General features: G+C 42.6%; 61 protein-coding genes (2 of these 61 only partly in view). 39 read left to right on the top strand and 22 right to left on the bottom strand.

Going from position 1 to position 56,672, the window contains the following annotated elements:
* The 12 genes from GHNINEIG_RS08840 to GHNINEIG_RS08785 all read left to right on the top strand — a co-directional run.
* Positions 1-255 carry the final stretch of a hypothetical protein gene (locus tag GHNINEIG_RS08840; RefSeq protein ID WP_135796312.1) on the top strand. 1,086 nt of this gene lie to the left of the window's left edge, so 255 of the gene's 1,341 nt are visible here — the last part of the coding sequence; the start codon falls outside the window, past its left edge; it ends in the stop codon at positions 253-255.
* Entirely contained in the window at positions 248-1,402 is a 1,155-nt protein-coding gene (locus GHNINEIG_RS08835) for a glycosyltransferase (RefSeq protein ID WP_135796311.1), read from the top strand. Before GHNINEIG_RS08840 ends, GHNINEIG_RS08835 begins: the two co-directional genes overlap by 8 nt.
* On the top strand, positions 1,383-2,159 hold the full coding sequence (locus GHNINEIG_RS08830; RefSeq protein ID WP_189636866.1) for a glycosyltransferase family 2 protein: 777 nt from the start codon (positions 1,383-1,385) through the stop codon (positions 2,157-2,159). The genes GHNINEIG_RS08835 and GHNINEIG_RS08830 overlap by 20 nt, the downstream gene beginning before the upstream one ends.
* Before the next feature lie 9 nt (positions 2,160-2,168).
* The gene (locus GHNINEIG_RS08825; protein ID WP_135796309.1) at positions 2,169-3,362 is read left to right on the top strand and encodes a dTDP-glucose 4,6-dehydratase; all 1,194 of its coding nucleotides are present in this window, start codon (positions 2,169-2,171) and stop codon (positions 3,360-3,362) included.
* Positions 3,359-4,231 (top strand): glucose-1-phosphate thymidylyltransferase RfbA, encoded by an 873-nt coding sequence (gene rfbA, locus GHNINEIG_RS08820; protein ID WP_135796308.1) that lies wholly within the window; start codon positions 3,359-3,361, stop codon positions 4,229-4,231. Before GHNINEIG_RS08825 ends, rfbA begins: the two co-directional genes overlap by 4 nt.
* Positions 4,228-4,632, top strand: a complete 405-nt coding sequence (locus tag GHNINEIG_RS08815; RefSeq protein WP_135796307.1) for a sugar 3,4-ketoisomerase — start codon at positions 4,228-4,230, stop codon at positions 4,630-4,632. The genes rfbA and GHNINEIG_RS08815 overlap by 4 nt, the downstream gene beginning before the upstream one ends.
* Positions 4,613-5,191 carry an acyltransferase gene (locus tag GHNINEIG_RS08810; protein ID WP_135796306.1) on the top strand — a complete coding sequence of 193 codons (579 nt, stop codon included), beginning with the start codon at positions 4,613-4,615 and terminating at the stop codon, positions 5,189-5,191. Before GHNINEIG_RS08815 ends, GHNINEIG_RS08810 begins: the two co-directional genes overlap by 20 nt.
* Positions 5,188-6,315, top strand: coding sequence for a DegT/DnrJ/EryC1/StrS family aminotransferase (locus GHNINEIG_RS08805; RefSeq protein ID WP_135796305.1), 1,128 nt, complete (start codon positions 5,188-5,190; stop codon positions 6,313-6,315). The genes GHNINEIG_RS08810 and GHNINEIG_RS08805 overlap by 4 nt, the downstream gene beginning before the upstream one ends.
* Positions 6,308-6,883, top strand: coding sequence for a GNAT family N-acetyltransferase (locus tag GHNINEIG_RS08800; RefSeq protein WP_135796304.1), 576 nt, complete (start codon positions 6,308-6,310; stop codon positions 6,881-6,883). Before GHNINEIG_RS08805 ends, GHNINEIG_RS08800 begins: the two co-directional genes overlap by 8 nt.
* Before the next feature lie 14 nt (positions 6,884-6,897).
* Positions 6,898-8,043: a DegT/DnrJ/EryC1/StrS family aminotransferase gene (locus tag GHNINEIG_RS08795; protein WP_135796303.1), complete on the top strand. Its 1,146-nt coding sequence runs from the start codon at positions 6,898-6,900 to the stop codon at positions 8,041-8,043.
* Positions 8,040-8,633: a sugar transferase gene (locus GHNINEIG_RS08790; protein ID WP_135796302.1), complete on the top strand. Its 594-nt coding sequence runs from the start codon at positions 8,040-8,042 to the stop codon at positions 8,631-8,633. Before GHNINEIG_RS08795 ends, GHNINEIG_RS08790 begins: the two co-directional genes overlap by 4 nt.
* Before the next feature lie 96 nt (positions 8,634-8,729).
* Positions 8,730-10,646 carry a polysaccharide biosynthesis protein gene (locus tag GHNINEIG_RS08785; RefSeq protein WP_135796301.1) on the top strand — a complete coding sequence of 639 codons (1,917 nt, stop codon included), beginning with the start codon at positions 8,730-8,732 and terminating at the stop codon, positions 10,644-10,646.
* 144 nt (positions 10,647-10,790) lie between these two features.
* Here the strand turns inward: GHNINEIG_RS08785 and GHNINEIG_RS08780 are convergent, their stop codons facing one another.
* Positions 10,791-11,102: a helix-turn-helix domain-containing protein gene (locus GHNINEIG_RS08780; RefSeq protein ID WP_135796300.1), complete on the bottom strand. Its 312-nt coding sequence runs from the start codon at positions 11,100-11,102 to the stop codon at positions 10,791-10,793.
* Positions 11,099-12,412, bottom strand: a complete 1,314-nt coding sequence (locus GHNINEIG_RS08775; protein ID WP_135796299.1) for a type II toxin-antitoxin system HipA family toxin — start codon at positions 12,410-12,412, stop codon at positions 11,099-11,101. Before GHNINEIG_RS08775 ends, GHNINEIG_RS08780 begins: the two co-directional genes overlap by 4 nt.
* Positions 12,413-12,630: 218 nt before the next feature.
* Here GHNINEIG_RS08775 and GHNINEIG_RS08770 point away from each other — a divergent pair, with 218 nt between their 5' ends.
* The 8 genes from GHNINEIG_RS08770 (at position 12,631) to GHNINEIG_RS08735 (ending at position 17,490) form a co-directional block, all read left to right on the top strand.
* A complete protein-coding gene (locus GHNINEIG_RS08770; RefSeq protein WP_135796298.1) occupies positions 12,631-13,380 on the top strand; it encodes a hypothetical protein in 750 nt (249 codons plus the stop codon).
* Positions 13,381-13,572: 192 nt separating this feature from the next.
* Entirely contained in the window at positions 13,573-14,664 is a 1,092-nt protein-coding gene (locus GHNINEIG_RS08765; RefSeq protein WP_135796297.1) for an LPS O-antigen chain length determinant protein WzzB, read from the top strand.
* 223 nt (positions 14,665-14,887) lie between these two features.
* Positions 14,888-15,151: a ComEA family DNA-binding protein gene (locus GHNINEIG_RS08760; protein ID WP_135796296.1), complete on the top strand. Its 264-nt coding sequence runs from the start codon at positions 14,888-14,890 to the stop codon at positions 15,149-15,151.
* 59 nt (positions 15,152-15,210) lie between these two features.
* Complete coding sequence (locus GHNINEIG_RS08755) at positions 15,211-16,017, top strand: DNA ligase (protein WP_262982060.1); 807 nt, start codon at positions 15,211-15,213, stop codon at positions 16,015-16,017.
* A 334-nt stretch (positions 16,018-16,351) separates the two neighbouring features.
* A complete protein-coding gene (locus GHNINEIG_RS08750; RefSeq protein ID WP_135796294.1) occupies positions 16,352-16,639 on the top strand; it encodes a GIY-YIG nuclease family protein in 288 nt (95 codons plus the stop codon).
* Positions 16,626-16,934, top strand: coding sequence for a hypothetical protein (locus GHNINEIG_RS08745; protein WP_135796293.1), 309 nt, complete (start codon positions 16,626-16,628; stop codon positions 16,932-16,934). Before GHNINEIG_RS08750 ends, GHNINEIG_RS08745 begins: the two co-directional genes overlap by 14 nt.
* A gap of 63 nt (positions 16,935-16,997) precedes the next feature.
* A complete protein-coding gene (locus GHNINEIG_RS08740; RefSeq protein WP_135796292.1) occupies positions 16,998-17,219 on the top strand; it encodes a TA system antitoxin ParD family protein in 222 nt (73 codons plus the stop codon).
* A complete protein-coding gene (locus GHNINEIG_RS08735) occupies positions 17,206-17,490 on the top strand; it encodes a type II toxin-antitoxin system RelE/ParE family toxin (RefSeq protein ID WP_135796291.1) in 285 nt (94 codons plus the stop codon). The genes GHNINEIG_RS08740 and GHNINEIG_RS08735 overlap by 14 nt, the downstream gene beginning before the upstream one ends.
* A gap of 373 nt (positions 17,491-17,863) precedes the next feature.
* Here GHNINEIG_RS08735 and GHNINEIG_RS08730 read toward each other — a convergent pair whose 3' ends face one another.
* On the bottom strand, positions 17,864-18,511 hold the full coding sequence (locus GHNINEIG_RS08730; protein WP_135796290.1) for a protein-L-isoaspartate O-methyltransferase family protein: 648 nt from the start codon (positions 18,509-18,511) through the stop codon (positions 17,864-17,866).
* A gap of 489 nt (positions 18,512-19,000) precedes the next feature.
* On the opposite strand from GHNINEIG_RS08730, the gene GHNINEIG_RS08725 reads away from it, so the two are divergent.
* The 11 genes from GHNINEIG_RS08725 to GHNINEIG_RS08675 all read left to right on the top strand — a co-directional run bounded on the left by GHNINEIG_RS08725 (position 19,001) and on the right by GHNINEIG_RS08675 (position 29,527).
* Positions 19,001-19,885: an HDOD domain-containing protein gene (locus GHNINEIG_RS08725; protein WP_135796289.1), complete on the top strand. Its 885-nt coding sequence runs from the start codon at positions 19,001-19,003 to the stop codon at positions 19,883-19,885.
* 2 nt (positions 19,886-19,887) lie between these two features.
* Entirely contained in the window at positions 19,888-20,766 is an 879-nt protein-coding gene (locus tag GHNINEIG_RS08720; protein ID WP_135796288.1) for an HDOD domain-containing protein, read from the top strand.
* 137 nt (positions 20,767-20,903) lie between these two features.
* Positions 20,904-21,560, top strand: coding sequence for a rhodanese-like domain-containing protein (locus GHNINEIG_RS08715; protein WP_135796287.1), 657 nt, complete (start codon positions 20,904-20,906; stop codon positions 21,558-21,560).
* A gap of 243 nt (positions 21,561-21,803) precedes the next feature.
* Positions 21,804-23,732, top strand: coding sequence for a threonine--tRNA ligase (thrS, locus tag GHNINEIG_RS08710; protein WP_135796286.1), 1,929 nt, complete (start codon positions 21,804-21,806; stop codon positions 23,730-23,732).
* A gap of 26 nt (positions 23,733-23,758) precedes the next feature.
* The gene (infC, locus tag GHNINEIG_RS08705; RefSeq protein WP_135796285.1) at positions 23,759-24,313 is read left to right on the top strand and encodes a translation initiation factor IF-3; all 555 of its coding nucleotides are present in this window, start codon (positions 23,759-23,761) and stop codon (positions 24,311-24,313) included.
* 220 nt (positions 24,314-24,533) lie between these two features.
* Positions 24,534-24,731, top strand: a complete 198-nt coding sequence (gene rpmI, locus GHNINEIG_RS08700) for a 50S ribosomal protein L35 (protein ID WP_011371086.1) — start codon at positions 24,534-24,536, stop codon at positions 24,729-24,731.
* A 12-nt stretch (positions 24,732-24,743) separates the two neighbouring features.
* Entirely contained in the window at positions 24,744-25,100 is a 357-nt protein-coding gene (rplT, locus tag GHNINEIG_RS08695; protein WP_135796284.1) for a 50S ribosomal protein L20, read from the top strand.
* Positions 25,101-25,380: 280 nt separating this feature from the next.
* The gene (gene pheS, locus GHNINEIG_RS08690) at positions 25,381-26,379 is read left to right on the top strand and encodes a phenylalanine--tRNA ligase subunit alpha (protein ID WP_135796283.1); all 999 of its coding nucleotides are present in this window, start codon (positions 25,381-25,383) and stop codon (positions 26,377-26,379) included.
* A 24-nt stretch (positions 26,380-26,403) separates the two neighbouring features.
* Positions 26,404-28,785 (top strand): phenylalanine--tRNA ligase subunit beta, encoded by a 2,382-nt coding sequence (gene pheT, locus GHNINEIG_RS08685; protein WP_135796282.1) that lies wholly within the window; start codon positions 26,404-26,406, stop codon positions 28,783-28,785.
* A gap of 72 nt (positions 28,786-28,857) precedes the next feature.
* A complete protein-coding gene (locus GHNINEIG_RS08680) occupies positions 28,858-29,151 on the top strand; it encodes an integration host factor subunit alpha (protein WP_011371082.1) in 294 nt (97 codons plus the stop codon).
* Positions 29,138-29,527, top strand: coding sequence for a MerR family transcriptional regulator (locus tag GHNINEIG_RS08675; protein WP_135796281.1), 390 nt, complete (start codon positions 29,138-29,140; stop codon positions 29,525-29,527). Before GHNINEIG_RS08680 ends, GHNINEIG_RS08675 begins: the two co-directional genes overlap by 14 nt.
* 35 nt (positions 29,528-29,562) lie before the next feature.
* Here GHNINEIG_RS08675 and GHNINEIG_RS08670 read toward each other — a convergent pair whose 3' ends face one another.
* The 6 genes from GHNINEIG_RS08670 to GHNINEIG_RS08645 form a co-directional block, all read right to left on the bottom strand.
* The gene (locus GHNINEIG_RS08670) at positions 29,563-30,162 is read right to left on the bottom strand and encodes a hypothetical protein (RefSeq protein ID WP_135796280.1); all 600 of its coding nucleotides are present in this window, start codon (positions 30,160-30,162) and stop codon (positions 29,563-29,565) included.
* A gap of 7 nt (positions 30,163-30,169) precedes the next feature.
* Complete coding sequence (locus tag GHNINEIG_RS08665) at positions 30,170-31,018, bottom strand: symmetrical bis(5'-nucleosyl)-tetraphosphatase (protein ID WP_135796279.1); 849 nt, start codon at positions 31,016-31,018, stop codon at positions 30,170-30,172.
* Between the two features lie 4 nt (positions 31,019-31,022).
* A complete protein-coding gene (rsmA, locus tag GHNINEIG_RS08660; RefSeq protein WP_135796278.1) occupies positions 31,023-31,823 on the bottom strand; it encodes a 16S rRNA (adenine(1518)-N(6)/adenine(1519)-N(6))-dimethyltransferase RsmA in 801 nt (266 codons plus the stop codon).
* 5 nt (positions 31,824-31,828) lie between these two features.
* On the bottom strand, positions 31,829-32,809 hold the full coding sequence (gene pdxA, locus GHNINEIG_RS08655) for a 4-hydroxythreonine-4-phosphate dehydrogenase PdxA (protein ID WP_135796277.1): 981 nt from the start codon (positions 32,807-32,809) through the stop codon (positions 31,829-31,831).
* A gap of 44 nt (positions 32,810-32,853) precedes the next feature.
* Entirely contained in the window at positions 32,854-34,200 is a 1,347-nt protein-coding gene (locus GHNINEIG_RS08650) for a peptidylprolyl isomerase (RefSeq protein WP_223260868.1), read from the bottom strand.
* A gap of 106 nt (positions 34,201-34,306) precedes the next feature.
* On the bottom strand, positions 34,307-36,682 hold the full coding sequence (locus tag GHNINEIG_RS08645) for an LPS-assembly protein LptD (protein ID WP_135796275.1): 2,376 nt from the start codon (positions 36,680-36,682) through the stop codon (positions 34,307-34,309).
* Positions 36,683-36,832: 150 nt separating this feature from the next.
* On the opposite strand from GHNINEIG_RS08645, the gene GHNINEIG_RS08640 reads away from it, so the two are divergent.
* From GHNINEIG_RS08640 to yaaA, 4 genes are all read left to right on the top strand, one after another.
* Positions 36,833-37,855 (top strand): aminoglycoside phosphotransferase family protein, encoded by a 1,023-nt coding sequence (locus tag GHNINEIG_RS08640; RefSeq protein ID WP_135796274.1) that lies wholly within the window; start codon positions 36,833-36,835, stop codon positions 37,853-37,855.
* Position 37,856: 1 nt separating this feature from the next.
* Positions 37,857-38,549, top strand: coding sequence for an N-acetylmuramate alpha-1-phosphate uridylyltransferase MurU (gene murU / locus GHNINEIG_RS08635; protein ID WP_135796273.1), 693 nt, complete (start codon positions 37,857-37,859; stop codon positions 38,547-38,549).
* A gap of 138 nt (positions 38,550-38,687) precedes the next feature.
* Positions 38,688-38,954 carry a hypothetical protein gene (locus GHNINEIG_RS08630; protein ID WP_135796272.1) on the top strand — a complete coding sequence of 89 codons (267 nt, stop codon included), beginning with the start codon at positions 38,688-38,690 and terminating at the stop codon, positions 38,952-38,954.
* Positions 38,955-39,078: 124 nt separating this feature from the next.
* Positions 39,079-39,855 (top strand): peroxide stress protein YaaA, encoded by a 777-nt coding sequence (gene yaaA / locus GHNINEIG_RS08625; RefSeq protein ID WP_135796271.1) that lies wholly within the window; start codon positions 39,079-39,081, stop codon positions 39,853-39,855.
* 105 nt (positions 39,856-39,960) lie between these two features.
* On the opposite strand, the gene hslO is transcribed toward yaaA, so the two are convergent.
* From hslO to GHNINEIG_RS08570, 11 genes are all read right to left on the bottom strand, one after another.
* On the bottom strand, positions 39,961-40,836 hold the full coding sequence (gene hslO, locus GHNINEIG_RS08620; RefSeq protein WP_189636865.1) for an Hsp33 family molecular chaperone HslO: 876 nt from the start codon (positions 40,834-40,836) through the stop codon (positions 39,961-39,963).
* 27 nt (positions 40,837-40,863) lie between these two features.
* Positions 40,864-41,877, bottom strand: a complete 1,014-nt coding sequence (gene lipA / locus GHNINEIG_RS08615) for a lipoyl synthase (RefSeq protein WP_135796269.1) — start codon at positions 41,875-41,877, stop codon at positions 40,864-40,866.
* A 96-nt stretch (positions 41,878-41,973) separates the two neighbouring features.
* Positions 41,974-42,603, bottom strand: a complete 630-nt coding sequence (gene lipB, locus GHNINEIG_RS08610) for a lipoyl(octanoyl) transferase LipB (RefSeq protein ID WP_135796268.1) — start codon at positions 42,601-42,603, stop codon at positions 41,974-41,976.
* 20 nt (positions 42,604-42,623) lie between these two features.
* Positions 42,624-42,908: a YbeD family protein gene (locus tag GHNINEIG_RS08605; protein WP_135796267.1), complete on the bottom strand. Its 285-nt coding sequence runs from the start codon at positions 42,906-42,908 to the stop codon at positions 42,624-42,626.
* A gap of 21 nt (positions 42,909-42,929) precedes the next feature.
* Positions 42,930-43,805 (bottom strand): D-amino acid aminotransferase, encoded by an 876-nt coding sequence (locus GHNINEIG_RS08600; RefSeq protein ID WP_135796266.1) that lies wholly within the window; start codon positions 43,803-43,805, stop codon positions 42,930-42,932.
* Positions 43,806-43,819: 14 nt separating this feature from the next.
* Positions 43,820-45,010, bottom strand: coding sequence for a D-alanyl-D-alanine carboxypeptidase family protein (locus GHNINEIG_RS08595; protein ID WP_135796265.1), 1,191 nt, complete (start codon positions 45,008-45,010; stop codon positions 43,820-43,822).
* 141 nt (positions 45,011-45,151) lie between these two features.
* Positions 45,152-46,282 carry a rod shape-determining protein RodA gene (gene rodA / locus GHNINEIG_RS08590; RefSeq protein WP_135796264.1) on the bottom strand — a complete coding sequence of 377 codons (1,131 nt, stop codon included), beginning with the start codon at positions 46,280-46,282 and terminating at the stop codon, positions 45,152-45,154.
* Positions 46,272-48,089, bottom strand: a complete 1,818-nt coding sequence (gene mrdA / locus GHNINEIG_RS08585) for a penicillin-binding protein 2 (RefSeq protein ID WP_223260867.1) — start codon at positions 48,087-48,089, stop codon at positions 46,272-46,274. Before mrdA ends, rodA begins: the two co-directional genes overlap by 11 nt.
* A 5-nt stretch (positions 48,090-48,094) precedes the next feature.
* Positions 48,095-48,598 carry a rod shape-determining protein MreD gene (mreD, locus tag GHNINEIG_RS08580; RefSeq protein ID WP_135796262.1) on the bottom strand — a complete coding sequence of 168 codons (504 nt, stop codon included), beginning with the start codon at positions 48,596-48,598 and terminating at the stop codon, positions 48,095-48,097.
* Positions 48,588-49,430 carry a rod shape-determining protein MreC gene (gene mreC / locus GHNINEIG_RS08575; protein WP_135796261.1) on the bottom strand — a complete coding sequence of 281 codons (843 nt, stop codon included), beginning with the start codon at positions 49,428-49,430 and terminating at the stop codon, positions 48,588-48,590. The genes mreD and mreC overlap by 11 nt, the downstream gene beginning before the upstream one ends.
* Before the next feature lie 62 nt (positions 49,431-49,492).
* A complete protein-coding gene (locus GHNINEIG_RS08570) occupies positions 49,493-50,539 on the bottom strand; it encodes a rod shape-determining protein (RefSeq protein ID WP_011371051.1) in 1,047 nt (348 codons plus the stop codon).
* 399 nt (positions 50,540-50,938) lie between these two features.
* Between GHNINEIG_RS08570 and gatC the strand changes: the two genes are divergently transcribed.
* The 4 genes from gatC (at position 50,939) to htpX (ending at position 55,234) form a co-directional block, all read left to right on the top strand.
* Complete coding sequence (gene gatC, locus GHNINEIG_RS08565; protein ID WP_135796260.1) at positions 50,939-51,226, top strand: Asp-tRNA(Asn)/Glu-tRNA(Gln) amidotransferase subunit GatC; 288 nt, start codon at positions 50,939-50,941, stop codon at positions 51,224-51,226.
* A gap of 19 nt (positions 51,227-51,245) precedes the next feature.
* Positions 51,246-52,700 (top strand): Asp-tRNA(Asn)/Glu-tRNA(Gln) amidotransferase subunit GatA, encoded by a 1,455-nt coding sequence (gene gatA / locus GHNINEIG_RS08560; protein ID WP_135796259.1) that lies wholly within the window; start codon positions 51,246-51,248, stop codon positions 52,698-52,700.
* Positions 52,701-52,715: 15 nt separating this feature from the next.
* Complete coding sequence (gene gatB, locus GHNINEIG_RS08555; protein ID WP_135796258.1) at positions 52,716-54,143, top strand: Asp-tRNA(Asn)/Glu-tRNA(Gln) amidotransferase subunit GatB; 1,428 nt, start codon at positions 52,716-52,718, stop codon at positions 54,141-54,143.
* 194 nt (positions 54,144-54,337) lie between these two features.
* A complete protein-coding gene (htpX, locus tag GHNINEIG_RS08550) occupies positions 54,338-55,234 on the top strand; it encodes a protease HtpX (RefSeq protein WP_135796257.1) in 897 nt (298 codons plus the stop codon).
* 101 nt (positions 55,235-55,335) lie between these two features.
* Here the strand turns inward: htpX and GHNINEIG_RS08545 are convergent, their stop codons facing one another.
* Together GHNINEIG_RS08545 and GHNINEIG_RS08540 are read right to left on the bottom strand one after the other, a co-directional pair.
* Entirely contained in the window at positions 55,336-55,779 is a 444-nt protein-coding gene (locus GHNINEIG_RS08545; RefSeq protein ID WP_135796256.1) for a SufE family protein, read from the bottom strand.
* Between the two features lie 104 nt (positions 55,780-55,883).
* Positions 55,884-56,672: the 3' portion of an energy transducer TonB gene (locus GHNINEIG_RS08540; RefSeq protein WP_135796255.1), read on the bottom strand. The gene runs 165 nt beyond the window's last position; 789 of the gene's 954 nt are visible here — the last part of the coding sequence; its start codon lies beyond the right edge, outside the window; the stop codon is at positions 55,884-55,886.

The raw sequence follows: 56,672 nt of genomic DNA, 5'->3' as shown, positions 1-56,672 counted from the left end.
GTGGCAAACACGGATATTATTTCGGATGCATATGTTAATTTCGGTATTTTAGGGGTGTTTATTACATTGTTTGTTTTTTGGGGGGTTTTCAATAGGGTGGATGATAAGTTTTTTAATCAAAACAAGGATGTGTTTTTACCAGTTTTAATACTTTACTCTATTTCGGCTGTTTATAGTCTTGGATTGTCCATTGCTTTATTGTCAGGTGGTTTAATGTATTTGATTTTTTATACAAAGTTTAGGCGTTATGTATAACAATATTTTCCATATCACCACTGTTCACAAACGACATGATGTTCGTGTTTATTTAAAAGAGTTTAAATCATTAAGCAAGCAGTATGAGTGTTCTTTGGTTGTTAGTGATGGTTTGGGTTCTGTTTTTAATGCAGACGATAATTCGCGAATTGTTGATATCGGTGTGGCTCCAGGAAACCGGCTTGTGCGCGTTGTCCAAAACTATCGATCTATTTTAGATTTTGCAAATAAACATTCGAATGTTCAGAGTGCTAATTCTGTTATGGTGGCACATTTTCATGACCCTGAAAATTTGTTTTTAGCTTATATGCTTTCGAAAAGAGGTTGGGTTGTTGTATGGGACTCGCATGAAGATTTTCCTCGTCAGTTGTTGTTTAAAACTTGGATTCCTCTTTTTATCCGAAAACCTTTTTCTTTTTTCACAGAAATGCTAGAAAACTTTGTTGTGAAAAGAATCAGTGGTGTTGTAGCGGCAACTCCACTTATTGAAGAACGATTTAAAAAACTTAACCCTAATACGGTTTGTGTGAAAAACTACCCCATTCTTGACGAATTTATTGGTATCCCATTCGAAAAAAAGTCGAGCAAAGTAATTTGTTATATTGGCTCTATTAACTTCGAACGTGGCATTAAAGAGTTGTTGGACGCCTTAGTTGTATTGGGTGCAGACTATAAGCTGATTTTGTGCGGTGTGTTTGATGCCCAAGAAACTGAAAATTATGTTAGAGCCCATGCGGCATGGGCGCAGTTAGATTACCGTGGTATGGTGGACAGAGAAGGCGTGTGCCAAGCTTTAGCTGATTCTAATGTCGGAATGGTTACTTTGCATCCCAGTCCAAATCAGTTTGAAGCGTTGCCTATAAAACTTTTTGAATATATGGCAGCGGGTTTGCCTGTTGTTGCTTCAAACTTCCCACTTTGGGAGTCCATCGTTAACGAAGCTGGTTGCGGTAAGTTGGTTGATCCGCTTTCAGTAAAGGAAATAGCGGTTGCTATTAGAGATATTTGTGAAAATGTTGATTTGTCTTCGCGTTATGCTCGTGCTGGTAGAGAGGCGGCTTTGGCTAATTACAGTTGGGCTTCAGAAGAAAAGGTTTTATTAAAGTTTTATGAGGGTTTTTTTGCCGATGCCAAATCCAAAAGTTAGTGTTGTAATGCCTTGTTATAACCATGAGGATTATGTTGAAAAAGCAATTTTAAGTGTTTTAAATCAGTCATATAAAAACATTGAACTGATTGTTATAGATGATGGTTCTAAAGATGGTAGTCCAAAGCTTATTGAAGCCTTAGCTAATCAATATGGTTTTAAATTTATTGTTCAGGAAAATCAAGGCGTTTGTAAAACGTTAAATCGGGCAATTCAAGAGTTTTCATCAGGTGAGTACATTGCTGTTTTGGCTTCAGATGATTATTGGGATAGTAATAAAATTGAAAAGCAGGTTGCTTGTCTGTCCACTTTAGATACTTCAGAATTTTGCTATACACAAGCGGTCGAGTTTGATTCTGAAAGTGGGCGTGAGTTACGCGTATTTCCAAAAAAACTGATGGTGGGGAATGTCTTGAACAAGATTTTTGTTCGCCAGCATGTTCCTGCTGGCTCAATCATGTTTTCTCGAAAATTGTTTGATAAATTAAATGGTTTTGATGAAAGGTTAAAAGAAGAAGATTGGGATTTTGTTATACGTGCAGCGGCTGAAACCGAGTTTAGTGCGATAAAGGAGCCTTTGTTTTTTTACCGTTCCCATGCGTTAAATACAATGAAGTCGCGTCCGAGGCGTCAAATTTTTCACGATAAAGCAAAAATCTTGTCTAAAAACTATTCACTCGTTTCGCCGCATATTTGGCTGTTTTCAGTGATACTGCATTTCTTTTATGATCACATGCTAAGTATTTTAAAAAGGTAATCTGTTTTTATGTTTTGTATTTTAGTTACCGGTGGTGCCGGTTTTATTGGTAGCGCAGTAGTTCGCCATATTATTAACGACACAGACTATTCGGTGGTGAATGTTGATAAGCTCACTTATGCCGGTAATTTGGAATCGCTAAAATCTGTCGAAAACAGCGAACGCTATGTCTTTGAGCAGGTCGATATTTGTGATGCGGTTGAACTCAAGCGCATGTTTAACCAACACCAGCCCGATATCGTGATGCATTTGGCTGCGGAATCTCACGTTGATCGGTCTATAGACGGCCCTGGTGAATTTATTCAAACCAATATCGTTGGTACCTATATCTTGCTCGAACAAGCAAGAGCTTATTGGTCAGGGCTTGAAGGCGATAAAAAAGCCAATTTCCGCTTTCACCATATTTCGACTGACGAAGTTTATGGTGATTTGCCACACCCGGATGAAGTATTAAGTAGTCATCCTGAGCAAAGCGAAGGATCTTCAGCGCACGACCTAGATTCTTCACCTGCGGTTCAGAATGACAAGCTTATGCTTCCTCTCTTCACCGAAACCACCGCCTACGCCCCAAGTTCCCCCTATAGCGCATCAAAAGCGAGTTCAGACCATCTGGTGCGAGCCTGGCAAAGAACCTACGGATTACCAACGTTAGTTACCAATTGCTCAAACAACTACGGCCCATATCACTTCCCAGAAAAACTCATTCCATTAGTAATCCTTAACGCACTAGAAGGCAAACCGCTCCCCGTGTATGGCAAAGGCAACCAAATCCGAGACTGGCTATATATTGAAGACCACGCCCGCGCTTTAGTGCTCGTCGCAACCAAGGGCAAAATAGGTGAAACCTACAACATCGGCGGCCATAACGAAAAACAAAACATCGAAGTGGTCAAAACCATTTGTGCGGTGTTAGAAGAATTCTATCCCAGTGAAAATAACCCCAATATCGACAGCTACTCGTGTCAGCCCGGTAATGCGGGTAGCTATGTGGCATTGATTAAATACGTCGCCGACCGCCCAGGCCACGACATGCGTTACGCCATCGACGCCAGCAAAATCCAACGCGAACTCGGCTGGACACCACAAGAAACCTTTGAGTCGGGTATACGCAAAACCGTACAATGGTATCTCGACAACCAGGCCTGGTGCCAACACGTGCAAGACGGCAGTTACCAAAGAGAAAGATTAGGAAGTAAACAATGAAAGGCATTATCTTAGCAGGCGGCTCCGGTACAAGGCTTTACCCGATTACGCGCGGTGTATCAAAACAGCTATTACCCGTTTACGACAAACCGATGATTTATTACCCGCTATCGGTATTGATGCTGGCAGGTATCCAAGACATTCTGATTATCACCACGCCCGAAGATCAAGCCGGGTTTATCCGTATGCTGGGCGACGGTAAAGACTTTGGAGTAAACCTAACCTACGCCGAACAACCCAGCCCAGACGGACTTGCCCAAGCGTTTATTATCGGCGAAGAGTTTATAGGCAGCGACAGCGTGTGTTTAGCCTTAGGCGACAATATCTTTTGGGGGCAAGGCTTTTCACCAATCCTAAAACGCGCAGCCACCAGGCCTGGTGGTGCAACCGTATTTGGATACCAAGTTAAAGATCCGGAACGCTTTGGTGTGGTAGAATTCGACCAAAACCAAAAAGCCATTAGCCTAGAAGAAAAACCAGCCAAACCCAAATCCAACTTTGCGGTCACCGGCTTATACTTCTACGACAATGATGTAGTAGAAATCGCCAAACAAGTCAAACCCAGCAATCGTGGTGAACTCGAAATCACCACCATCAACCAAATGTACATGGAACGAGGTGATTTGCACGTTGAACAACTCGGACGTGGTTTTGCTTGGTTAGACACCGGCACCCACGAAAGTCTATTAGAAGCCGCCATGTTTGTCGAAACCATCGAAAAACGCCAAGGCTACAAAATCGCCTGCCTAGAAGAAATAGCCTGGCGTAATGGCTGGCTAAGCAACGAACAAGTTATGCAAACGGCGAAAGCTTTATCAAAAAACAGCTATGGGCAATATTTAGCCGATTTGTTGGAGCATAAGTTATGAGTTTAATCAAAACTGTAAACTTTAAACCACTTGGTGATGACCGTGGTTCACTGGTGGCACTTGAAGCCAACAAAAGCGTGCCATTTGAAATCAAGCGTGTTTATTACATCTTTGCTACCAAACAAGGTGTATCACGTGGCTTCCACGCTCATAAAAACCTAAAGCAACTTGCTGTCTGTGTGACGGGTTCTTGTCGTTTTGTTTTAGATAATGGCAAACAGCGTGAGGAAATTACCCTCGACAGCTCAACAACTGGCTTAATCATCGAAGATCTTACTTGGCGAGAAATGCACGATTTTTCGCCAGACTGTGTGCTGATGGTACTAGCCAATCAGTATTATGATGAAAATGACTATATCCGTGACTACCAAGAGTTCTTAAATGTCGTCAAGCCAACCTAAATTTAAAATCCATCCGTTAGCCGATGTCCAAACCGACCAAATTGGTGACGGCACCACCATTTGGCAATTTAGCGTGGTGCTAAAAGGCGCAAAAATCGGCCAGAACTGTAATATCAACGCCTTAACTTTGATTGAAAACGATGTGGTGTTGGGTGATAACGTCACCATCAAATCCGGAGTGCAAGTTTGGGATGGTTTACGCATTGGTGATAATGTGTTTGTCGGCCCGAATGTCACCTTTACCAATGACTTCACCCCGCGCTCCAAACAACGCCCGACAGATTTTCTGCAAACCACGGTTGAACACCATGCTTCCATTGGCGCAAACGCTACCATTATCGGTGGCATTACAATTGGGCAATACGCCATGATTGGCGCAGGAGCCGTGGTCACCAAAGATGTCTCTGCTAATTCCTTGGTTTATGGTAACCCTGCCAAACAACACGGCTATGTCTGTGAATGTGGTATTAAACTAAAAAATTATATGTGTGAAAATTGTGGTGCTCAATATAAACACGAACAAGATACAATACAAAAAATAGAGCAAGAAAAAAGATGATCCCATTTTTAGATTTAAAAGGCATTAACGCCCAATATAGAAACGAATTAATCGAAGCGGCGACTCAAGTTATCGATTCTGGTTGGTATGTTCAAGGGACACATGTTAAAGCCTTTGAACATGAGTTTGCAGACTATTGCGGAACTAAACACTGCATTGGCGTAGCTAATGGACTGGATGCCTTAATTCTTGTGCTACGTGCGTGGAAAGAACTCGGCAGACTGAAAGAGGGCGATGAGGTCATTGTCCCCGCCAATACTTATATTGCCAGTATTCTCGCCATTACAGAAAACCGCCTAAAACCGATTTTAGTCGAACCTGATGAGCATACCTACAACCTAGCGCCAGGCTTAATTGAACAAGCCATTACGGCCAATACCAAAGCGATTTTAGCGGTGCATCTCTACGGCCAGCTTGCACCCATGCCCGAAATCATGGCGATGGCCAAAAAACACAACCTATTGGTATTAGAAGATTCCGCCCAAGCCCATGGCGCACAAATTGACGGCAAAAAAGCCGGCAACTGGGGCGATGCGTCAGGCTTTAGTTTTTACCCCGGCAAAAACCTTGGCGCACTCGGCGATGCCGGAGCCGTCACAACCAACGATGACGCATTAGCGCAAACCATCCGCGCACTTGGCAATTATGGCAGCCACAAAAAATACGAAAACCTCTATCTAGGCGTCAACAGCCGCCTAGACGAAATGCAAGCCGCGTTGCTTCGCGTCAAACTAAAACACCTAGACCAAGAAACAAAACGTCGCCAACAAATCGCGGCGATGTATTGTGAGGGAATAAATAACCCATCAATCGCTTTACCCATTCAAGATTCAAAATTAAACATTAAACATTGCGCAAGCCATGTTTGGCACCTTTTCGTCATCCGCACCACCGAGCGCGAAAAACTGCAAACCTATTTAACCGAGCAGGGCATCCAAACCCTAATCCACTACCCCATTGCACCACACCACCAAAAAGCCTACCAGGCCTGGTCAAACCAAAGCTACCCGATAACTGAAGCGATTCACAATCAAGTGTTGAGTTTGCCGATTAGTCCTGTGATGCCTATTAATGATTGCGAAAAGGTGATTAGTGCTCTCAATGAATGGTGTTTAGATGATTGAAAAAATAACTAGGGTTATCAGTACTGATGATGTTCTACGCATTTCAGAGTTACATAAAAAAAACTATCCAGATGGTCACCTTACAAAGTACTTTTCGAAGTCATTTTTATCTGTTTACTACAGTTATTTTTTGCATAGAGGTTGCACATTAGTTGTTGATCGTAATTTGGATGGGGAGATAGATGGTTTTGTTTTAGCGGGTAAGAATTTGGCTGATCTTATTCGTGAATTTAAAAAAGATTTTAAGCTTTTAATCATTAAAGAGTCCTTGCTTAATATCCGTCAAGCTTTGCAATCTTTTTTGTTGAAGTTTAAGAGCCTATTAACGTCGTCCAAGTCAATCGATGAGGCTGAATTTTTAATATTATCGATTGTTTCTGATGATAATACTAAAGGCGTAGGATCGCGCGTGATATCTGCGTTAATCTCAGAGTCCGCAGGGCAGGATTTGGGGCTTTATGTAAAAGTTTCAAATATTAAAGCGATTAACTTTTATTTAAGGCATGGTTTTTCTATTAAAAATTATATTTCTGGGCAGTTTTACATGGAGCTGTCTGGTATTGTTTAGTTGAGGTGTGTGTAATGTTTATTCCCTTTGCTTTGCCTGAATTGGGTGAAGAGGAAATTGAAGAAGTAGCAGAGGCTCTTCGTTCGGGATGGGTCACAACTGGCCCTAAAACTAAACAGTTTGAAACATCTTTTTCTGAGTATATTGGCGACGGTGTGCAAACGATTGCAGTTAACTCAGCTACAGCGGGTTTGCATTTGGCATTGGAAGCGATTGGTATTGGTGAAGGTGATGAGGTGATAACCACAACCCATACTTTTACTGCGACCGCCGAAGTGGTTCGATATTTAGGGGCGGATGTTAAGCTGGTTGATATTGATCCTGTTACGATGAATATCGATCCAGAAGCAATTCGTAAAGTGATAACGCCTAAGACTAAAGCTATTATGCCGGTGCATTATGCTGGCTTGAGTTGTGATATGGATACGATTTTTGATATTGCCGATGAGTTTGGTTTGAAAATTGTTGAGGATGCTGCTCATGCTTTGCCTACAACTTATAAGGAAAAGTTGATTGGTTCTTTGCGCTCTGATGTGACAGTGTTCAGTTTTTACGCTAATAAGACGATGACTACGGGTGAAGGCGGAATGATTGTCACAAAGTCTCAACTACTTGCTGACAGGATGCGAGTAATGCGGTTACATGGTATTAATCGTGATGCATTTGATCGTTTCCGTTCTGAAAAGCCTGCTTGGTATTATGAAGTCGTTGCACCTGGATTTAAGTACAATTTGACTGATATTGCTTCAGCTATGGGGATTCATCAATTAAAACGTTTACCTAAATTTTTGAAACGTAGACAATATTTGGCTAAACGCTACTTTGATGCATTAACTGATTTGCCATTGATATTGCCAGCAAAGGCACCTGAAGGTGATATTCATTCGTGGCACTTGTATGTGTTGCGATTGAAAGAAAATGCACCAATGGGTCGTGATGAACTCATTCAGTTCTTAGCGGATAGAAAAATCGGCACCAGTGTGCATTATGTTCCATTGCATCGCCACCCGTATTGGCGTGATCGTTATAACCTGACTGCTGAGATGTTCCCTCAGTCTGATAAAGCTTACCAAGCTATGCTCAGTATTCCGCTTTATACCGCAATGTCTGATGAACAACAGGATCGTGTTATTTCTGCGTTGCGTGAGGCGTTGCTGTGATAAAACGATTGTTTGATTTTTTTGCATCTTTACTGGGTTTATTGTTTTTATTTCCAATTTTTTTAATTATTGCGATTTTGATTAAATTGGACTCTAAAGGCCCCGTTTTTTTTAGACAAGTTAGGGCCGGATTGGATGGAAAATCTTTTCGCATTCATAAGTTTAGAACAATGCGTGTTGATACAGAGTCGGCAGGTCGCCTAACTGTAGGTTCAGATAGTCGCATAACTAAATCCGGCTATTTTTTAAGAAAATATAAAATTGATGAGTTGCCTCAGTTACTCGATGTTTTAATTGGAAAGATGTCACTAGTAGGCCCACGTCCAGAAGTTCAAGAGTTTATTGAAGAGTACCCTGTTGATGTTCGTAATAAGATTTTGTCTGTTCGGCCTGGAATTACGGATTTAGCTTCAATAGAAATGGTTGATGAGAATGATATTTTGGCAGGATACGAAGATGCTCGCCAAGCATATATTGATGAGATTTTGCCGATTAAACAAAAGTATTATCTAGAGTATGTTGATAATCAGTCACTCGGTTTGGATATCAGAATTATTTTTCTTACTATAAAAAAAATAGTAAGCCGCTAATTACTTTTATGATGCGTGAGATCGACGCTCAAGCGTATCTCCCAACCTAGTCTAGTGCTACAATTTAGAAAACAAAATTAACCCACAAGTATTTTTATGAAAATAGTTCGTCAATTAGTTGAGTTGCCACGTTGGTCAAAGCGCGTAATATCCGTATCGTTGGATGTTGTGGGGCTTTTGTTTGTCTCGGTGTTGGCGATCTGGCTGCGTTTTGGCGATACCGTTTTTCCAGTTATCGCTTATTATCCTGCTATTTTCTTATTGCCTGTTCTGGCGATTCCCGTTTTTATTAATCAAGGTTTGTATCGTGCGGTGATTCGTTATATCGGCTCGCGGTTTGCGGTGACGGTATTTGTTGCGGTGACTGTGGTGTTTGCCGTTTGGGCGGCGGCGATCTTTATGTTGGATCTTAAGTATCCGCGTTCGTCGATTGTAATTAGCTGGTTGTTGGCCTTGTTGTTTATTGCGGTGACGCGCATGAGTATGCGCTGGCTGTTAACCCAGGGTATAAAAGGTGCGTTTGGTCGCAAGCGCGTGGTGATTTTTGGTGCAGGGTCGTCTGGGCAGCAGTTGTTAAATGCGATTGTGCGCATTCCTGGTTTAAAGGTCGTGGGCTTTATTGATGATGATAAGGCGCTAAAAAAACACGTTATAGGCTCGGTTAAAGTTTATAGCCGTGCGGATTTGCAGCGTTTGATTAATGATTATGATGTGTCGGAAGTGTTTTTGGCGATTCCGTCTTTACGTGCGTCGCGTCGTAAGGCTATTTTGGAGTGGTTAGAGCCTTATCCTGTGAAAGTGTCCACGCTGCCGGCGATGGATGAAATTGTCGCGGGGAAGGTCTCTTTTTCCGATATTCGGGAAGTGGCAATTGAAGATTTGTTGGGGCGCGATCCCGTTCCCCCCCAGCCGGAATTGTTGTCTCGGTGTATTTCACAGCAGACAGTGATGATTACCGGCGCGGGGGGATCTATTGGGTCAGAATTGTGCCGTAAAGTGTTGCGACAACGCCCGAAAACGTTAGTGCTTTATGAAATGAGCGAATTTGCCCTGTATCACATTGAACAAGAATTAAAGCAGTCAAAAGAACTGCAAAAGACCCAATTGATTGGCATTTTGGGCAGTGTGTTGGATGAAGCGAAGTTACAGCGTGTTATAGAGTGTTATGGCGTCAACACCATCTATCATGCGGCGGCTTATAAACATGTGCCGATTGTGGAACATAATATTCAGGAAGGCATTGTTAACAATGCGTTTGGAACGCATATTGCCGCCAAGGTGGCGGCGGAATGTGGCGTACAAAATTTTGTGTTGATTTCAACGGATAAGGCCGTTCGCCCTACCAATGTGATGGGAGCCAGTAAACGCTTGGCAGAAATGGCATTGCAAGCGCTGCAGGTGGAATATCCTAACACCCGGTTTGTGATGGTGCGTTTTGGGAATGTGCTCGGGTCATCCGGCTCTGTGATTCCATTGTTTAGACAACAAATTGCCGATGGCGGGCCAGTAACAGTGACTCATAAAGAGATCACCCGCTATTTTATGACCATTCCAGAAGCCGCTTCCTTAGTGATTCAGGCGGGTTCGATGGGAGCAGGGGGTGATGTCTTTGTGTTGGATATGGGGGAGCCGGTTAAAATTGCGGATTTAGCGCATAAAGTGATTAAGCTGTCAGGCCTGGATGTGTTGGACGAAGCGGGTAATGGTGATATTGAAATTCAGTACACTGGCTTGCGCCCGGGTGAAAAACTTTATGAAGAGCTTTTGATTGGTCATAATGTGGATGGGACGGACCACCCAAGAATTATGAAAGCGCATGAAGACTTTATGGCGTACGCGGATTTAATGCAGGAATATATTCAACTAGAACAAAGCTTAACACAGTATGCGTATGATTCAGTGATAGAGCAACTCACCCGCATTGTTGATGGTTTTGATCATACTTCGGGGATAGTTGATTACTTAAACAACCCAAAAGCCAATAATAATATCGTCAGCATTCGCGCGAACTAATCTATTGGGTAATTGCTCTAAATCTGTGGTCAAAAAATTTGATCATGATATGTCTCCATTAAGGGAATTAAAGCAGGCCGTCTCAGAGGTTGTGTAATGACCCAGTCATTCATGACACAATTGGCTTTGTAATGACGGTGCGAATTATGGCGTTTTGTTGAGTAGTTTGGCGATTAGGTTTGGGCTTCTGGGCACGAGCCCGAACTTGAGGCCTAAGGGTTTGAAGATTTGGTTTAAGGTGGTGCTGGAAGCCTGTGTCTTGCCGTTTTCAATATCCGATAGGGTTCTTCGGCTGATGCCGACCAGCTCGGCATAGTCTTGCTGGGTGAGTCCTAACAGGTTTTTACGCAATTGTCGGAGTAATTCACCTTCGGTTTGTTGACCTATGAGTACGGCATGTATACCATCGAGTAGCAGTTGGTCTTTTTCTTCTGGTGAAAGCGGTTGTTTGTTCATAGCAGCTTCCAGTGTTTTAACCTTGTTTCGATGCTGTTCATTCCCAAGGCAGGAATGTGGATAAATTCTTTAGAAAGGCCGGCCTTTAGAAGTCGTTCTTTCAGGCCGATAAGTGTCGTAGCGGTCTCCTTTAAGCTCAGCCAAATGGCTTGGGGGTCGTAAACAGATTCGTTTAATTGGTGGACGATGCCATGCCAATCAAATTCACCGCCTGCTTCAAAAGGTCTCCCCCATTTGATCGTTCTGACAATGCCTTCAAGGTCGACTTTCATCGGGGCTAAATCAAAAATGGGGGAGAGCATAATTTGACCATTTTTTTTGATAAACGCCGTGTTGCGTCCATGATTGTCTGAGTTGCCAAAGATGACATTCAGTAAATCCCTTTTAAGCCATTCTTCTGCAAACGCTTGTGCATCATAGCCCGGCAACCCCTTTAATGTTTCATGAACGGTTTTCAAAACCTCAAAGTGATTGAGGTTTCCGCCGGACTTGTTCAGGATGGAATAGAGTGATTCGAGTCCGTAATGTGTTACTCGATTGGCGTTGTATCCAACATCAAAACGAGGCAACCAGAGCGATGGAAAGCGTTCTCCTTCTATTAAGAAGGTGTGTTTTGCATCAATGGTGTTTTGGCCGAGCTGGTTGAGTTCTTGTAAAAAAACATACTCAGCGCGTAGAATGTGGCAATCTCGTTCGGACATGGTTCCTCTTGGAAATTTGACCAGATAGTGCCGATCAAGGTTGTTTGGATTATCTTGAAAAGTGTCAATCCAGACTCGATTGTTTGTATTGAGTCGAACGAGTAATTTGGGTGCTTCTCCACCTGCACCGGTGGCTCCGCCACTCAGTGCGCCCATTTCTTGAGCATACTCTAAGAAATCTACTTGTCTTTCAACCACATCGTTTTGTGCAAAGGTCAAGGTTTCCAGCGAATCTTGATAGCGGAGTGGTAAGGCTTCTTTGATGCGTAGATTTCCAACCGGCGCGATGACGGCTTTTTGCAAAAGTTCAATGTCTTGTTCCCATTGTGACAGTCGGCTGATATCCAGCCGTTCAACCCAATAGCGCCGACTGGCACCAGAAGGCAGAATGTCTTCAATAAAGCTAAACCAGCCTTTTGCTTCGTAATTTAAAACGGGCTCAACCGGTAAATTGATGCTGCAGGCGGCTTCAAGTGTATGGAATAGATGCGACAAAGCATAATCTTGCGCATATTGTAAAACCACTTTTTTTTCAGTAGCATGAATATACAGTTGCGCAGCATCCTGCCAGGCATCGTCAAGATAAGTTTGTAGTGTCAGTGTTGTCATGGCGATTGTCAGTTATGAGAAGTTTATTGCACATATTTTAATGTAAATAGCTTTAAATGTGCAAGTTTTTTCTCATTTCTGTCATCAACAACGATGAAAAAGTTAGCAAGTTAGTCCGAAAAGTGTGGATGTTAGATGTTTGGACAGTTCATTATGACGCTTAACCGGATAAAGTATGATTTGAAAAGGTTTGTTAAACAAGGTTTGATTTGATTGATATGAAAATTCTTTTTTCCGGTTCCAATGCCTTTTGTAAGTGGTTTGGAAATGACATTGAGCGCTATCCCAGTTTCAATGCTAGTCAAGTGGGGCGCAGGTCGTTGACTTCGGGTGATGAGCGTATGTGCTGGCAGTGTCAGTATTATGAGCTTGGAAAATATTTTGGAAGTGGTGACAGAGGGCATTGTGTGATTGCGGTGGAAGCGAATACACGCATGACGGTTTTTATCCCGGTCTTTTCGGCGGATAAGGCGGACTTTGAAGTGCACTTTATTCAGTCGCTAGCTGAAGGGGTGGAGCACCTGCTGGCCACAGATCCCAAAAGACGGTTCGATAAAATGGCATTTTTAGCCCAGCTGGAACAACTCGATCAACGTTTGGAAGGCTTTGAGTGGGTGCGGAACACGGACATGAGTGTGAATGGTCATGTGGCGGATGCCGAGCAATGGCTCAGTCAGGAATACAGAGAAGCTGGCAGCTTGATAAAGACGGATTTAGCCGGTCTGCAATTGCACTTGAACACCTTGCCTAAACGCATCAAAATCAGCGACCAGCCTAAACGTCACAAAAAGGTCATTCCCGATTTGGATTTTATCGATTATTGGGCGCGACAATTTTCAGAGCCGTTTTCGGAAGGCATTTCAAATACCTTGAATGACATACCTGTGCCTGAAGCAGGTTCACCCGCTGACGCTTCTAATGTGATTTTTATGAAAACCTTTAAGCAACGAAAGTCTTTAGATCATTAAAGGTAGCCTGTTTTTAAAGGGTTAAACGGGTTTGGCTGATTTTTTGGGAAGGCGTTAATAAGTTTTGCGCCCGTTGAACGAGTTTTTTCTTTGAATGACCGTCGTAAAAATACCCAGGCCTGGCCGTTTTTCGGTATACTTTTGATTAGAACAATGATTCGTAATTTTGATAAATAAAAGAGTTTAAGATTTATGGAAAAACAGCCAGTACGCCCGCATTTTGAAGAAAAGGCTTCGATGGAGGATGAAATTGATTTATTTGAGCTTTGGAATGGTTTGGTTGAAGAGAAATTGACGGTGTTCTTGTTTTTTTTGATTGTGATCGCTTTAGGCGCCATTTATGCTTTTTCGGTGACACCGGTTTATAAATCTGAAGCCTATTTATTACCACCTGAGGTTTCTGATATCCAAGAAATAAACCGTTTGCATGCTTCTTTTGGAGTAGGGAGTGCTTATTCTGAAAAAGCTATATTTGAAGCTTACAAAGAAAATTTACTATCACGAACGTCTTTGTTGACGTTTTTTAGAAAACAAAATTTAATAAAACTTTACGAACCGAATGATAAAAATCAAGAAAAAGAGCAGCTTGACAAAACATTAAATGATGCGTTTTCGGATTTTGTAGAGAATGTGAAAATTAATTCTCCTAGGAAAAATAGTGGTTTTCTTGAAATTACAATGAGTCTTCCTGATGAAAGCGATGTAAGAAAGTTTTTAAAAGAATATCTTCAGAAAGTTAGCACTGAAACGCGTAAGCAGATAAAAGCGGATGTCATTGCTCAAAAACAATTTTTAATGGAACAGCTTTTAAATGAAATGCGCATTACAAAACAAACGGCGCAAAAAAAACGAGAAGATAAAATTGTACGTTTAACAGAATCAATTAATATAGCAAGAAAACTAAATATCAAAGACCCTCTTAAGGCTGGCCCAGCAGTGAATATTCAAGGCGTTAATAATCAAGGTCTACCATTATATTATTTAGGCTATCACGTATTAGAAGCTGAGAAAACTGCCTTAGAAGCAAGGAAGTCTGATGACGCTTTTACTGAGCAGTTAAGAAAGCTAGAAGAACGTTATAGACTATTGAACTCGGTTGATATTAATGAGAATTTATTTAAAGTCGTTAAGGTTGATCAGTCTCCTAGCCTAGGTGAAAAAGTCAAACCTAAAAAAGCGTTAATTCTAGCCGTTTCCGGTGTGCTGGGGTTGATGTTGGGTGTGTTTATTGCATTCATTCGTCGTGCCATCAAAAACAGACAAGCGACGTTAGCGGCCAGTTAGTCTAAAGGGTCGGAAAGTGAAAAGGAGGCCAATGCCTCCTTTTTTGTTTCAAGCGTGTCGGTTTTAGCTAACAGATTGAAATTATTTTCTTTTTCCGAATGTTTGTAGTAGTATCGTTTTCTGTGTTTAAGAAAAAATACTTATTTTGAGTGTTCTTAAACCGTGTCTTGATTAAGACGATAGCGAAAACACTACATTTAAAATATTAGAAAAGGATACTTTCATGATTAAGTTAGTTGCACTTATGTTTGGTTTGTTTTTGTCGGTCAGTGTGTTGGCGGCGCCGGTGAATGTGAATAACGCGTCAGCTGAAGAAATGGCGGCTTCACTGAGTGGTGTCGGTCAAGTGAAAGCGGAAGCCATTGTGACGTACCGTAAAGCGCATGGTGATTTTAAAACGGTTGAGTCATTAGGCCAGGTAAAAGGCATTGGCACTAAGACGATTGCCAAGAATAAAAAAGACATTTTGTTGTCTGATCCAAAATAATCCATATGCGAATTTGTCATTGTAAAAGGGGGCTTTGCCTCCTTTTTGCGTTTGTAGGCTTGAATTTCATTGCCACATCGGCGGGTGCAGAAAAGCCGAAAATGCTGTTGTTGGAAACGTATCAGGAAAACCAAGCGGTGATCGGTTGGTGGATGAGTGAAAAACTGGATGGTGTTCGCGCAAACTGGAATGGTAAGGTATTGATTTCAAGAGGCGGTCACAAAATTCATGCACCGGATTGGTTTTTAGCCGGTTTGCCGCCCTTTGAATTGGATGGTGAGCTTTGGACCCAACGACAGGATTTTGAAAATGTGGTGTCGATTGTTCGGCAACAACAACCGGATGATAGGTGGCATGCTGTTTCGTATCAAATTTTTGAGGTGCCAAACCAACCGGGCGGCTTAGTGGAGCGTTTGACGGTGTTGAAAGCGTATTTGGCAAAGCATCCGTTGTTGCATGTGCAGATTATTCCGCAAACACGCATTAAAAGTGAGGCACATTTAAAAGCGGAATTTGAGCGGCTGACTGCCATGGGGGCGGAAGGGCTGGTGTTGCGAGCGCCGAATCAATTGTATGAAACCGGGCGAAGTGATCAAGCTTTGAAAATGAAGGCTTATGAAGATGATGAATGTCTGGTGGTGGGGTATAAACCGGGAAAAGGTAAAATTACCGGGTTGGTTGGTGCTTTACGGTGTGATTGGCAGGGCAAGATGCGATTGTCGATTGGCTCTGGTTTAAGTTTGCAGGGAAGAAAGCACCCTCCTAAAATCGGACAATGGATTACGTTTAAGTACTATGGTTTGACGGGGTCTGGAAAACCACGCTTTCCTGTTTTTATGCGAGTCCGCTTAGATCAGGAGTTGTGATGAGCTCGAATGTTTTACGCTGGTTAAAGATGCGGGATCTAGTCCGGCATGACGTGGATTTTGTTATTCTCGTTCACGCATGCCATTCCTGTTCCCACATGTCATTCCGGCCCCTGGTCATTCTGGTCTCCACACGTCATTCCGGTGCAGGCCGGAATCTCTTAAGGTGTGCATAGTCGGTTAGAGATGCCGGATCAAGTCGGGCATGACGGGGTTATTATTCTAATGTACATACGTCACTTATGCTTCTATTCGTCATTCCTATCTCTACACGTCATTCCGGCGAAAGCCGGAATCTTTTATAATTTAAAAGCTTGATTAGCGAGGTTTTTTGATGAAGCAGCCCGCTGTTTATATTTTGACAAACCAATCAAATAAGGTTTTATATGTTGGCGTCACTTCGAATTTGTCCCAACGAGTTTACCAACATAAAAATCATTTAATTGAAGGTTTTACTAAGAAGTATAACGTTGATAAATTGGTTTATTTTGAAATTCATCAAGAAATGGTAAGTGCTATCGCACGAGAGAAGCAATTAAAAAACTGGCGTAGAGAATGGAAGGATGATTTGATTTCTGGAATCAATTCAAATTGGCAAGATTTATGGAATGACATTATTTAGTTACAGACATAAGTTCAGCATAAAGTTGTTGTTGAAGATAGAGATGCCGGATCAAGCCCGGCATGACATGGGTGTACGTCACCGGCGCCTACGTCATTCCCGCCCATTGCACGTCATTCCGGCGCATGCCGGAATCTCTTATGGTGTGCATAGTCGGTTAGAGATGCCGGATCAAGTCCGGCATGACATGGGTGCACGTCACTGGCGTCTACGTCATTCCCGCCCATTGCACGTCATTCCGGCGCAGGCCGGAATCTCATATGGCATCAACATTCGAGTCATACGCGTTGTATAGAAGTTGATTGAATATACTGTAGTAAGTTGCTACAATTGAATAAAATTGCTACGGAGGTTTGATATGGCAACAGCAAGTATAAGAATTGATGAGGATTTGGTTGAGAAGGCTGGCATTATGGCAAAAGCATTTAATCGTTCAGTACCAAAGCAAATTGAGCATTGGGCGAAAATTGGTGAAATGATGGAAGATAACCCCGAGCTTTCCTATGAGTTTGTTCGGCAAGCGCTTATTTCCAAAGCAGAAAAAGAAGCAGGGAAGCTTGAACCTTATGAGTTTGGTTAAGGAAGTATATCAGTCCTCGGGTTTTAAAAAAAAGGTTAAAAAGCTACATAAAAATCAGAAAGATGATTTGGATAAAGCTGTTCAAAAATTATTGAACAACCCAAATCTTGGTGAGCAAAAGAAGGGTGATTTGATTTATTTAAGGGTTTATAAATTTAAGATGGCAAATCAGGAATCTCTTTTAGGTTATAGCTTTGAGGAAGATCGGTTAATTCTTGAGTTATTAGCACTTGGAAGCCACGAGAACTTTTATAGAGATTTAAAATCTTAAGCAATTACAAATAACGAAGGGCATTCCGGCCTACATACGTCATTCCGGCGAATGCCGGAATCTCGTTCTGGCTGTGCAAGCTGGCTTGAGATGTCGGATCAAGTCCGGCATGACAGGGGGTACGTCACCGGCGCCTACGTCATTCCCGCCCATTGCACGTCATTCCGGCCCCCTTGTCATTCTGGTCTCCACACGTCATTCCGGCGCAGGCCGGAATCTTTTAAGGTGTGCATAGTCGGTTAGAGATGCCGGATCAAGTCCGGCATGACAATGACAATTACTGTGGGTTAGAGATGCCGAGGTAAGTCCGGCATGACGAGAGGGGTTGGTATGACGTTATTAGGGGGCAGATTAAATCGCTACTATGCGCGATCTAAAGCGTAAAGGTGTCTTTGGCTTCGGCATGAATCAAAAAGGGTAACACGGTTTCAAACAATGTTTCGGTTTCCCATTCCGTGTCACTGACTCGAGTGACAATTTGAGTGGTCATGACGTGATCTTGTCCTACTGTAAGTGCCAAACGCCCGCCTAAATTTAACTTTTGTTTGTAGGCTTCTGGCAGACTGGCAACGGCCCCTGTTAGGAAAATCACATCGTAATGTTTGCCATCGTCCCAGTTTTGAGCCGCATCGCCTTGTTCAAACTGGATGTTGTCAAAGTCTTTTAAACGCGCTTTAGCCGTTTCTTGTAAAGAGGGGAAGATTTCAACCGTCGTAACTTCTTTAGCACTTTTGGCTAATAGGGCGGTGGTGTAACCCGAGCCGGTTCCGACTTCCAATACGCTTTCATTTTCTGCGGTGTCCAAAGCCTGCAAAATGCGTGCCTCAACCCTAGGTGGAAGCATGGTTTGTCCTTCGCCAATGGGTAATTCAATGTCGCTATAAGCAAGTGCTTGCTGAGATTCGGCCACAAAGTCATGACGAGGAGTCGACATGAACAAGTCGAGTACTTTAGGGTCTAATACGTCCCAAGGGCGTATTTGTTGTTCTACCATGTTAAAGCGTGCTTGTTCATAGTTCATTGTTTCGTTCCTTTTATGTTCTTATTTTATTGGCCAATGTCTCTTTATAGATCGGCTTTTCATTAAGCCATTCACATGATTAATGGCGTGAATAAAAATGGCTTGCCAAAAAAATAGGCGGTTAATTATAGCTGAATTTTATCGTGAAAAACAGGTTAATGAGTGTGTCTGTTGTAAAGCCAGCTTGGAGACAAAACAGCTTAATGTAATCGTGATTCCGAAGACCTTTATAGGTGTTCTTTAACAAAATAACCAGGCCTGGTTATTTTTCCTTTCTGTTCGCAAGTTACTTCAAGCTACGGTTAAAGCTGTTTTACGTGGATAGGGAGTTGCTCATTGTTTTTGAAAAAGGTATATTCTTTTGGGTTGCTGAGCTTGCGTCAAGCGTTATGAGTCTTTAAATAGTATTTGTAAAAAGATGCTTTGTGGCGGTAACCCTTAAAAAGAAGATTTTATTCTGTTCTGGTCAATTGAAAGGAATTTGATGGCGTGTCAGCAGTTCAAGAAAAAAAACAGGTCAAACCCAATGTCAGTCGGGTTATTTTAGAAAGATTAAAAGTATTGGATGACTTACCTCGCTTTCCTAATGCCTTGATGAAATTAGAGCAGATGCTTTCTTCGGATAAGGACGTTCATTTGGATGAAGTTGCCGCTTTAGTGGCTCAGGATCCGCGTTTAACAGCCGGTATTATCGGTGCCGTCAATTCAGCACGTTATTCCCCCGGTTATAATATTACCAATATTGAAGAAGCGGTTCAGCGTCTTGGTACACAAGATGTTCGGATGATGGCGCATGCCATTAATTACCAGTCGACGGTTAAAACCAAGCCGCCTTTTAGTGAAAAGGAATTTATGCGTCATGCCATGCTGTCTGCCTTTATTGCACAAGCTCTGGCAAAAGCGGTTCACTTTGACCAAGGAGAAGCGTTTTTATGTGGTTTGATGCATGATTTGGGCGCATATTTATTGGCCATAGAGAGTCGAGACAAATACAAGCAGGTGATGCTAGACTCTGCCGGCGACGCAGCTTTTTTTGTGCAAACAGAACAGTCTGTTTTTGGGACCAATCATGCCGTTTTAGGCGGGCGGTTATTACAGCAATGGCGTTTCCCGAAAGAAATAGTGATGGGGGTTGCCATGCATCATGCGCCGCATTCGGCACCGGAAGAGTTTCAGAATTACGCTTATTTAACGTATTTGGCGGAACAAGGCGCCTTTTTTGGTGGGTTAACCAATGGTGTTGTGACGCATAAAGGGGAAGTCCCGGCCGATACCTTATTGAATGGATTAGAATATTTTGGATTAACGCTTGGGCACTATAATGACTTGGTGCTGAATGCGACAGAATTGGCAAAAGAATCGAGTTTAATTTAAACATGAAACAACAAGTATCAAAGTATAAAGTGACCAGTGCCGAAGTGATAGATGCCCTGGCAGAAGTCAAACGATTGCCCAGTTTTTCTAAAATGTTGACAGAATTTGACCGATTAGTCGATCAGCCTGCCGGCACGCATGTGGATGAAGTGGCTGATTTATTAAGATCTGATCCTAGAATGATGGCAGGAGTCATTAAAACTGCCAATAGTGCAAAATATGCCCCATCAGGAAAAAGAGTAACCGACGTTGCCAAAGCGGTTTATCTGCTGGGTGTGAAAGACGTTCGTATTATGATTGTGGCATTGAGTTTCTTGGACATGTGTCAAAACAAAGTGCCGTTGAATGAAGCGGACTTTTTGAAACATTCGATGGTTTCTGCTTTTATTGCACAGTCTTTAGCACCTTATTTTAAAGTCAGTGAATATGAAGCTTTTTTAATGGGGCTGCTACATGATATCGGTGTTTATATTTTAGCGACTTATTCAAAAGACGGCATAAACGAAGTTGCAAAAGCCTCTTTAGGTCGAGCAACGCACTTAGTTTCAGCCGAAAGAAGTGTTTTTGGTGTGTCTCACTCCAGTGTTGGGGCGAGAATCATTCAAAACTGGGAATTACCACAATCGATCGTCATGGGGGTGTTGGGTCACAATTCACCTGAACGCATAGAAAGAGCATTTCAAAAAAATGCCTATTTAACGTTGTTATCGGAAGCTGGCGCTTTTTGTTTGGGTCTTTCCAATGGTTTGGTGGCTTCAGAAGCAGGTGTTTTGGGAGAGCGCTCTTTAGCGGTTTTGAAAAGGATTGATTTGTCAGAGGCTGATTTTAAAATCATGATTGAGGATGCTTTCGAAGCGGCCACTCAAACAGGCTTGTTTTAGTTTGTCGTGAGGTAGTTAACTTCGTTACTTTGACAGGATTTTAGAACTTTGATATTCTGAAATGGAATTGATAGTTCTTTTTAATCAATGAGTTAGTTTTTTTTGAATGAACGCTTTAAAGCGTGAAGGCGGTTGCGATGTTGAATAAAGCACTTGTTTTAAGCTCGATCATTTTCTTTACCTTGCAAGCTCAAGTAGGAGTAGCGCAAGAACCCGAAGTTAAAATTACCGAAAAGCTTGCGGAAGTTAAAGTTAAGCATAATGGTCAAACAGTCATAATTAAGCGAAATCAAGATCAACAGAATCGTATTGATGAAGATTTTGCTTTAACCTCACGTGCTTGCCCTCCTTTTTGTTTACAGCCTATGAACTTGTTGCCAGGGGTAAAGACAATTGGTGAGTTGGAAATGCTGGATTTTCTGAAACGAAAAGCCGCAGGGGATGATTCTATTTTAATCATTGATTCTAGAACACCGGATTGGGTCTCTAAGGGAACCATTCCAAGTGCTGTCAATATTCCCTGGACAAAATTGTTTCCACAATCCTCCAGTTTCGAACCGCTTGAAGTGGAGGGAATTTTAACCCTTCGGTTTGGGGCATCGGTTGTCGATACTATTTGGGACTTTTCGCATGCCAAAACGCTGGTAATGTTTTGTAATGGTCCCTGGTGCGGACAGTCACCAACCAATATCAAAGCGTTGGTAAGCATGGGATATCCTGCGCATAAGATTTATTGGTATCGAGGCGGCATGCAAGCATGGCACGCAGCCGGTCTAACGACGGTCAATCCGTAATCTTTCTAATAACCTGTTGAAAAATAGGGTAAACCTGTAGGCTGTAAGTCTGATGTTACCGCTTAAATAGGCTAATAAAATTCAATTATTATTGGGCTGTTATGCTATAATTTTTTGCTTCGTGAAAAAAGTTGATTGCTTGGTCTGACGAAAGGCTGCCAGTCATTGAGAGAACCCAGGATTCTGAAAATTCTGTAAGTTTTGTTTAAAAATTTTTAAAGATATAAAGAGTAGTTAAATCATATGCCTATCATTACCTTGCCGGATGGCTCGAAAAGAGCGTTTGAAGATGCCGTTACTGTCATGCAAGTTGCTTCGGATATCGGAGCAGGATTGGCCAAAGCAACGATCGCTGGTCGTGTGAATGGCCAATTAAAAGATGCTGGTGATTTAATTACAGATGATGCAGAGCTTAAGTTGATTACACTGAAGGATGAAGATGGCTTGCACATCATGCGTCACTCTTGTGCTCATTTACTAGGGCATGCGCTTAAGCAGCTTTATCCGAATGCTAAGATGGCGATTGGGCCAGTGGTCGAAAATGGCTTTTACTACGATATCGACATGGAAGAAAAGATTACGCCGGAAGATTTAAAGCAAATCGAAAAGCGTATGAAAGAGCTGGCCAAAACAAAATATGAAGTCATTAAAAAAATGACACCGCGTGCAGAAGCGTTAGCCATTTTTAAAGAGCGTCAGGAAGACTATAAGATTGAGTTAATTGAAGACATGCCAGACGAAACCGAGTTTGGTTTGTATCATCATCAAGAGTACATTGATATGTGTCGTGGGCCGCACGTCCCGAATATGGGTTTTATTAAAGCCTTTAAATTGACACATGTGGCCGGTGCGTATTGGCGCGGCAATTCAGATAATAAAATGCTGCAACGTATCTATGGTGTGGCGTTTGCTGACAAACAAGAATTAAAAGATTACCTGCATATGATGGAAGAAGCTGAAAAGCGTGACCATCGTAAGTTAGGTAAGTTGCTGGACTTATTCCATGTGGATGAGTTGGCACCCGGAATGGCTTTTTGGCACCCTAAAGGGTCGACGCTTTATCGCGTGGTTGAAAACTATATGCGTCAGCAGTTGGTTGAAAATGATTACCAAGAAGTTCGTACGCCATTGATTATGGATCGTACCTTATGGGAAAAGTCCGGCCATTGGGATAAGTTCAAAGATAACATGTTTACGACTGAAACGGAAAATCGTGATTATGCCGTTAAGCCAATGAACTGCCCTGGTCACATTCAAGTGTATAACCATAATTTAAGCAGTTACCGTGATCTTCCGATCCGTTTAGCGGAGTTCGGTTTGGTGCATCGAAACGAGCCATCTGGAACGTTGCACGGGTTAATGCGTGTGCGTTCCTTTACTCAGGATGATGCGCATATTTTCTGTACCCCTGAGCAAATTAAAGAAGAAGTTCAGGCGTGTATTGACTTGGTCTTTAACACTTATGCCGACTTTGGGTTTGATGATATTCAAGTGAAATTCTCAACTCGTCCTGAGCAGCGTGTGGGTGAAGATGATGTTTGGGATTTGGCGGAAGAAGCGCTTGAACAAACCTTGAAAGATGCCAAATTAGACTACGCATTACAGCCAGGGGAAGGGGCTTTTTATGGCCCTAAGATCGAATTTCAATTAAAAGACTGTATTGGGCGCGTTTGGCAGTGTGGAACGATTCAATTAGACTTCTCGATGACACAGGAAGAGCGTTTGAACGCGGTTTATATTGGGGCTGACAATGAAAAGCATCATCCGGTGATGATTCACCGTGCGATCTTAGGATCACTTGAGCGATTTGTAGGTATTTTGGTTGAGCATTATGAAGGAAAGTTCCCAACTTGGTTAGCGCCTACTCAACTTGTTATTGCATCAATTGCGGATGTGCATAATGAATATGTAGCCGATTTCGCTAAAAAATTGAAAAAACATGGGTTTAGAGCCGAATCGGACTTGAGAAATGAGAAGGTTGGGTTTAAAATTCGCGAACATACTTTACAGCGTGTGCCATACATTTTAGTGGTCGGTGACCAAGAAATGGAAAATGGTACCGTGAATGTACGTGCCCGTGGGGGTGAAAACTTAGGCAGCTTCTCATTTGAAGAATTGATTGATCATCTGTCTGAAGACGTTTCTCACTTGGGTCGTATCGTTGAATCATAGTTTTTTATTAATCAGGAGATAAAGCTATCGCAGTTAGAAGAGGTCGTGGAAGACCGCAACAACCAGAAGCACCTAAGGATAATATCAACGGAAATATTTCTGCTAAAGAAGTTCGCTTAATTGATGCGGATGGAGAGCAAAGAGGGGTTGTTTCAATTGAAGAGGCCTTAGACGTCGCGAAAGAAGCCGAGTTGGATCTAGTTGAAATTTCGGCAAAGTCTAGCCCACCTGTTTGTCGCATTATGGATTATGGTAAATATGTTTACCAGCAACAAAAAAAGAAACATGAAGCGAAGAAAAAGCAAAAGCAGGTTCAGGTCAAAGAAGTTAAATTCCGTCCAGGAACGGAACAAGGGGATTACGATGTTAAGATGCGTAACCTAATGAAATTCTTGGACAATGGCGATCGCGTTAAGGTCACAATCTGGTTCAGAGGGCGTGAGATCACGCATAAAGAACTGGGGATGAAAATGTTAGAGCGTGTACGTGATGACATTCAGGATGTTGCGACTGTTGAGCAAATGCCGAAGATGGAAGGGCGACAACTTCAAATGATGGTTGCGCCAATCAAAAAGCAATAAATTTCAATGAAGGCTGTTTACATAAAAACAGCCTTTTAGAATCTTGCCCCTCAAGTAAAAAGGGAAAAGCAATAACTGGGGTGGTCTTGCAAAAGTCATTACCGGTGCAGCTCTTCAGTGCTGTTTATTGTTAAGCGTTTTAAATTGAATTGATTTAAAACATCGTCAAAACTGATGATGATCTTGGGAAACTGGGGTTATCTGGAATGGAGTTTTAGCAATGCCTAAGATGAAAACAAATAAAAGTGCTCAAAAGCGCTTTAAGAAAACCGGTTCAGGCCGTTTTAAGTGTAAGCAATCGCATCTTCGTCATATCTTGACCAAGAAATCAACTAAGCGTAAGCGTCATTTACGTGCTGCAAGCATGATTCATGATAACGATGTGGCAATGGTTCGCCGCATGCTTCCATACGCATAAGGAGATTGACTGATGGCAAGAGTAAAAAGAGGCGTAATTGCGCGCAGAAGACATAACAAAGTATTAAAGCAAGCAAAAGGGTATTACGGAGCTCGTAAAAAGATTTTCCGTGTTGCTAAGCAAGCTGTAATCAAAGCTGGTCAATATGCTTATCGTGACCGTCGTAACAAAAAACGTCAATTCCGTCGTCTATGGATTGCGCGTATCAATGCGGCAGCACGTCTAAATGGTATGACATATAGCCGTTTCATTTCTGGTTTGAACAAAGCTGGGATTGAAGTGGATCGTAAAGTTTTATCTGATATCGCCGTTCATGACGCGGCTGCTTTCTCTGCAATTGTAGAAAAAGCAAAGGCTGCATTAGCATAGATATTATCTAAAGCATTTTAAGGAGCTTTGGAAGGATTCAAAACTGTTCAAAAGGTGTTTATTGGCTTTTTATCAAAGCGCTTTAAACAAGGGTTGGGCAGATTGTTTCTCTCTAGAGCTCCTTTTTTATTTTTAAAATCACTTGCTGTAAGTGACTTTAAAAATAAATTAATACAGGGCAGGTTGGTTGATTCTCATAAGCCGACACCGTTTTTACCTTCAAGAGTAAATAACGACCTCTGACATACCTCAATTTAAATATTTAAAGGTCTTTTAGATCATGCAAGAAAAACTGCAAGCTATTGTTGCGCAAGCAAAAGAAACCATCCACTCGGTTTCTGAGTTGGTGCATCTTGATGAGATCCGTGTTCAGTACCTCGGTAAAAAAGGGGAACTGACAGCGATGATGAAAACGCTTGGTCAGCTCTCAGCAGAAGAGCGTCCTAAAGCCGGGCAAATCATTAATGAAGCGAAACAGTCGGTTCAAACCTATTTATCTGAAAAAAAAGCCGAGCTTGAAGAGGCGATTTTAGCCGCGAAACTGGCTGGTGAAACCATCGATGTTTCTTTGCCAGGAAGAGGTCTGGATACTGGAGGGTTACACCCGGTAACCCGTACTTTACGTCGAATTGAAACGATTTTTTCTAAAGCTGGTTTTGATGTTGCGACCGGACCTGAAATCGAAGATGACTGGCATAATTTTGAAGCCCTTAATATTCCTGAGACTCACCCTGCTCGTGCGATGCACGATACATTCTATTTCGATGAAAATACGGTTTTAAGAACACACACCTCTGGGGTTCAGATTCGTACCATGGAAGAGAAAGATGCGCCGATGCGAATCATCGCGCCAGGACGAGTGTATCGCTGTGATTCTGATCAAACGCATACACCGATGTTCCATCAGGTTGAAGGATTGATTATCGAAGAAAATGCCAGCTTTGCACAGCTTAGAACCTTGATTATAGAATTCCTACGACAGTTCTTTGAGGATGAAGATCTTAAAGTGCGTTTTAGACCCTCTTATTTCCCGTTTACAGAGCCCTCTGCCGAGGTGGATATCGCCACTAACTTATTTGGTGATGGTCGATGGATTGAGGTGTTGGGGTGCGGCATGGTACATCCGAATGTACTTAAGAATGTCGAGGTAGATTCCGAAAAATATACCGGTTTGGCATTTGGGTTAGGCGTAGAGCGTTTAGCAATGCTCCGTTATGGCGTGACCGATTTACGCCAGTTCTTTGAAAATGATTTACGTTTTCTAAAACAGTTCAAATAATTACCAGGCCTGGCGAGATAAAATATGAAAGTAAGTGAAAGTTGGTTAAGAGAATGGGTGAACCCTGAATGGGACACCAATACCCTAGCAGAAGAATTAAGTTTAGCAGGCTTGGAAGTCGATGGGATTGAGCCAGTTGCTCCGGCCTTTACACATGTGGTGGTGGCCAAAGTTATTTCGGTTGAAAAGCATCCCGATGCTGATAAATTGAATGTCACTCAAGTCGATATCGGAGCAGATGAGCCTGTTCAGATTGTCTGCGGAGCTAAAAACGTTGTCGCAGGAATGAAAGCTTGTTGTGCTACCGTTGGTGCTGTTTTACCAGGGGATTTTAAGATTAAGAAAGCCAAGTTACGCGGTGTGCCTTCAAACGGCATGCTGTGTGGCGCAAGTGAACTTGGGTTACCGGATGATGGCGTAGATGGTCTGCATGTATTACCGGATGATGCACCTGTTGGAATGGATTTACGTGAATACCTGGATTTAAATGATCAGGTGATTGATGTGGATTTGACGCCAAACCGCGCCGATTGCTTAAGCATTGCGGGCGTGGCTAGAGATGTCGCTGCGATTGGTAATGTGCCATTCAAACAACCTTTTGAAAATATAACGGTTGATAAGTCAGGCGATTGTTCTCAGTCCATTGAGGTCGTTGATGCGCATGGCTGCCCTAAATATTTAGGATGTTTGGTAGAAGGTTACGATACCACCGCTAAAACCCCTTTATGGATGAAGCAACGTATTGAACGAGCAGGTATTTCACCGAAAAATCTGACAGTAGATATCACCAACTATGTGATGCTTGAGTTAGGGCAGCCGATGCATGCTTTTGATGCTGACAAGCTTCAAGGCACTATTCAGGTTCGCATGGCACATCCAGACGAAAAACTGATGACACTGGATGAAAAAGAGCTGGCTTTAAAGGCTGATACATTGGTCATTGCCGATGAAAAGGGACCCGTAGCCTTAGCAGGGATTATGGGCGGATTGCATTCAGCGGTTTCAGATACGACAACCCGTCTCTTTTTCGAATGTGCGCACTTTGCTCCGTTGAGTATTATCGGGAAAGCGCGCCAATATGGTCTACATACCGATTCGTCACACCGATTTGAAAGAGGGGTGGATGCCTTTTTGCCTGAAAAGGCGCTTGAGCGTGCATTGCAATTGTTTACTGAAATTGCCGGCGGACAAGTTTCAAATGTGGTTTCGGCCATCAATGACTTGAACCTCCATCAACCAAAAGCCATTCAATTACGCCCTGAGCGCATTGCAAAATTATTAGGTGTTGAGATTGCAGATAATGATGTGGAAGCCATTTTTAAACGCTTACACTTTAAAGTGGAAAAAAACGCTTCGGGTTGGGCTTTAACCGCACCGTCGTATCGTTTTGATATGGAAATTGAGGCGGATTTGATTGAGGAAGTAGGTCGAGTATTTGGGTATAACAATTTACCTGAAACGGAAGTGCAGGCGCCAATGCGCTTGCCGACTTTGCCTGAATCTGAACAAGAATTATATTTAGTTCGCAAAGCGTTAGTAAATCGAGGTTTCCATGAAGTTGTGACCTACTCTTTTGTGGAAGAGAAGTTACAGCAGAACATGATGCCGGATATTCCGTATCTTTGTTTGCAGAACCCGATTTCAGATGACATGAAAGCCATGAGAACCACTTTGTTCCCAGGGTTGTTACAAACGATTTCCTATAATCAGAAACGTCAACAAAATCGAATTCGTATTTTTGAATCAGGCTTGGTGTTTACACGCTACCATGATAAAACACAACAAACTCCCGTTATTGGCGGAGCAATAGTAGGAGACTTGAATCCTGCCAACTGGTCTGGTGAAAATCGTCCGGTTGATTTTTATGACTTAAAAGGCGATGTGGAAACCTTGTTGGCAATGAGTCATGTTCAAGACAAAGTGCGTTTTGAACCGGCCGAGTTTGCCATTTTCCATCCTGGCCAGTCTGCGGCCTTAATTTTAAATGGCCAAACGGTTGGTTTGATGGGGCAGCTTCACCCAGGCCTGGTTAAATCTACCGGCGTGTCAGGAAAAGTCTTTTTATTCCAAATGGATTTAGCGACAATCATGGAAACCAAAGTGCCTGCCGCCAAGCCGATTTCTAAATTTCCTGAGGTGCAACGAGATTTAGCATTTGTTGTGGATGAAGCGCTGCCAGTACAAAAATTATTGGATGCGATTGAAAGCGTTCAATCCGATATTTTAAAGGCGGTTGAAATTTTTGATATCTATCAAGGTGAAGGGATTGAAGAGACGCAGAAAAGTATTGCGTTGACGCTTAAGATCCAACACCAGGATCGTACTTTACAAGATGAAGAAGTCGATCAGTTAATCGAACAAGTAATCGTAAAAGCAAAAGAGCAAGTAAAAGCAGAATTACGTTAACGGACGCGTTATTTTTTGTAAGACTTGGTTTATAAGTTTAATTCAAAAAGAATAATAGAAAAGGGCAGTCATATGGCATTAACGAAAGCAGATATTGCAGAAACTTTATCCGACAAGTTTGGCTTTAATAAACGCGAATCAAAAGAATTAGTGGAACAGTTCTATGATGAGATGTCTGAAGTTCTCGTCAAAGGGGAGCAGATTAAGCTTTCCGGTTTTGGAAACTTTGAACTGAAAGATAAAAGTGCGCGCCCAGGAAGAAATCCTAGAACAGGTGAAGATGTTCCCATTTCTGCTCGAAGAGTGGTAACATTTAAACCTGGACAAAAACTACGAGCTCAAATTGATAACTATGGTACAGCCTAAATCTTTTGATTCTCAAAAGCAGTTAGAAATCGATTTGCCGGATAAAAAATATTTTACCATCGGCGAAGTGAGTGAGTTTTGCCAATTGAAATCTCATGTGTTGCGTTATTGGGAGCAGGTGTTTCCCCAGCTTCAGCCTAACAAACGCCGTGGTAGACGCTATTACCAAAAACGTGATGTACAATTGGTTTTTGAAATCAAATCCTTGTTGCATGAACAAGGGTTTACTATCCCAGGAGCCAAAGCGCGCTTGAGTAAAGCAGATGGCGTGGTTGAAGCAGCTGAGACCTCTGAAGCAGAAAGTGCATTAAAGACGCTCCGTCAGATTCGTTCAGAATTGAAAGAATTTCAAACCTATATCAGCCAGCGGTATTAGTTTCGTTATGACACTCGGTCAGGCGTTTACTTCTACTATTTTGGCGCCTCCATTAAATCCTCTTCTTCTTCATCTGGAGCCGTTTCAGGATATTTTAAACGCCAAACGCGGATAAACTTGTCATCATCCAGTCTTTGCTGCAATAGAGTCAGTGCTGCAATATATTGATCAATATAGATATAATTCTGTTTTTTTAAACTTTGCCAAAGATGACGGTATTTTTTGGGCAAGAAATCGCGAAAGTGTGGAATGAGGCCTGCGTCCGTTTCCGTTTCTTTTATTCGTTGCATGATATCCAAACGAGCCTGGTATTTGAACTTTTGTTCATACTGATCAATCATTTTTCCAATGACGAATAAAACGCCAGCCGAGAGGATAAAGCTAATAATAAAATGGTCAGTCAGAAAGGTCCCTAATAAAGTAAAAAGAACCAATAAAATAGCCGTGGCGGGCATCGTTAAGACAAACAGCCAGGCATTATTACCTTTGAGCTCATTGGTTCTCTGTTCTAAATCAAAATCTTCCACATCCACCGCATGCAGTCGTTCCAACATTTCTTCAGCTGTTGGCGTTTGCGGTTTCAGTGGAATATCTTCTTGCAGTTGTTCGTTTTGATCGCTGATGTTTTCTGCCATTATCTTATTAAGACCTTTTTTTAGGTTTGCAGTTCATTTTGCATTTGAGGGTGTGCCGGGTATTGTCTTCTAAGCAATAAGCGGTTAATTCTCCGCCCCATAAACACCCTGTATCGGTTGAATGAATATTGTAAGCATCTAATGCGCCTAAAGTTGACCAGTGTCCGAAAAAAATTTCATAATCTTTATTTTTACGGTTCGAATGGCTGAACCAAGGTTGATACTTGGTTTGTTCATTTGGATTAGGCGACATTTTTTGTTTAAAGTCTAATTTCCCTTTGTCATTACAATATCGCATGCGTGCAAAAGCGTTCACAATATAACGAATTCGTTCCCAGCCATCGAGCGTATCTGACCATGTTTTGGCATCTGAGCCAAACAGGTGGTGTTTGATGGCATCTTTCCATGAATCTGATTGTAGAACTGTTTCGACTTCTTTTGCATAGCTTAACGCTTCGCTAATTGTCCATTGCGGCGGAATGCCAGCATGAACCATCGCAATGGGAAGAAAATCATGCTTTAGCATCAAAGGTTGATGTCTAAGCCAATCGATTAAATCCAGTGCATGGGGTGCTTGGAGAATTTCTGCCAGAGTGTCAGACTTGGAAACATATGTCTCCAGTCCAGAATAAGCTGCGAGTAGATGGAAGTCATGGTTGCCTAAGACCATTTGCGCTTTATTTTGTTCTTGCAGTCGTTTGACAAACTCTAGACAGGCTAAAGAATTTGGACCTCGGTTAACAATGTCACCTGCAAACCATAAAAAATCGGTTTCTTCGTTGTATTGGAGCTGTTTTAATAATGCTTGAAGTTCCTCATAGCATCCTTGTAAATCTCCAATAACATAGCTAGCCATACTCTTAAGCCTTATCCTTGTGATAAAGATTTGATAGTAAAACAAATGCCTCTACAGGGACTTTTTCTGCACGAACGGAAGGGTCTAATCCACACGCCTCAATTTGTTCGTCATTTAAAAAGCCTTTCAGGTTGTTTCGTAAAGTTTTGCGTTTTTGTGAAAAAGCTTGCTTGACCAGTTTAGCAAAATCTTTGTCGTCGATTGCCTGGAAGGGTCTTTTTTCAAAAGGACGTAAACGGACGATAGCAGAGTCTACCTTGGGTGGGGGCGTAAAGTTTTCAGGACCGACAGTCAGTAGGTATTCGGTCTCACAGGTGTATTGAATCATGACGCTAAGTCGACCATACGCTTTTACACCTGGCTGGGCTGTAATACGTTCTACAACCTCTTTTTGCAACATGAAGTGCATGTCTTGAATATAGCGTGCGTATTCCAATAAATGAAATAACAAAGGGCTGGAAATATTGTAGGGAAGATTCCCGACAATACGCAAAGACGGTGTTTCTGTGTCCGTCTCTATGAGTTGACTATAATCAAATAATAAAGCATCAGTATGGTGAAGATGAAAGGCTGGATTGTGACTGAAACGTTGGGTGAGAGGGCCTATCAGGTCATTATCGATTTCAATGATGTCGAGCTTTTTCACGATGTCCAAAAGAGGGCCTGTTAGAGCCGCTTCTCCCGGACCGATTTCAACGAGGTGTTGATCTGGCTTGGGTGCAATGGCGGCGACAATCTGCTGAATGATTCGGTCATTATTCAGAAAGTTTTGCCCGAAGCGTTTTTTGTGTTGGTGTTTTGCCATCTGGTTTAAGTGTCCTTGCCTGTCATTTCCAGTGCCACATCCATTGCATAGCGGAAGCTGTTAATGTCTGCTTGGCCTGTGCCGGCTAAGTTCAGTGCAGTTCCATGATCAACTGAGGTGCGAATAAAAGGTAACCCTAACGTGATATTGACGGCATTGCCGAACCCGACGTATTTTAAAACAGGTAACCCTTGATCATGATACATGGCGAGAAACGCGTCTCCCACTTTTAAATTGCTTGGGCTGAAAATGGTATCGGCTGGAAGAGGGCCGATTAAATCCATGCCTTCAGATTGCAATGATGCTATGACAGGGTTCATCGTATCAATTTCTTCTCGTCCTAAATGACCCTCTTCTCCTGCATGCGGATTGAGTCCCATAATGAAAATCTTGGGAGACTCTATCTGGAACTGATGTTTCAAACTGGTGTGTAAAATTCGAATCACACTTTCCAATAATTCAGGTGTAATGGCATCAGGCACTTCTTTTAAAGGTAAATGTGTCGTAACGAGCGGGACTCTTAACCCTGGTGTGGCTAACATCATGACGACTTGCTTTGTGCCTGTCGCTTCTGCCAACAGTTCGGTATGCCCGGTAAATTTTAACCCGGCCTGGTTAATGATCCCTTTATGAATAGGACCGGTTACCATGGCATCAAAAGTCTGATTTTGACAGGTGTCGATAGCGGTATGGAGCATCTTTAGAACATAATCTGCATTTTTGACATTTAACTGACCTGCTACAACCGGAGCATGTAGCGGTATTTCAATGACTTTAAGTTCACCTGTCCGGTTAGCGCAAGGTGGCTGAGAAGCATCGAAAGTGATCAGCGTGATTGGGAGCCCTATCTGAGCCGCACGCTCTGTTAACAGAGTTTTATTGGCAATGACAACCCACTCGTAATCCCAATCCTGTTGCGCTAATTGTATGACCTGTTCTGGGCCAATGCCCGCGGGTTCTCCCGAGGTAATCACTAGACGGTGCATAAGCAATAAAGGTTCCTTGTTTTCAGTTGTTAAACGATGCGTGCTTAGTTAGAGAGTGCTTCTTCATGACTTGGTTGTTTTTCCATGATTTCAGGATCTTCAAGTCGAATATCGATTAAAGCTTCATCTTTTAGTCGGCGTAGCCAAATTTCATACGATTCATTGGCTTTTTTCATGCGTAATGTTTGCATCGCTTGTTTACGTTTGTCTTTTAAAGACAAGTCTTGATCTCGAACGCCATCCAAGAAAAGAATTACCCATCCTTGTTCTGTTGCAAAAGGCTTGGCTGCGTGACCAGGCTGGAGGCTTTCAATGGCTTGAAAATATTCCGGTGGCATTTCTTTGGCAGTTTGCCAACCTAAGTTCCCATTAGCGTTTACCGAAGCAGGGATGTCAGAATATTTTTCATTCAGTTGTTTAAAGGCCTCTAAACTGGTCAAACTGTCAGCTAATTTAACCAATGTTGGGCTCGGTTGCTGCTTGTTGCGGGCATCTTGAGATAAAAGGATAAACCGATAAAGATGGTATTGTTTAACGATTTGACTATTTTTGTTTCGTTTACCTTGTAGTTGAATGATATGGAAGCCAACGGGGCTTCGGATGACAGCACTGGTTTCACCGACTTCCAGTTGGTTTAATGCATCATTAAAGAAAGTAGGAATTTGATCGACTCCCAACCAACCTAAATCTCCCCCTTGTAGGGCTTTACTTCCTTCTGAATAACGCACAGCCATTTGGCTGAAGTCTTCACCAGTACGGATTTTCTGTAAAATGTCTTGTGCTTTCTGTTTAGACGCATCACGCTCGGCAGGTGTGGCTGATTCGGGTAAACTCACCATGATATGACCTAAATGATACTCCACATCACTTTGTACCAAAGCTTGTCGTTGAATAAAGTTTGAGACTTCATCTTCAGTGACTTGTGTTTTCGACAGGACTTCGACTTCGCGCAGTTTTTGGAAGAGCATTTGTTGGCGAATACGTTCGCGAAAGCTTTCAAACCCGTTCTTTTGAGACAGGTTTAAACGATCACGTAACTCTGCAACGGTTAGATTGTTTTGTTTAGCGATGTCCTGAATCTGAGCAAAGAGCTCATCATCTGCAATTTTGATTCCCAGTTGGTTAATTCTTTGCAGTTGTAAACGTTCTAAAATAATCTTGTCCAGGACCTTTGATGCAAGTTCTTCAGGGTTGGTCACCGGAATGTTTCGGGCCTGCAAGTCTTGTTTGGCCAGATTGACTTCCGCATCCAGTTCACTTTTTAAAATGATATTATCGTTGACGACGGCAACGACTCGGTCAATCAAAGTCATTTGCGGTGCGGACCAAGCAAAAAAGGGCGTGAGAATAAAAAGAATACTAATCAGTTTAAACAAATTTGTGGGAGTCATTTTTTTCATAAATAAAATATTTTTGCCTAGATCTATTATGGTTAAGGGTGTTCAAAGAACATCATTAAGCTATTGTTACGTTTGCAGTACAGCTTGTCAAAATCGATTAAAAATTCAGCTTATTATTTAAATATTTTTTAAACGGGGTTCCGACCGAACTGAGTCCTTTAAATTCGATTAAATATTGGATGCTGTAATTATACAGGCCATTATCGAGTTGTGTTTCTTTAACAGACAGCTCTGAAGCCCAGCAACAGCTGTCATAGCGTAACGCATTTTGAACTTCTGTTTTACGCTCCTGCGTAAAGTTATAATTGATGTAACTGCCAAGCGCCCATTTATCATTGATTTGCCAGTTCAGTCCCGCCGCCAAGTCTTCCTGTTCACCGGGTAAGTTATTATTGGTGATCGTATTGGTCATTAAAAATTTAAAGCGAGGAGATATATCGTATTTTAAGCGATTGTTGGCGTTGGTGAGTTCATAATTGTGATAAGAATACTGACTGGTCGAGGCAAATTGAAAAGGGCCAACTGTCATGCCAAGTTTGACAAAGTAATCCGACATATGGGCTGTGTTCTGCGCCAGTTCTGTTTGAGTCGGTGTGTCGTTGAGGGTCACTTTTCGGTCTGCTAAGTAAAAGATTTGCCCAATCCCTGCTTCCGCTATTGGGCGACCATCTTGTTTTAAGAAACGTGTGGATAACGCCGCTGAAACCTGGTTGGTATCGCCGATACGATCCATTCCTGAAAAGCGATTGTAAGTGAATAGGTTACTGAAATCCAAACTTTTATAGACGGTATCGAATAAAGGAATTTGAGATTGCTTTTGATACGGTACATACAAGTATTGCAGCTCCGGTTCAAGTGTTTGAACCATGGCTGTGTCGCCCACCGTAAAGTCCCTTTCAAAGATAAGCCCGCCTTTTAAGGCGTATTGAGGGACATTGATATTATGCTCTGGGCTTCCAGTATTGTTGAACCCATTGTCTTGCATGAAATAGTTAACTTTATTGGCGACAATTTCGGCTTTCAAGCTGCCATAGGGTTTGAGGAGATTGTATTGAGCTGACGGTGCTAATACAGTTCTTAGCGCCTCCGGCTTGGTGTGTCCAGTGGTTGAAATTTGAAATTCGGTGGATTCGGCCGCTAAGTTCACACTGGTGTTTTCAAGAAAGCCTGATTGAAACGGGTGATAGTAGTTTAGCGTCACTTCGGGTCGTTTTTCATAGTTGTAAGGCGCCGTTTCTCTCAAGCGTAAGTAATCCAACAGTTGGACGCCCGCTTGTAAATTACCTTTGGCATAGTTCAGGCTAGCATAACGCGGTGTATAAGACACTGTGTCTAAAGCCGATTCCACTGGAATATCAGTATAAAAGTATTTATCCGACACTTCATGCCAGAGCAGGTTGCTTGAGAGCCCAGAACCCCATTGTTGGTTGGCAATAAGTTTTCCGCGCCAGCGCTGATCAATTTTTTTGCCATAAGCCGGTTGTCCGCTGGCATCAATATAACTCAATCCTTCTTTTTGAGTGACTTGGTCATTCAATCCGGTTAAGGTCAGTTCAGCGCTGTGGCCGGGTTTTAAATAGCGGAATTCATTTTCGACCACCCAGCCGCGGTCTTGCATTTTGAGCACAGTTAAGGTGTCATCATAGTTAGGCGCTAAGTTGAAATAATAGGGAATCGCAACATAATTTTCAGCCGTTTCACGCGTGAGTGATCGGTAACTTCCAATGGTCGGGAATAAAAAACCGCTGGCACGATCATCCATAGGAAAATCGATGTATGGTGTATAAAATACCGGAATGGTTTGGAAGTACAAAAAGGTGTTATAACCGTAAATTCGGCGACGATTGTTATCAATGTCCAATCGATCAAAGTCGAGTTCCCAGTCGTACTTGGTATCGGTGACGATATTGCCATTACGTGCTTGCCAGCTGTATTCAACAATCGGGCAGGTGGTGTACGTTGCATCGTCCAGTTGAGCCAGTTGCGTTGTTTGGTTGATGTCGACTTGCTTCGCTGTGCCGTGCGAGCGGTTGGCGGTAAACTGAAACTGAGTGTGTTTGATCTGGGCTGTTTTGGCTTGTTGGTCAATATGAGCGGTGCGCCCTGTGACAATTAAGTCCTTACGGTGAAGTTGCACTTGGCCGAATATATTCGCCTCTTGTGTTTGGCGGTTTAGGCGTACATGATTGGATAAAACCACCAGGCCTGGCTGTTTTAGCACCACATTTCCGGTCAGCTTGTAGGTAAGAGCGTTCGGTTGTTGTAAGGTATCGGATTGTGAAGAACTTAATGAAGTTTTGTCGGGAATGCGTTGAGGGGGCGCAATCCAGTTGGGTAAACACTCCGGCTTGGTTTGATTAGATGTGGCAAGTGGCGAGAGAGGTGTTTCATTGGCCGCCGCCTTCGCAAACAGTGGTCCCCACAAGATGAGACAAGAAAAAAGTAGCAAAAATGAATGAGTGCGAATTGACATCCAGCTTTAAATCGTGAATTATGAATAATTTAGGTATTTTACCTGAAAGAACTGGGATAAGTTACCTTTCAACCATTAAAATATGACATCCGTTTCTCTGAAGCGGAGATAAGTTTAAACAAACGGGCACCGAAGAATTGAGACAACAACATGACTGAACGATTTCAGCAATTACTAAGCTGGCTAAATACCTGTAAATTTTTAGAAAACACCGATTTTACCCAACCTGAACCCGCTTCAAATGACGCCAGTTTTAGACGATATTACCGCATTTCGGTTACTCCGATTTCCGGTCAGTCTTTTACCGTGATTATTATGGATGCCCCTCCTGAACATGAAGATTGTGAACCATTTGTGCGCATCGCGGTGCAGTTAAGTCAGATGGGATTAACCGTGCCCGATGTGTTGGAGAAGGATTTGCGGCAAGGGTTTTTATTGCTAAGAGATCTTGGAAATGACACTTATTTGTCTCAGTTGACGGAACAATCCGCCGAAGCGTTATATCGAGATGCATTGCAAGCGCTAGTGACGTTGCAAGTAAAGGGCAAAGTGGACGCTAAGACGCTGCCTGAATACAGTGTTGATTTACTGAACACAGAGATGAATTTATTCACCGACTGGTTGCTGGCTGAGCATCTCGATATTAGGCTGTCGACATCGGAACAACAACACTGGTTCCAATTGCAGAAACGGTTGAGTGATTCGGCGCGTAATCAACCACAAGCTTATGTGCATCGTGACTATCATAGTCGTAACTTAATGGTGGTGTCTGAAGGCAATCCGGGCATTTTAGATTTTCAGGATGCAGTGAAAGGACCGTTGACGTATGATGCGATTTCGATGTTACGCGATTGCTATATTACTTGGCCTAAAGAGCAGGTTGTTGAGTGGCAGCGTGAATATTTCTTGTTGTTAGCCAAGGCCAATATGGTATCCAAACAGGATTGGTCAGGATTCGTGAAGGCAATGGATCTCATGGGCGTTCAACGCCATTTAAAAGCCTCAGGTATTTTTGCACGTTTGTATCACCGGGATGGTAAAGCAGGGTATTTAAATGACATTCCCACCACTTTGAATTATGTTTTTGAAGTTGGACAACGGTACCCAGAAACCCAATCATTGGTTCGTCTGTTAGAGTCCAAAGTGTTGCCGGCAATGGAAAGAGGGGCTTAGTTTGGAGCATCAATCATTATCCAACTATAAAGCGATCATTCTGGCTGCGGGCAGAGGCAATCGGTTGCGTCCTTTAACCGATGAATTGCCGAAGCCATTGGTAGAGATTCATGGTCAATCTTTGATTGAATATCATCTGCACGCCTTATCTCAAGCAGGGGTTCAACAAGTAGTGATTAACCATGCCTGGTTGGGTCAGATGATTGAAGATAAATTGGGCACGGGAGCATCTTATGAAATGCAAATCACTTATTCTCCCGAACCGGAAGGGGGGTTGGAAACCGCTGGTGGTATTGTGAAAGCCTTGCCACTATTAACCGATGGTAAAAAGCCTTTTTTAGTAGTGAATGGGGATGTGTTTACCGATTTTAATTTTGCTGCATTGGCACAAGTAACCTTACCAAAAGATAGTTTGGCGCATTTAATTCTTGTGCCCACACCTTCCTTTAAAACGCAGGGAGATTTTGGTTTGGATAAAGACGGAAAAGTGATGATTACTGGAGATTATACCTTTTCAGGCATCAGTTTGTTGCACCCTGATTTATTCTCCGGTCTCGAACCAGGTGTTATTCCGTTAGCCCCTGTTTTAAGAGATGCGATGAAAGACGGTCGAGTGACAGGAGAAATCTATTCTGGTCGGTGGGATGACATTGGCACCCTTGAACGTTTAGAGGCTGCACGAGAGAATTACTGAAATTAATTGTTGTGATAGAAAAATTTGACTTGGCTTTTGTCATAGCAAGCGTATATTAATAGATGAAGGAGGTTAAAAACCGACTTTGAAGTTAAAACAAACCTAATTGTTAAATATACATGTACGCTAGGAAAATGAATGAGTCATAAGCATAAAGTTATTATCGAAAAAGTGTTTTCCCACCCAATCGCAAGTAATATTGATTGGAAAAAATTAGCCGCAACATTAGAGCATTTTGGCGCTAAAATTGATGTTTCGAATGCCAATAGAGCCCATATCATTCTAGACGATGCAGAGTTAATTTTAAGTTTGCCGCACCATGCGCATGAACTGACAAGTAAGGAAGATGTAACCAAATTACGCCACTTCTTAGAGGCTCAGGGCATTACGCCTGACAGTTTATAAAAAAGTGCGGATTCTGTTGTAAAAAGGGAAGCTTGCTTCCCTTTTTGTTTTTTGGCGCTACAATACTTTCAGATGGAATAAGGACTGCTTTTGAGGTCCTGGTGTTGATAATAAAGGAAAGAATATGTTGTTTTTAGTTTCTCCCGCTAAGGCACTCGATGAAACGCCCGCGCCGGAACAAATCGAAAAAACATCGTTGGCCTTTGGGCAACAAGCCAAGCAGTTGATGGATGAACTTAAACAGCTTGGACCAGTCGATGTTGCACAACTAATGCATTTGAGTGACAAGTTAGCCGAGTTAAATTATGAGCGATTTCAAGCATGGCAATATCCTTTTGATGACAAACAATCAAAGCAAGCGGCATTGCTGTTCAAAGGAGATGTTTACCAAGGCTTGGAAGCGAGTTCTTTAGCCCCTAAGGAGTTAACTTATTTACAAACGCATTTACGTATTTTGTCTGGTTTATATGGGCTGTTAAAGCCGCTAGATGGTATTTTGCCATATCGTTTGGAAATGGGGACGAAGTTTCAAAATGCTAAAGGCAAAGATTTGTATGCTTTTTGGGATGATCAAATTACAGAATTGTTGAATCAACAATTAGCAGAGCAGAACTGCCATATTGTGGTGAATTTAGCTTCCAATGAATATTTTAAAGCCGTTAAGAAAAAGCAATTGAATGCCGATATTATCACGCCGCAATTTAAAGATTGGAAAAACGGTCAATATAAGATGATCAGTTTTTATGCCAAACGTGCACGTGGACTCATGGCTCGCTATGCGGCGGTCAATCAGGTTGAGCAAGCCGAGGATTTAAAATATTTTGATTATGATGGTTATCAGTTTGCGCCAGATTTATCATCCGAGAAAGACTGGGTGTTTACTCGAAAGCAAACAGATTAGGCTCGATTTACTGGTGTGCTCAGCAAGAGCCTGCTTAATAAAAACCTGCTCAATAAAAACCGCCAGGCCTGGCGGTTTTTCGTGTCAGTTAACCTGATGCGTTGTTTACTGTAAAGTCTGGCTGGAGTCAGCCTCAGAAGAGGCCTCGTTAAAAAGTTGATCAATATCTTCTTTAGTGTAGCGTAAATGAAAATTACAAATTTCATTGTGAATCACGATTTCCCCTTGTTCTTCTAAGATTTTGCGTGCTTCAGCTTCGCCTAAAGATAAGATCATATCATCCACTTTGGATTTGTCCTGCGGACAGTCGTAATTCACTTCCTCTGGTGTGTAAAGTTCAATCACTTCTTCATGAAAGAGTCGGTGCAGTAACGGTTCTGCTTCAAGCTCAATGAGTTCTTCATCGGTGACAGTATCCGTGAGTAAATGGATACGCTCCCAGCCATCTTCATCATGATCATCTGTAGTCGGCATTTTTTGAATCAGAACGCCACCCACGCCTGTGTCATTGGCAGCGAGCCATAATTTGGACGGCTGTTGGTCTGATTGGCTCAAAAACGTTTCAAATGCTTTGGCTATATTGTTTTCTTCGCGCGGCACATAAGACTGGAAAAAGCTTTGCGTTTGCGTGTTTTCCATTGTCACCAAGATTTGTCCATCCCCCAACAACTCATCCAAAGAGGATTGGGTTGTCAATGCGGCGTTGGTTTTTGCCACACCCCGAATCTTCAAATCATGAGTCGCCTCTACTAATAGCAGATTAACCGGACCGCTTCCCTGGACTTGGATTGAGACTTTGCCTAGATGTTTCATGCCATTCGCCAACATAATCGCGATAGCAGTCAATTCACCAAGCACCTTGGTCAGTTCAGGCGTGTAATGACGTTCTGAAATCATTTTTTGCCAGGCCTGGTCAATTTGGAGGTGCTGTCCTCGAATATTCAGGTCTTTAAAAAGGAAGCGTTGAATATGGTCTTGCATAATGATTAATCCTGCTTAAAGAGAGAGTTAACTAAATTGACCTTGCGCTTGTAAGTCGGCATGGTATGAAGAACGTACCATTGGGCCTGATGCAACATGGGTGAACCCCATTTCCATGCCTGCTTGTTCCAGTTGCTTGAATTCTTCTGGAGTCCAGTATCGTTGCACCGCTAAATGGAAATCGGAAGGTTGTAAATATTGTCCCACCGTCAGCATTTCAACATCATGGGCTCGAAGATCACGCATGACTTGTAAAATTTCATCGAAGGTTTCTCCTAATCCCACCATTAAACCGGATTTGGTTTTGGTTTCTGGAACCAATTTTTTAAAACGTTTTAACAGGTCTAAAGATGCTTGGTAATCTGCCCCTGGACGAGCTTCTTCATATAAACGAGGCACCGTTTCTAAATTATGGTTTAGAACATCGGGCGCTTGTTGTGCCAGAATATCCAGCGCCACTGTCAGTCGACCTCTGAAATCAGGCACCAGTGTTTCAATTTGAATATCAGGCATTTTGTCGCGAATGGCTTGTGTACAATTTTTAAAATGCGTTGCGCCACCATCGCGAAGGTCATCACGATCTACCGACGTAATGACTACATAATTTAAATTCATAGCGTGAATGGTTTCTGCCAGATGTCGAGGTTCATCTTGATTTAAAGGGTTGGGGCGACCATGGGTCACATCGCAAAAGGGGCATTTTCGAGTACAAATATGTCCCATAATCATAAACGTCGCGGTGCCATGCCCAAAACATTCTCCGAGGTTTGGGCAGGAAGCTTCTTCGCAGACCGAGTTCAATCCTTGTTCTCGTAAGACTTGTTTCAATTCTTTGACACGACCAATGTGTTTGGCTGAAGGAAGCTTGGCTTTGATCCAGCTGGGTTTCTTCAGCTTAGGTTGCGTAGGGTCTGGGCGGTTTTTCAGCGATTTGGTTTTGTATTCCCCTTTCGACATGGATTCATTGCGCGCTTTCAAACTGTTTTTTTGCAGTCCGGAAATCGAATCGAGAGAAACTTCTTGGTATTGGGGAGTACTCATAAACTGAAAAGCCAAATAAAATAAAGAAGTTATTATAGAGCTTAGTGGGATTTATTCAAGAAACCATCAATAGCAGACGGCTAAAAGATAGCTGAATTAAGGACTGATTTCGGGTTGCAATTGATGACACAATGCTTTTACCAGCGCCGTTTGGCTAGTGTGTAGATCAGGTTGTTGAATAAAGTGGGAGACCTGTGTCATTTGTATTCCTTCTAAGCCGCAAGGTGTAATCCAGCTAAAAGGGGTTAAATCCATATCAAGATTGAGCGCCAATCCATGATAGCTTTTTTGTTTTCTGATTTTGAGTCCTAAAGAGGCGATTTTTTGACCCTCTACATAAACCCCAGGAGCGTCTGGTCGAGCTTGGGCTGAAATGCCTAAACTGCGCAAAAACTCAATAATGGCGTTTTCCATTCGATGCACTAAATCACGAACCCCTAGTTGAGCGCGCTTTAAATCGAGTAGAGCATAGATAATGATTTGGCCTGGGCCATGATAGGTGACTTGCCCGCCACGATCCGTTTGTATAATGGGAATATTTTGTTGCAACGCAAAGGCTTGAAGGTGTTTGGCTTGACCATTTAAACCTTGTGTAAAAACCGGGGGATGTTCCACTACCCAAAGTTCATCAGGTGTGCTGTCGGAGCGTTCATCTGTGAAACGTTGCATCGCTTCCCAGATGGACTCATAAGGCTGTAACCCTAGATATTTGATTTGAAGAGACATTTCAACGTGGCTGTAACAATTTACAATGTCATTAGAACTTCGGGGTGTTGTTTTAATTCACCATAGATATTGTGTAGCTGCTCTAAACTGGTGGCGTGAAAGGTAATATTGACTGAAATAAAGTGTCTACCTTTTGAGTCCTTGATGTAAATATTGTCTCTTGAAGCATCTGGAGCATACTTTTTGGTGATTTCATAGACGGTTTCAACCAGTGTGCCGCTGTTTTTTCCCATGGCTTTCAGTTTGTAATCACACGGAAAATCAATTAACGATTCTTTATCGGGGGTATGTAAATCGACAGTCATAAAAGGATACTCGTTTGTTTATTAAGTTAACTGTTGGATAAACTGTTGTTTGGTTTCTTCGAAATACTGCTGAATTTTTTGCCAGACAGGTCCGGGTTTACCCTGACCGATGAGATGACCATTCAGTTCCGTCACCGGAAGAGCATCTTTGGTTGAGCTGGTCAGCCAGATTTCATCTGCATTTTCTAAGTCGCTTAAAGTTATATCCGTTTCCGAAAGGGGAAGACTATGTTGCTCCGCTAAGGATTGAATGACAGAGCGCGTGATGCCTGGAAGAATACGTGATCCGTTTTTAGGGGTGAATAAAGCATCGTTTTTCACAATAAAAACATTGTTGGAAGTGCCTTCTGCGACCAATCCATCCCGGTCGATAAGAATGGCATCGTCTGCCCCTTGGTTTTTAGCTGCCATCTTCATCATGATGTTTGGCAATAAGGTGATGGCTTTAATGTCACAACGAAGCCAGCGAATATCGTCCAGGGTAACTGCCTTTATGCCTTGATTGATAATGGCTTCTGAAACCGGTTTGAGCTCATTCGTGTAAGCATAAAGTGTTGGCGATAAGCAGTCGGCGGGCAAGTGGTCTCTTTGCATTTGCACACCTCGTGTGACCTGTAAATAAATATACTGGTTTTTCCAAGGATGCATATCGACCAATTTTTGTAACAAGCGCTCCCAAGCATCGTCCTCTAAAGGATTTAGAATAGAAGTGGCCTTTAAGCTGTTTTTGAGTCGCTCCAAGTGGTCTTGAAACGTAAAGAGCTTTTTGCCATAAACAGGGATCACTTCATACACGCCATCCCCAAATAGAAACCCCCGATCTTGAGGAGAAATTTGTGCTTTCTCTATGGGAATGAATTCGCCATTTAAATAGGCTATTTGCCCTGTTTTTTGCATGAAAAATTCCTTAATTAAAGCCCAATAAGATCAAAGAGGCTTTTAAAAAGGAGCTTTATCTGGTCAATGATTTTTTTGAAGAATGAACCTTCTTCAATTTCCGATAAAGCAACCAATGGTCTTTCTTCAATGGTGTCGCCGTTTAAAGTGATAAACAACTTACCGAGTGGTTTTTCTTCAGCAACAGGGGCGATGATTTCAGGCTGAATGGATGACTCAATTTTTAAATTTTTGTATTGACCACGAGGAATGGTGACATAAAGATCATCCGTTAAGCCTAGTCCAACAGAATCTTTTTGACCTTCCCAAATACGTGCATCATTTAAACGTTGTCCATTGTCATACAGTTTATGCGTCTCGAAAAAACGGAACCCGTAGTTCAATAGTTTTTGGCTTTCCTGAATACGTGTTTTGGCACCGTCAGTTCCTAAAACAACGGAAATTAAACGCATATCATCACGTTTTGCTGAAGCGACCAAGCAGTAACCCGCTGACTCGGTATGACCCGTTTTTAACCCATCAACGGAAGGGTCTTGCCAGAGTAATTTATTGCGGTTGTATTGGGTAATGCCGTTAAAGGTAAATTTCTTTTGCGCATACCATTTGTATTCTTCTGGAAACTTAGTGATTAATGCTCTGGCTAAAATCGATAAATCATGAGCCGTTGTATAGTGATCAGGATTTGGTAGACCTGTTGCGTTCATATAGTGAGTGCCGGTCATGCCTAAAGAAGCGGCATACTTATTCATAAGTTCGGCAAAAACTTCTTCACTTCCTGCAATATGTTCTGCAAGCGCAACACTGGCATCATTACCAGACTGGATAACCATTCCCTTGATTAGGTTTTTAACGGAAACCTTTTTACCAACCTCGATAAACATTTTAGAGCCGGGCATTTTCCAAGCCTTAGGAGAAATAGTCACCATGTCATCCAGATGAATGTTTCCATTGGCCAATTCGTTAATGACTACGTATCCTGTCATGATTTTAGTTAAGCTGGCAGGTTCCACGCGCATTTCAGGGTGGCTGCTGGCAATGATTTTGCCACTATTGAAGTCAATCAGAATGTAAGCTTCCGCCGCTGTTTTCGGTGCAGAAGGCACGACATGCGGAATAGGGGCAACGGGTTGCGATTGAACTGTTTTTGCCGCAGAAGGTAACGCGATTGCGAAAAGAGTGAAAAATAAACCTAAAATTTTAATCATTGAGATGCGTCTTTAAATACTATTAATAATGTTAATAATTTAACACACTTCTCTTTAAATCAAAAGAGAGGAAGCGGCATTAAACAGGGCTTAAGGATGGATAAATAATGGAGGAATATGAATAAGCGATATTCCAGTCTTCTAAGATGTTAAAAGTTTTTTATGGGTGTGGATAGACATTAAGATGCCAAAGCTGACCATTAAAGTGACTAGAGAGCTTCCTCCATAACTTAAAAGCGGAAGAGGGAGGCCTACAACAGGTAATAACCCACTGACCATGCCGATGTTGACAAAAACATAGACGAATAATGTCATAACAAGACTGGCTGCCGTCAGTCGTGCAAAGTTTTCCTGTGCTTGCGATGCAATGTAAAGACCACGGCCAATCACAAAAAGATATAACAGTAGTAAGCCTGTGACGCCTATTAATCCGAATTCTTCGGCTAGGACGGAAAAAATAAAATCTGTCGTGCTTTCTGGTAAGAACTCCAAATGTGCCTGAGTGCTTCCCATAAACCCTTTACCTTCGATACCGCCTGATCCAATCGCTATTTTGGATTGAATGATATGATAACCTGTGCCAAGAGGATCCGATTCAGGATCTAAGAAGGTTAAAACTCGCTGTTTTTGATAATCATACATGTAAAAGTTCCAAACGATAGGTAAGCTTGCCGCGACTAGTCCTGTTGCAGATAATATCCATCGCCAGGACAGACCGGCAAAAAACAGGACAAACAACCCGCTCATCGCTATGAGAATAGAGGTTCCCAAGTCTGGTTGAACAATAATTAAACCGGCAATGAGGCCAACAAGGCCTAACCCAATAAGCATTTTTTTATTAGGAGGGGGGAGTGAATCATGGGCAAACAACCAAGCAATCATCATAGGGAGTGCCAGTTTCATAACTTCGGACGGTTGAAAACGGAAGAAGCCAAAATCTAGCCAACGTTTAGCCCCTTTGCCGATATCACCAAACAGCAGAACACTGATGAGCATTAGGGTTCCCACGCCAAAAACCCAAGGCGTGTAAATTTTTAAAATATTCGGTGGGATTTGAGCAAAAACAAGCATTAGAAAGAATGCAAAGCCAACGCGAACAAGGTGACGAGATAACACTTCTTGGTCTGCACCGGACGCGCTGAAAACGATTAAGCTGCCAGTGACGATCAATAGCGCAATTCCTAGCAATAACCAACCATCCAAGTGAAGCGAGACAAGAATGCCTCGATTCTTTCGGTAAACTTTTTCTCTAGCAGGTAAGTCAATTTTCATCTTGTAACTCAGAAAGATAGTATTTAGTAATGTCCACCGCCACCGGGGCTGCTTTTAAAGTCGAGTTTTCAACAATGACACTGATGGCAATCTTTGGCTTCTTGACAGGAGCAAATCCAATGAACAAAGAGTGGTCGCGTAAGCTTTTTTTAATGTTCTCTTCGTCATATTCGCCTTCGTTTAAGCTGAAAACTTGAGCCGTTCCTGTTTTGCCCGCCATTTTGAAAGGAAGGTCTCTGCCGTATTTTCGTGCGGTTCCTCTTGGGCTGTGTAAAACATCCATCATGGCTTTAATCACTTTTTCCCAGTTTTCGATATTCTGAATGGGGATTTGTTCTTTTTTGGTCTGCTCATTGTCTTTGAGCAAGTGTGGCTCAACGATCTCTCCTCGGTTAGCCATAATAGAGATCGCTTTTGCCAATTGTAAAGGCGTGCTTAAAAAATAACCTTGGCCAATGGCGGCAATGATGGTTTCCCCTTTATACCACGTTTGGCCTTTCACGCGGCTCTTCCAGGCTTTAGATGGTAAGATGCCGACGGACTCATTGTATAAATCAATCTTTGTATGGTGACCGAACCCGAAAGGGTAAAGTGAATCATGAATCAGGTCGATTCCCATATTTAAACTAAGCTCGTAAAAATAAGTGTCGCAGGATTGTGCGACAGCATCATTCATGTCAACTAGGCCGTGTCCCTGCCTTTTCCAATCCCGATAACGATGGTCTTTAAACTCAAGAAAGCCAGGGTCGAATATTTTTTTATAGGGAGAAATAATGTTGTTCTCAATGGCGGCTAAGGCGACAAAAGGTTTGATGGTAGAGCCAGGTGGATATTGACCATTGATCACGCGATTAATAAGAGGACGGTTGTGGTCTTTTAAAAGCTCTTGGTATTTCACTTGACTAATACCATCGACAAATAAGTTTGGATCGTATCCGGGCGTACTGACATAGGCGAGTATTTCACCGGTTTTAGGGTCGGTGACAACAACGGCGGCTTTTTTTCCATCCAAATAGTTTTCGATATATTGTTGCAATCGAATGTCGATTGTAAGCTGAATGTTTTTGCCTGGCTTTGCGGGAACACTTTCCAGTTTTTGAATGACGCGACCGCGAGCATTGGTTTCAATCTGTTGTAACCCTGGTGAACCGTGTAATAGAGATTCATAGTATTTTTCGACACCGAGTTTCCCTATGACATCGGTTCCAGCATATTTGGATTCACTTAATTTACTAAACTCTTTTTGGTTGATTTTTCCTACATAGCCAATGGCATGCACCGCTGATTTATTGAAAGGATACATCCGTTTAAGCTTGGCCACCAGTGTAATGCCAGGGAGCTGGTAGCTATGACCAGCAAAGCGTGCCGCTTCTGCTTCTGAAAGTGTGTAAGGTAAATACAAAGGACGGTACTTACTAGTCACTTTGAGTCGATCAAAGAAGCGGGTAAGGCGTTCTTCAGAAAGGTTGGGGAGTAAGTCTTGAAGAGTTGAGAAGCTGTCTTGAATATTTTCTATTTTATCTTTGGAAAACTTTAAAACGAATACAGGTTGATTGTCAGCCAATAAAACATGGTTTCGGTCAAAAATTCGGCCTCGGACCGGTGGAATGGCTTCCACTGAAATTCGGTTTCCCTCAGACATGGAATGATAATGCTTATATCCAACCCACTGAAGATAACTCATCCGAACCCAAAGAAGAGAGAAGAAAATAAGTGCGAGTGCTAACGCAAAGTAAATTCGATTGCGAAAAAGCCTTTTTTGAAAAAAGATTTCGCTTTCAGTTTGATAGCGGTGTTTATTTCTCATACTCATTAACTAAAGACGGAGCGGTGAGTCAATTGATGCATGATTTGAGTTAGTACGGGCCAGATAAGAATGGCTAGTAATGGTTCAACCCAGTAATACAGCACGGCATTTCCGACTAAGACGGGGTGGAATATAAACCAGCTCATAATTTGGAATAAGATGAAGTAACTGCCGACAATGATGGATTGCTGCCAGAGAGGGTAGCCTTTAAACCTTAATCGTGAGCGTAGCATTAAGAAAGTGATGGTCACAAAAATTAAACTATGGGAGCCTAATGGGGTATTCATTGACGCATCAAATAGCAGACCTAGCGCAAAAGCTGAAAACAAGTGAGTCTGATTGAGGATTTGGGTCGACCAGAACAATAAAATTAACAGGGTAAGATAAGGCACGAAATTGATGTTAAAGCTTAAAATCATCATGCTATCAATCACAACGGAAACAAAGTAACTGAATATAAACAGCCATTTAATGTCCGAAAACCGCAGAGAGAAAACCTTATCGGACATGGTTATCACGCTCCGTTTTTTTAGACAAGATAAGTACCTTTTGAGACAGATTTAGATCTGCGACAGGCCGAGCAAAAATTTCATAATAAGGTTCACCTTTTAGAAGGTTTACTTGCCTCACCGTGGCAACAGGGTGTCCTTCCGGAAAAACATCTCCCAACCCAGATGTTTCAAGTAAGTCGCCTTCTTTGATGGAGCTAGAGTTTGGAATGAACATCAATGAAAGTTGATTGTGGCCTAAACCGTTAAGAATACCGCGTTGACCCGTTCGTTGAATTCTTACAGGCACTTGGATGTCAGGGTCTGTAATTAATTGAACGCGTGAAGATGACGGCGTCAAGGAGGTGATTTGTCCTATTAATCCTTTAGCATCAATCACAGTTTGATTGATTTTGACCCCATCTAGAGAACCCTTGTTTAACGTGTAGAATTGCGCTAGAGGTGTTTCGCTATAGGAGCTTACGTTGGCAATTTGAACGCTGGAAGAACTCATTTGACTGGCTGTTCCCAATAAACGGTTTAAGCGGTTAATCTCAAGTTTGAGCTTGCCCATTTGCTGCTGTTGTGCCTTGAGAAGTAAGTTTTCCGTTTCCAGTTGCTGGTTGCGCATTTGTAACTGGTTGATGGTGGTGTAGTCCTGTTGCATCCAATTATAGATGTCTAGAGGCAGAGTAGCCGTTCGTTCAATCGGATCGATTGTCGTGAGTAACACGTTACGAAAATTGGAAAGTAAATGGCTGTAATGATCCATTACCATTAATGCGATACTCAGGATAAAAAATAAAAGGAATTGTGTTCCTTCTTTTTGGGGTGAGGTCGTGCTGAGGTTAATAGCTAAGCCCTCCTGTGGTAGGAAGGCTTGTTATTCTTTTGAAAAAGGTAGAACCATTCATTTTAGTCAAAAGAAAAGACATCAATTCCTTTTTCATCCATAAGCTCTAATGCACGACCACCTCCGCGAGCAACACAGGTTAGAGGGTCATCAGCAATGATAACCGGAACACCAGTTTCTTCAGAAAGCATAATATTGATGTTGCGTAATAGAGCGCCCCCACCTGTTAAAACGATACCATGTTCAGCAATATCAGCTCCCAATTCCGGTGGCGTGTGCTCTAAGGCCGTTCTAACCGCACTGACGATTGCAGAAAGTGGCTCTTGTAAGGCTTCTAAAATCTCGTTGCTGTTAAGTGTGAAGCGACGAGGAACAGATTCAGCAATGTTTGCACCGTGAACTTCAAGTGTGTCTGGTTCAATTTCATGGTAAGCCGTTCCGATCTCTTTTTTAATTTTTTCAGCCGTTGCTTCCCCAATCACCATGCCGTAATTGCGACGAACATATTTGATAATGGCATCATCAAAGCGATCGCCTCCGACTTTAACAGAATCTGACCAAACAATACCGTTTAGTGACAGTGTCGCAACCTCTGTGGTACCACCCCCGATATCAACAACCATAGACCCTGTTGCTTCACTTACTGGCATCCCTGCACCGATGGCCGCCGCCATCGGTTCTTCAATAAGGTAAACTTCTCGGGCACCTGCGCCGGCAGCTGATTCACGAATTGCACGACGTTCTACTTGCGTTGAACCGCAAGGAACACAGACAAGCACGCGAGGACTTGGTTGGAAAAAACGTGCTTCATGCACTTTGCGGATAAAGGACTGAAGCATTTTTTCAGTCACTTCAAAATCAGCGATCACGCCATCTTTCATCGGGCGAATGGTTTGAATTTTTTGGTTTTCTTTCCCCAACATTCTTTTGGCGCCTTCCCCAACCGCAACAATAGAGCGAGAGTTTGACCCCTGGCGGTTATTCATAATCGCAACAACAGACGGCTCATTTAGAACCATGCCTTTGCCGCGAACGTAAATAAGAGTGTTCGCTGTTCCTAGGTCAATAGAAAGGTCGTTAGAAAAGAGTCCGATGATTTTACGAAACATTGAGGTTAGTCCTTAAAAATAGCTGATTTTAGTGGTTTCGAACAAAGTTCAAGCCGTAATCTGAAATTGAGATAACGCAATTGCCTTTTTACTTAATCCAAACTTCAAATGAATTTAATACGCTTTATTAAATTCTTGGTTATTCAAATCGGGAAAAATACCCAGAAAAATAACTAAAACATTTTATATCAAACTGGGGGTGAAAAGTCATCTATTTGCACCCAGAAATTTCATATAAACAGATGACGTCTCCTTATGGCTGAATCTTTATCTTAAAATTGATGCGGGTTTTTGTTGTTAAAGGTAAATGCAGAGGTTTTTTTAATCATTGTCTCTTTTTGAAAATAGCGAAATGTGGTAACTTAATAAGGTTTTAAATTTTTTAACTGGAGAGTTCCCGTGTCTTTAGAAAAAACTGAAGTCGATACGATTTCACGTCTTGCTGCTATTTCGGTTGATGCCTCAGAAGTCGATCAATTGACGGCTAAAATTTCTAATGTTCTTGATCTTTTTCAACGAATGGAAGCGGTGGATACAACAAATGTAGAGCCGATGTCTCATCCCTTGGATCAGGTTCAGAGATTAAGAGAGGATGTTGTGACTGAAACCGATCATCACGAAGAGTATCAAAAATTAGCACCCGCAGCCGAAAATGGCATGTATTTGGTGCCGCAAGTAATTGATTAAGAGACAGAGACGAACATAGATGCATACTTTATCTGTTAAGGAAATGAGCGAAAAGCTCCGAAATAAAGAAATTACCAGTGTTGCGTTGACGCAACATTATTTAGACCGTATTGATCAATATGACGGAGAGTTGAATGCCTACGTTACGGTCACACCGGAATTGGCAATGGAAATGGCCAGACAGGCCGATCAGATGATTGCTGAAGGCAAGGGCGGCTTGTTAACTGGAATACCGGTGGCGCACAAGGATATCTTTTGTACGTTGGATGTGAAAACCACGTGTGGTTCGAAAATGTTGGACAATTTTATTGCGCCTTACGATGCCAAAGTGGTTGAAGCTTCTCGAGCATTGGGAATGCCTATTTTAGGGAAGACCAATATGGATGAGTTTGCCATGGGGTCGTCTTCAGAAAGCAGTTATTATGGGGCGACCAAAAATCCTTGGGATTTGAAAGCGGTCCCTGGCGGTTCTTCTGGTGGGTCGGCTGCGGTGATTGCGGCTGGCTTGGCTCCTTTGGCAACTGGCTCCGATACGGGAGGCTCTATTCGTCAACCGGCTTCTTTCTGTGGCATAACTGGAATTAAGCCGACTTATGGTGCGGTATCCCGTTACGGTATGATTGCTTATGCCTCTAGTTTTGACCAAGGGGGACCAATGACGCGCTCTGCAGAAGAGTCCGCTTGGTTGTTGGATGTTATGGCCGGATTTGATGAGCGAGATTCAACCAGTCTTGAGCAACCTAAGCAAGACTATGTATCCGCTTTAAGTAATGACATTAAAGGCTTAAAAGTAGGCGTGCCAGCAGAGTACTTTGAAGAAGGATTGGATGACGGGGTTGCAACCACTGTTCGTGCTGCCATTGCTGAGCTTGAGAAACTGGGCGCTGAAATTGTCGAGGTCAGTTTGCCGAATAAAGATTTGGCTGTGCCCGCGTATTATGTCCTAGCACCAGCAGAAGCCTCATCTAACTTGTCGCGTTTTGACGGTGTGCGTTATGGTTATCGGTGCGAGAATCCAACAGATTTGAATGATTTATACACACGCTCTCGTTCAGAAGGATTTGGCGCCGAAGTGAAACGCCGAATTATGGTGGGGGCTTATGCTTTGTCTGCCGGTTATTACGATGCCTATTATTTGAAAGCGCAAAAGTTACGCCGAATGGTTCGGGACGATTTTGTTAACGCATTCGAACAATGTGATGTGATTGTTGGACCGGTTGCACCTACACCGGCTTTCAATATCGGAGAAAAATCTGATGATCCGGTCAGTATGTATTTAGCGGATCTTTATACGATTCCTGTTAATTTGGCAGGGATGCCTGCTATGTCTGTTCCAGCCGGTTTCTCAAATGGTCGACCTGTCGGTCTTCACTTAGTCGGGCCTTATCACAGTGAGGCGAAGTTGCTGAATGTCGCACATCAATATCAGCAAGTGACAAATTGGCATCAGAAAATGCCAGAAAGCTATCAATAAGTGGAGAGAGATAAGATGACTTGGGAAGTTGTAATTGGTTTAGAGATTCATGCTCAGTTAACCACCAAAACAAAGATTTTTTCAGGCTCCTCCATTGATTATGGAGCGGCGCCGAATACACAGGCAAACCTGCTGGATCTTGGAATGCCAGGGCAGTTACCTGTGTTAAACAAGGCCGTCATTCCGAAGGCAATCAAACTGGGCTTGGCTTTGGGTGCAGAGATTGGGCGTCGTTCAGTATTTGACCGAAAAAATTATTTCTATCCAGATTTACCGAAAGGGTATCAGACGTCACAATTTTCGTTTCCGATTGTCGATAAAGGCGGTGTGGTCGAGATTGAAGTGGATGGTGAAATCAAAAAGATTGGCGTTACTCGTGCGCATTTGGAAGAAGATGCCGGGAAGTCCATTCACGATGCTTTTCCTGGGCAAACCGGGATTGATTTGAATCGTGCCGGAACTCCCTTATTGGAAATCGTTTCGGAACCGGATATGCGTTCTGCAAAAGAAGCTGTGGCGTATGCGAAAAAAATGCATGAACTGGTACAGTATTTAGGTATCTGTGACGGCAATATGCAAGAAGGCTCTTTCCGTGTGGATTCGAATGTATCGATTCACAAGCCTGGTACGCCTTTTGGAACGCGTGCTGAATTGAAAAACATCAACTCTTTTAAGTTTATTGAGCAAGCTATTGAGCTTGAAATTGAGCGTCAGATAGAGGTGTTGGAGTCGGGTGGTCAAGTAGTTCAAGAAACCCGTTTATATGATGCAGAAAAAAATGAAACCCGTTCCATGCGAGAAAAAGAAGAAGCCAACGATTATCGTTACTTTCCTTGTCCAGATTTATTGCCGGTGGTTATTACAGAGGAAGACATTGAAGCGATACGTGCGGAAATGCCGGAAATGCCCGACGCGAAAAGAAACCGTTATGTCGCCGATTTTGGCTTGTCGGACTATGATGCCGCTTTCTTGACGGGATCTCGTGCGATGGCTGAGTATTTTGAAGCCGTTGTTGCGGAAACGAAAGAAGCCAAGCTGTCTGCTAACTGGGTCATGGGAGAATTGTCTAAATCTTTGAATCAAAAAGGCGTCGATATTTCGGATTCTCCTGTTTCAGCACAAATGTTGGCCGGGTTGATTGAGCGCATTCAAGACAATACGATTTCAGGTAAAATTGCCAAGCAGGTATTTGATGCTATGTGGTCTGGAGAAGGGACTGCAGATGAGGTCATTGAGCAAAAAGGCTTGAAGCAGATTACAGATTCATCAGCCATTGAAGCCTTAGTGGATGAGGTTTTGGCTAATAATGCCGCACAAGTGGAAGCCTATAAAGGCGGACAAGAAAAAATGTTCGGCTTCTTTGTCGGTCAAGTGATGAAAGCTTCACAGGGTCAAGCGAATCCGGCACAAGTTAATCAGGTTCTGAAAGATAAGTTGAAATAATGAGCTTGTTTGAAAAGCGGTCAGCAGGTCTGGTCGTTTTTTAGATTGTGAAGCAATTGTGACTTGTCGAAAAATTTACTTGAAAGTCTATAAAAAAACCTTATATTAATCATTAGCAATAGTTGATGAGACTAGCGTCTTACTGCATTACCTAATTAAAGTCGTTTTGACGAACCATTGGAGGTTTAAATTAAATGAAACGAATTGGTTTATTTTTATTAACAAACATCGCGGTTTTGGCTGTGGCCATGATTACGATGAATCTTTTGGGTGTGGGCAGCTACATGCAAGGGACTAGCCTTGATTTAGGGAATTTGTTTGCCTTTGCCGCAATCATTGGGTTTGCGGGCTCTTTTGTTTCTCTTGCCATGTCTAAATGGCTGGCAAAAATGTCCGTGGGCGCTCAAGTGATTAAACAGCCACGTAATGCGGATGAGCAATGGTTGGTAGAAACTGTGCGTCGTCAGGCTGAAAAAGCCGGTATTGGTATGCCGGAAGTTGCAATTTATGAAGGGGCTGAACCCAACGCGTTTGCAACCGGGATGACGAAGAACTCTGCCTTGGTTGCCGTGTCTACGGGGTTGCTACGTCATATGCGTCAAAACGAAGTTGAAGCGGTTCTAGGTCATGAGGTTGCTCATATTGCAAATGGTGATATGGTGACGATGGCTTTATTGCAAGGGGTTGTGAACACTTTCGTTATTTTCTTCGCAAAGATTGTCGCTTATGTCGTGGATCGTGTTGTGTTGAAAAACGAAAGCGAAGGGCACAGTATTGCTTTTATTGTTGTTGATATCGTGGCGCAGATCTTATTTGGCATTTTAGCGAGTATGATTACGATGTGGTTCTCACGTAAGCGTGAATTCCATGCCGATAATGGCGGTGCGTACCTTGCAGGTAAAGAAAATATGATTGCTGCATTACAACGTTTACAAACGATGCAGCCAGGTGAATTGCCTGATCAAATGGCGGCATTTGGGATTTCGGCAAGACCGTCTAACATTGGCGACCTATTCCGTTCCCATCCACCTTTGGAAAAGCGTATTGAAGCATTACGTGCGACAACGCAAGACCAGCTTAAAGTTGCTTAATTAGCGTTTTTATCTGATTAAGAAAATAAAAGCCCCATTATCGGGGCTTTTTTTATGCCTGGAGAAATGTAAAAACGACCAGGCCTGGCCATTTTTAATATTTAAGAAGGAGGATTTAAGTGGGCATTCGCTTCTGCTTGGATGCGTTTGATCATATGATAAAGCCCTGTGGAGCGATTGGCGGAAAGGTGTTGTAATAACCCAATCTCACCTAAGAAATCCAACGGAGCTGTTGCAATTTCTTGAGGGGTTCGACCATTGTATATTTTAAGCAATAAGGCAATTAACCCCGAGACAATGGCTGCATCGGACATAGCTTCCATATAAAGAATGCCATCTTGTTCTTCGATATGAATCCAAACCTGAGATTGGCAGCCATGAATACGGTTGTCTTCCGTTTTATATTCTTCAGGCATGTTCTGAAGTTGCTTGCCCATATCGATTAAATATTTATAGCGGTCTTTCCAGTTATCAAAATGGGTAAAGCGTTTCACCAAATCTGCCTGTACTTCAGATAAGGTTTTTTCAGCCGGTGCGTAATTCATAGTGCTCCACATCAATTCGATTCAATGCTTTATTTTAACAAAAAAAAATTATTTTCGGAGTGAGAAGCCTATCTAGGCAAAGGAATTGTTTGATAAGAGGGTTTCTAGCGCAAAATGTATTCAATTGGCACTTGAATAGTTTTCGGCTTTTGACGCATCTCTTTTGGAAATGGCGTGTATTGATACGCCATGGTGTGACGTATGATGTTTAAAGTCGCTTCATTTAAACTTTCGAAATGAGCTGGTTTAACAATCGACAGATTTGAGATGTGCCCATCCGGGTGAAGTGTAAACTGTAATGTTACTTCGCCTTGTTGGTGACGACGTTTGGCTCTTTTCGGATAATGGTTTTGAGCCAGTGTAGCTAAATAGCGTGCCAGTTTGTTGATGTATAACGCTTCAGCGTTGATTTGCTCAGCCATGGAATAAGGGTTCGGTCGACGTCGCTCTTTTTTAATGGCCGGTTGTTTGGTAACAGTTGTGTCAACCGGTTGCGATTCCAGTTTGGGTTCAGGCTTGGGTTCAGGCTTGGGTTCAGGCTTGGGTTCAGGCTTGGGTTCAGGCTTGGGTTCAGGCTTGGGTTCAGGCTTGGGTTCAGGCTTGGGTTCAGGCTTGGGTTCAGGCTTGGGTTCAGGCTTGGGTTCAGGCTTGGGTTCAGGCTTGGGTTCAGGCTTGGGTTCAGGCTTGGGTTCAGGCTTGGGTTCAGGCTTGGGTTCAGGCTTGGGTTCAGGCTTGGGTTCAGGCTTGGGTTCAGGCTTGGGTTCAGGCTTGGGTTCAGGCTTGGGTTCAGGCTTGGGTTCAGGCTTGGGTTCAGGCTTGGGTTCAGGCTTGGGTTCAGGCTTAGGTTCAGGCTTAGGTTCAGGCTTAGGTTCAGGCTTAGGTTCAGGCTTAGG

The organism is Hydrogenovibrio crunogenus (assembly GCF_004786015.1).
Lineage (GTDB): Bacteria > Pseudomonadota > Gammaproteobacteria > Thiomicrospirales > Thiomicrospiraceae > Hydrogenovibrio > Hydrogenovibrio crunogenus.
Note: the sequence above shows the minus strand (reverse complement) of the source record. Positions and strands in the feature narration are given on the sequence as shown.

Coding starts and splice junctions, on each gene's coding strand:
- rplT (WP_135796284.1), top strand. CDS start 24,744: ATGGCAAGAGTAAAAAGAGGCGTAATTGCGCGCAGAAGACATAACAAA.
- thrS (WP_135796286.1), top strand. CDS start 21,804: ATGCCTATCATTACCTTGCCGGATGGCTCGAAAAGAGCGTTTGAAGAT.
- pheS (WP_135796283.1), top strand. CDS start 25,381: ATGCAAGAAAAACTGCAAGCTATTGTTGCGCAAGCAAAAGAAACCATC.
- mrdA (WP_223260867.1), bottom strand. CDS start 48,089: ATGAGAAATAAACACCGCTATCAAACTGAAAGCGAAATCTTTTTTCAA.
- GHNINEIG_RS08735 (WP_135796291.1), top strand. CDS start 17,206: ATGAGTTTGGTTAAGGAAGTATATCAGTCCTCGGGTTTTAAAAAAAAG.
- GHNINEIG_RS08815 (WP_135796307.1), top strand. CDS start 4,228: ATGAGTTTAATCAAAACTGTAAACTTTAAACCACTTGGTGATGACCGT.
- GHNINEIG_RS08715 (WP_135796287.1), top strand. CDS start 20,904: ATGTTGAATAAAGCACTTGTTTTAAGCTCGATCATTTTCTTTACCTTG.
- pdxA (WP_135796277.1), bottom strand. CDS start 32,809: ATGCACCGTCTAGTGATTACCTCGGGAGAACCCGCGGGCATTGGCCCA.
- GHNINEIG_RS08825 (WP_135796309.1), top strand. CDS start 2,169: ATGTTTTGTATTTTAGTTACCGGTGGTGCCGGTTTTATTGGTAGCGCA.
- GHNINEIG_RS08720 (WP_135796288.1), top strand. CDS start 19,888: ATGAAACAACAAGTATCAAAGTATAAAGTGACCAGTGCCGAAGTGATA.
- GHNINEIG_RS08745 (WP_135796293.1), top strand. CDS start 16,626: ATGACATTATTTAGTTACAGACATAAGTTCAGCATAAAGTTGTTGTTG.
- mreD (WP_135796262.1), bottom strand. CDS start 48,598: ATGTCCGATAAGGTTTTCTCTCTGCGGTTTTCGGACATTAAATGGCTG.
- GHNINEIG_RS08650 (WP_223260868.1), bottom strand. CDS start 34,200: ATGACTCCCACAAATTTGTTTAAACTGATTAGTATTCTTTTTATTCTC.
- GHNINEIG_RS08545 (WP_135796256.1), bottom strand. CDS start 55,779: ATGAATTACGCACCGGCTGAAAAAACCTTATCTGAAGTACAGGCAGAT.
- rodA (WP_135796264.1), bottom strand. CDS start 46,282: ATGAAAATTGACTTACCTGCTAGAGAAAAAGTTTACCGAAAGAATCGA.
- GHNINEIG_RS08770 (WP_135796298.1), top strand. CDS start 12,631: ATGAAAATTCTTTTTTCCGGTTCCAATGCCTTTTGTAAGTGGTTTGGA.
- GHNINEIG_RS08795 (WP_135796303.1), top strand. CDS start 6,898: ATGTTTATTCCCTTTGCTTTGCCTGAATTGGGTGAAGAGGAAATTGAA.
- lipB (WP_135796268.1), bottom strand. CDS start 42,603: ATGTCTCTTCAAATCAAATATCTAGGGTTACAGCCTTATGAGTCCATC.
- pheT (WP_135796282.1), top strand. CDS start 26,404: ATGAAAGTAAGTGAAAGTTGGTTAAGAGAATGGGTGAACCCTGAATGG.
- GHNINEIG_RS08600 (WP_135796266.1), bottom strand. CDS start 43,805: ATGCAAAAAACAGGGCAAATAGCCTATTTAAATGGCGAATTCATTCCC.
- GHNINEIG_RS08630 (WP_135796272.1), top strand. CDS start 38,688: ATGAGTCATAAGCATAAAGTTATTATCGAAAAAGTGTTTTCCCACCCA.
- GHNINEIG_RS08665 (WP_135796279.1), bottom strand. CDS start 31,018: ATGGCTAGCTATGTTATTGGAGATTTACAAGGATGCTATGAGGAACTT.
- rsmA (WP_135796278.1), bottom strand. CDS start 31,823: ATGGCAAAACACCAACACAAAAAACGCTTCGGGCAAAACTTTCTGAAT.
- GHNINEIG_RS08835 (WP_135796311.1), top strand. CDS start 248: ATGTATAACAATATTTTCCATATCACCACTGTTCACAAACGACATGAT.
- GHNINEIG_RS08760 (WP_135796296.1), top strand. CDS start 14,888: ATGATTAAGTTAGTTGCACTTATGTTTGGTTTGTTTTTGTCGGTCAGT.
- GHNINEIG_RS08595 (WP_135796265.1), bottom strand. CDS start 45,010: ATGATTAAAATTTTAGGTTTATTTTTCACTCTTTTCGCAATCGCGTTA.
- GHNINEIG_RS08675 (WP_135796281.1), top strand. CDS start 29,138: ATGGTACAGCCTAAATCTTTTGATTCTCAAAAGCAGTTAGAAATCGAT.
- GHNINEIG_RS08570 (WP_011371051.1), bottom strand. CDS start 50,539: ATGTTTCGTAAAATCATCGGACTCTTTTCTAACGACCTTTCTATTGAC.
- rpmI (WP_011371086.1), top strand. CDS start 24,534: ATGCCTAAGATGAAAACAAATAAAAGTGCTCAAAAGCGCTTTAAGAAA.
- GHNINEIG_RS08765 (WP_135796297.1), top strand. CDS start 13,573: ATGGAAAAACAGCCAGTACGCCCGCATTTTGAAGAAAAGGCTTCGATG.
- GHNINEIG_RS08810 (WP_135796306.1), top strand. CDS start 4,613: ATGTCGTCAAGCCAACCTAAATTTAAAATCCATCCGTTAGCCGATGTC.
- GHNINEIG_RS08680 (WP_011371082.1), top strand. CDS start 28,858: ATGGCATTAACGAAAGCAGATATTGCAGAAACTTTATCCGACAAGTTT.
- GHNINEIG_RS08605 (WP_135796267.1), bottom strand. CDS start 42,908: ATGACTGTCGATTTACATACCCCCGATAAAGAATCGTTAATTGATTTT.
- yaaA (WP_135796271.1), top strand. CDS start 39,079: ATGTTGTTTTTAGTTTCTCCCGCTAAGGCACTCGATGAAACGCCCGCG.
- GHNINEIG_RS08670 (WP_135796280.1), bottom strand. CDS start 30,162: ATGGCAGAAAACATCAGCGATCAAAACGAACAACTGCAAGAAGATATT.
- gatB (WP_135796258.1), top strand. CDS start 52,716: ATGACTTGGGAAGTTGTAATTGGTTTAGAGATTCATGCTCAGTTAACC.
- GHNINEIG_RS08780 (WP_135796300.1), bottom strand. CDS start 11,102: ATGAACAAACAACCGCTTTCACCAGAAGAAAAAGACCAACTGCTACTC.
- gatA (WP_135796259.1), top strand. CDS start 51,246: ATGCATACTTTATCTGTTAAGGAAATGAGCGAAAAGCTCCGAAATAAA.
- GHNINEIG_RS08730 (WP_135796290.1), bottom strand. CDS start 18,511: ATGAACTATGAACAAGCACGCTTTAACATGGTAGAACAACAAATACGC.
- GHNINEIG_RS08775 (WP_135796299.1), bottom strand. CDS start 12,412: ATGACAACACTGACACTACAAACTTATCTTGACGATGCCTGGCAGGAT.
- htpX (WP_135796257.1), top strand. CDS start 54,338: ATGAAACGAATTGGTTTATTTTTATTAACAAACATCGCGGTTTTGGCT.
- hslO (WP_189636865.1), bottom strand. CDS start 40,836: ATGCAAGACCATATTCAACGCTTCCTTTTTAAAGACCTGAATATTCGA.
- rfbA (WP_135796308.1), top strand. CDS start 3,359: ATGAAAGGCATTATCTTAGCAGGCGGCTCCGGTACAAGGCTTTACCCG.
- GHNINEIG_RS08805 (WP_135796305.1), top strand. CDS start 5,188: ATGATCCCATTTTTAGATTTAAAAGGCATTAACGCCCAATATAGAAAC.
- GHNINEIG_RS08750 (WP_135796294.1), top strand. CDS start 16,352: ATGAAGCAGCCCGCTGTTTATATTTTGACAAACCAATCAAATAAGGTT.
- lipA (WP_135796269.1), bottom strand. CDS start 41,877: ATGAGTACTCCCCAATACCAAGAAGTTTCTCTCGATTCGATTTCCGGA.
- GHNINEIG_RS08740 (WP_135796292.1), top strand. CDS start 16,998: ATGGCAACAGCAAGTATAAGAATTGATGAGGATTTGGTTGAGAAGGCT.
- GHNINEIG_RS08645 (WP_135796275.1), bottom strand. CDS start 36,682: ATGTCAATTCGCACTCATTCATTTTTGCTACTTTTTTCTTGTCTCATC.
- GHNINEIG_RS08640 (WP_135796274.1), top strand. CDS start 36,833: ATGACTGAACGATTTCAGCAATTACTAAGCTGGCTAAATACCTGTAAA.
- GHNINEIG_RS08830 (WP_189636866.1), top strand. CDS start 1,383: ATGCCAAATCCAAAAGTTAGTGTTGTAATGCCTTGTTATAACCATGAG.
- GHNINEIG_RS08800 (WP_135796304.1), top strand. CDS start 6,308: ATGATTGAAAAAATAACTAGGGTTATCAGTACTGATGATGTTCTACGC.
- GHNINEIG_RS08785 (WP_135796301.1), top strand. CDS start 8,730: ATGAAAATAGTTCGTCAATTAGTTGAGTTGCCACGTTGGTCAAAGCGC.